The sequence below is a fragment of the Nigerium sp. genome (assembly GCF_039811905.1).
Taxonomy (GTDB): Bacteria; Actinomycetota; Actinomycetes; order Propionibacteriales; family Propionibacteriaceae; genus Propioniciclava.
Genome location: NZ_JBDHZL010000001.1, coordinates 1 through 57671, shown reverse-complemented (window position 1 = coordinate 57671; position 57671 = coordinate 1). Strand labels below are relative to the sequence as shown.

The following is a 57671-nucleotide window of genomic DNA, read 5'->3' as shown; positions in this document are numbered from 1 at the left end:
CAGGAACCCCAGCTTGCGCTCGGGCAGCCCGGTGATGTCGACGCCCTCGTACCGCACGCGTCCGGACGTCGGCCGGTCCAGCGCCGCGAGAATCCGCACCAGCGTCGATTTGCCCGACCCCGACTCCCCCACGATGCCCAGCCGGTCGCCGTGCCGCACCCGCAGGTCCACGCCGTCCAGCGCCCGGACGCGGGCTTGCCCGCGCCGGTAGACGCGGGTCAGCTCGGACGCCTCGTACACCGCGGCATCGCCCTCCCGGACGCCGCCGGGGTCCGGCGTGTTCGCCTCGCTCATCGCGACCCCTCCCGCTCGAAGAAGTCGGACACCGTGGGCAGCCGGTGCCCCGGCTCGACCAGGTCGAGGCGCGCCGTCGCGACGAGCCCCCGTGTGTAGGGGTGCTGCGGACGCTCGAACAGCTGCTCGACCGTGCCCTGCTCGACGACGCGGCCGTCGAGCATCACGACGATGTCGGAGCAGAGCTGGGACACCACGGCCAGGTCGTGGCTGATGAAGAGGCACGCCGCGCCCGCGTCGGTGAGCACCCGGTCGAGGACGCCCAGCACGGTCGCCTGGACGGTGACGTCCAGCGCGGTGGTCGGCTCGTCACAGATCACGAGCCCCGGCGTGTTGATGAGGGCCATCGCCGTGACCACCCGCTGCCGCTGGCCGCCCGAGAGTTGGTGCGGGTAGCTGTCGGCGACCCGCTCGGGGTCGGGGAACCCGACGTCGGCGAGCATCGCGAGGACCCGCTCTCGGGCTTCACCCGGCGCCGCGCCCTGATGGAGGCGCAGCACCTCGGCGACCTGCCGCCCCGCCCGCATGGTCGGGTCGAGCGCTGTCATCGGCTCCTGGAAGACCATGCCCACCTCGTCGCCGCGCAGGCGCGCCATCGACCGGTCGTCGAGGCCCGTCAACTCGCGCCCGTTCAGCCGGATCGACCCGGACACCCGCGCATACTCCGGCAGAAGGTCCATCACGGCGAGCGACGTGACGGTCTTCCCCGACCCCGATTCGCCGATGAGGCCGAGCCGTTGGCCCGGCTCGATCGAGAAGCCGACCTCCCGGACGGCCGGAGGGCGGCGTCCGAAAGCGACCGTCAGGTCGCGCACCTCGAGCACGCTCACGCCACCTCCCGCAGCCTCGGGTCGAGCCGGTCGCGCAGACCGTCGCCCAGCAGATTGAACCCGAGGACGCCGAGGGCCACGGCCACGCCGGGCCACAGGGCCTGCTCGGGCTGGCGGAAGAGGAAGTCCTGCGATTCCTTCAGCATCCGCCCCCACGTGGGCGTCGGGGGCTGAGTCGCCAGGCCCAGGTAGGACAGGGCCGCCTCGGCGAGGATCGCCATCGCGAACGCCACGGACGCCTGGACCCCCAGCACCGGCGCGACGTTGGGCAGCACGTGCTGCCGCAGCGTCCGCAGCCGCGGCGTGCCACACGCCCTCGCCGCGAGCACGAAGTCGCTGGCGAGCACCTGGAGGGCGCCCGCGCGCGTCACCCGGACGAACTGCGGGACGGCCGCGATGCCGATCGCCGCCATCGCGGTCGTCGTCGAGCCGCCGAAGGCGGCCGCGAGCAGAATCGCCAGCAAGAGGGCCGGGATCGCCTGCGCGATGTCGCTGCCCCGCATCAGCACCTCCCCGGCCCATCGCGGCAGCGCGGCGGCCAGCAGACCGAGCGGGACGCCGACCACCGCGGCGATGCCCACGGAGATCACCCCGACCGTGAGGCAACTGCGCGCCCCGACGAGCAGGCGCGAGAGCACGTCGCGGCCGAACCCGTCCGTGCCGAAGACGTGCTCGGGGCTCGGGGGCAGCAACCGCTGCCCCGCCGCGACGTGGGTCGGGTCGTACGGCGTCCAGACGAACGAGATGATCGCACACGCGACCACGAGGCCGACGAGCGTGAGCCCGGCGATGAGTTCGAGGCGTTTCATGCGCTCTCCTCGCTGACGGCGAGCCGCGGGTCGAGGACCAGGTACAGCACCTCGACGAGCGCGTTGATGATCAGCACGGCGAGCACGAGCAGCATGACGATGCCCTGCACGACCATCCCGTCCTGCTGCGCGACCGCGCTCAGCAGTTGCATTCCGAGCCCCGGAAGGACGAACACCTGCTCGACCACGATGGCGCCCACCAGCACGGACGCCAACTGCAGGCCCAGCACCGTCACCAGCGAGAGCGAGGCGTTGCGCAGACCGTGGCGGAGCATCGCGGCGCCCCGCCCCCACCCGATCGCCCGGGCCGTGCTGTAGTAGTCCTCGTTGAGGACCTCGATGAACGCCGAGCGGACGTAGCGCGTCAGCACGGACGCCTGCACGAGGGCCAGCGCGACGATCGGCAGCACGAGGCTGCGGGCCCACGCCACCGGGTCGGAGCTGAACGGGACGTAGCCGTTGGCGGGCAGCCAGTGCAGCTTCACCGAGAAGACGACGGCGAGCAGGATGCCGGCCAGGAATGCCGGCACGGCCATGCCGGCCTGCGACAACACCGAGACGAGGACGCCGGGCCAGCGGCGGCGGTAGAGCGCCGCGATCATGCCGAGCGGGAGGGCCACCAGCACGGTCAGCAGCATCGACCCGCCCACCAGCCAGCCGGTCACGACCAGCCGCGGCGCGATGAGTGCCGTCACCGGGACCCGGCTGAAGTAGGACGTCCCGAAGTCGCCGTGCAGCATCCCCCCGACCCACTCGACGTAGCGGTCCGGAAGAGGCCGGTCCAGGCCGAGCTGGGCGCGGAGGGCGTCCACCTCGGCCTGACTGGCATCGTTGCCCAGCATGATGCGCGCGACGTCGCCCGGCAGGAACTGGACGACCAGGAAGATGACGACCGAGGCGACCAGCAGGCTCAGGACGAACATCCCGACGCGCAACGCGATCTTGCGCGCCATGGGCTCAGCCGGCGGCGATCGTCGTCACGTCGAACGACAGGGACGCGGCGTTCTCCCCCACCCCCGTGATGTTCGGCTTGGTGATCACCAGGTTCGGCAGGTCGAACAGCCACACGCTCGCGGCGTCCTCGGCGAGGAACCGCGCCGCCTTCTTCATGTCGGCCGCGTACTCGTCCGGCGGTGCCTGATCGGCCGCCGTGTACAGCTGGGTGAACTCGGGGTTGTTGTAGCGCCAGTAGTAGTTCGGGTTGGCGTACGTGGACAGGTCGCGAGCCTCGACGTGGGCGACGATCGACATGTCGTAGTCGGCCTTCGTGTAGACCACGTCGGTCCACCGGTTCGGGAACTGCAGTTCCTCGATCTGCGCGGTGATGCCGACCTCCTTCAGCTGGCTCGCGATCACCTGGGCCGACTTCGTCGCGTACGGCAGAGCGGCCGGCTTGAGGCGCAAGGTCAGCCCGTTCGGGTAGCCGGCCTGCGCGAGCAGTTGCTTGGCGTGGTCGGGGTTGTAGGCGTTGATGCCCGTCAGATCCTCGTAGTAGGGGTCGGTCGGCACGACCATCGAGCCGATGACCTGCCCCTTGCCGTTCCACACCGTGTCGACGAGGGCCCGCTTGTCGATCGCCTGAGCGATCGCCTGCCGGACGCGCACGTCCTTCAGGGGCGCGCTCGCGTTGTTCAGCCCCAAGACGACCTCGCCGTTCGTCGTGCCTTCGATCGTCTTGAACCGCGACGGATCGGCGAACTGGCTGATCGTGTCGGGCGCCTGCAGGTTGCTGATGATGTCGAGCTGGCCCGCGAGCATCGCCGCGTTCATCGCGTTGGGGTCCGTGTAGTAGCGGAAGGTGACCTCGTCGAAGCGCCCCGGCGTGCCCCAGTAGGCCGCGTTGCGCTCCAGCACGACGCTGTCGCCCTTGTTCCACTGCTTCAGCTTGTAGGGGCCCGACCCCGCCGTCGTGGTGCCGAGCGCCGAGAATTGCGCGGGGTCGGCGATCATGCCGCCCGTCGAGCTCATGTCGTACAGCCAGGTGTTGGACGGCCTCGTCAGCGTGACTTTGACCGTGTGAGCGTTGGTCGCCTCGGCCGACCGGACGATGCTCATCTGCTTCACGAGCTTCGCCGCCACCGTGGTGTCGGACGCCGACGCCACGCTCGGGGTCTTGACGCGCTCGATGTTCTTGACGACGGCTTCGGCGTTCACCGGGGCGCCGCCCGCGAATCGCGCCGCCGGGTTCAGGTCGAACGTGTAGACGGTGCGGTCGTCGCTGACGCTCCACCGTTGGGCGAGCAGCGGTTGGAGATCGCCGTTGGAGTCGGTCTTCACGAGGGTCTCGTACACGTTGTAGAGCATCACCTGCGACCCGGCCGCGGCGGCGACCGCCATCGGATCCATCGACGGCGGCTCCGCCGTCGCCCCGATGGTCAAGGCATGGGACGCCGGCTGATTTTGCCCGGCTGTCTGCTGCTGCCCGCCCGTGCAGCCGCTGAGGGCCACGGTCAGGGCGAGCAACCCGACGAGCCAGGAAGCCCACGCACGGTGGGTTCCTCGAGAACCAGACTGCGGGCCCATGGAGGCCTCCTTCTTGTTCGGCACCACCCCTGGCGCGCCCACCGCTGTGGAGGGGGCGCCTCGTGCGGTGTGGAGTCTACCGGAGCCACCCAGTCAGCGCGGGAACGAGGTGGCACGCTCAGGTCTCGATTTGGTGTTCGGCGACTCGTCGCGTAATGTATTTCAAGCGCCGCGGGGTGGAGCAGCTCGGTAGCTCGCTGGGCTCATAACCCAGAGGTCATAGGTTCAAATCCTATCCCCGCTACGAATGATGGAGGAGCGTTCCCGGATTCGTCCGGGGGCGTTCCTCTTTCGCATTCGACGAGACGATCGGTCGGTTACCCGCGAGGGGGACAACATCCCCCCCTCCCTCGCGATAGACTGTCCTTGCCTGGGTGGGGGACCTTCTAAACAGTCAGGGACTAAATTGACACGGCTTTATGCGCGTGGGGGAACTAAGCATGGGGCGCGCTTCGCGTCCGCTGGCGTTCTCGCCGCGCTCGGCATCTTCGCTTCCTCCGCGATCGGGGTCGGCCCGCTCGCGACGCTGGAGGCTGTCGCCGCGCCCACGTCCAGCGCTACCGCGCAGCCCACCGGCTCTGCCCCCGCCGCCACGCCTGAACGGCCGCGCGAGCGGGGTCCTCGCGTCGATCCCACCGAAACGCCACGGTCCGAGCCGACGCGCACGCGTACCCGCACGCCTCGTCAGACCGACCCGTCGCCGTCCCAGCGTCAGGCGGACCCGACGCCGCGCATCGCACAGCCGTCGCAGCCCGCCGAGCCGGCCCCGACGACCTCCGAGCCGTCTTCGACCAGCAGCGCGCCGCCCTCGGCGCGGCGCTCGCGCATCCGGATCGCGCCGCCGCCCGTCATCGTGTCGCCGCCTGCTACCTCCGAGGTGCCCACGCCGACCCAGCCGCAACCCCAGCCGAGCCCGTCGGCAGGCGTCCCGGCGCCGAGCAGCGCCATCGTCGTGCCGCCCGTGCCGAGTCCGCCCGCGCAGACCAGCAACCCGCCTCAGACGTCGAGCGCGCTGCCCGTCGTCCCGACCACGACCACCACGACGTCGACCGCACTGCCGCCCGGCACCCAGCTCCCGCCTGGCACTGTGTTGCCCCCGGGCACCGTCCTGCCTCCGGGCACCACGGTGACGCCCGGCGTGCCGCTGCCCTCCAGCGTGACGCTGCCGCCCGGCGTGACCGTGCCCCCGGGCACCACGTTGCCGGCCGGCACCCGCCTCCCGGCGGGGTCCACGGTCGGAACGGCCACGTCGTCCCGCAGCGCGACGGCGAAGGCGTCCCCCGAGCCGACGTCTGCGTGGTATCCGCGCAACCGTCAGCTCCACCAGGCCGACTCGTCGGTGCCGGCGACCATCGCGTCGTCGCCCTACACGCCGATGGTCGGCGGCGGGGCGCTCATCGCGGGGCTCATCCTGACGCTGTTGCCGCCCGGGCTGCGCGGTCGCGTTCTCTAAGGGCGCACTCCTCGCGCCTCGCCGGGTGAGCCCCAGTGTGGTTCGATGTGAGGCGTGACTGTCGACCGCAACCTGGGTTACCCGCTCCACGAACACGTTCTCCGCAACGGGTTACGGGTGATCGTCAGTCCTGACAGATCGGCCCCCGTCGTGGCCGTCAACCTGTGGTACCACGTCGGCTCCAAAGACGAGCGGCCGGGGCAGACCGGCGTCGCCCACCTCTTCGAGCATCTGATGTTCCAGGGGTCGGCGAACGTGGCCAGCGGCGAGCACTTGGGCGTCCTGCAGGCGAACGGGGCCTCGGTCAACGCGACGACCTGGTTCGATCGCACGAACTACTTCGAGGCGGTCCCCACGGGCGCGCTCGATCTCGCGCTGTGGCTCGAGGCAGATCGCATGGCCACGACGACCCCGATCTCGCAGGAGAACCTCGACACCCAGCGCAGCGTCGTGAAAGAGGAAAAGCGGCAGCGCTACGACAACGTGCCCTACGGCGACGTCATCGAGCATCTGCTGCGGCTGACCTTCCCCGAGGACCACCCGTACGGGCACCCCACGATCGGCTCCATGGCCGACCTGGACGCCTTCACCACCGAGAGCGCGGCCGAGTTCTTCGACCGGTTCTACGTCCCCGGGAACTGCGTCCTGACCCTCGTCGGCGACATCGAGCCGCGCGACGGGTTCTCCCGCGCCAAGCACTTCTTCGGCGGCATCGAGGGCCGGGATCTCCCCGTGCGGGCCCCTGTCGCGCCCCTGCCGCCACTCGAGGGCATTCCCCGGGCCGTCGCGGTGGCGCCGGTCCCGGCGTCCGCGGTGTATCTGAGCTGGCGGCTCCCTCCGCACGGCACGCGGGAGTTCGACGCGTGTGAGATCGCCCTGGACATCTTGGGCGGCAGCGAGGCGGCGCGGCTCTACCGGCGCCTGGTGCACGACGACGAGATCGCCGAGAACGCGGGAGCCGCCGCGATGGGCCTGGTCGAGGGCACGTCGTTCGGCTTCGCGTTCGCGCGAGCCATCAAGGGCACCTCGCTGGCCCTCCTCGAGGACGCCCTGATCGAGCAGATCCGGCGGCTGGCCGACGAGGGGCCGACCGACGTCGAGCTGGCACGGGTGAAGATCCAGTTCGAGCGGCAATGGCTCGAACAGCTCGCGCGTTTCGACTCCCGCGCCGACCTGTTCGGCGCCTACGCGACGCTGCACGGCGACCCGGGCCTCGTGAACACGCGGATCGCCGAGATCGCGTCCGTCACCGGGGAGGAGGTGCGGGCGGCGGCGGCTACCTATCTGCGCCCGGAGAACCGCGGCGTCCTGCGGTACGAGCGGGGGCCGCTCGGCGGCTACGCTGCGGCGTCCGACGACGAGGGCGGCACGAGCCGGACACCCGACACCACCCGGCCGGCGGATTCGACCGAGACGGACGCCACCCAGACGGACGCAACCGAGAAAGGGGCCCAGGCATGAGCACGCTCGCGAAACGTCCCAAGGTGCGCAAGCCTCGCGCCTGGGCGTTCCCCCAGCCGGACGAGTTCGCCCTCGCCAACGGCCTGCAGGTCATGCTCTTCCACCGGCCCGGGCAGCACGTCGTCTCGGCCGGCCTGTCGCTCGACCTGCCGCTCGCCGCCGAGCCGGACGCCCTCGAGGGCGTCGCGACCCTGATGGCCCGCACCCTGGACGCCGGGACGTCCGCCCACCCCGGCACCGCGTTCCAGGACGCCGTCGAGGACTGCGGGGCCGCCTTCGAGGCCAGCGTGGGGTACTCCAGCACGCACGTGTACGTCGACGTGCCGCGCTCGCACCTGGGGGCGGCGATCGCCCTCATGGCCGACGCGGTCGCGTCGCCGACGCTCGCCGACGCCGACGTCGACCGCGAGCGCGCGCTGCATCTCGCCGAGATCTCCCAGCACTTGGCGAACTCGCCCCAACGGGCCGCGCACGTCTTCCGGAGGGCGATCCTGCAGCGCCGCTACCGCGCCTCGCGGCTGCGGGGCGGGGAGGCGGCCACGGTCGAGAAGGTGACCGGGGCGGACGTCCGCGCGTTCCACGCGAGCTACGTCGGCCCCGTCGGGGCGACCCTGGTCGTCGTCGGGGACCTGGACGACGCCGTCCCGGGCCTGGTCGAGGACGCCTTCGGCTCCTGGTCCAACCCGGGCCAACAGTTCGCCGAGCACGAATACCCGCAACCGCGACAGCGGCATCTCTACCTGGTCGATCGGCCGGGATCGGTGCAGGCGGACGTCCGGCTCGGGCACTTCACCATCGACCGGGCCGACCCGGGCTGGGCCGACTTCCAGATCGCCGTGCACGCGCTGGGCGGGGCGTTCCTCAGCCGGCTCAACCGGGTCCTGCGCGAGGAGAAGGGCTTCACGTACGGCGTCCGGCTGGTGAACGCGCCCCTACGAGACGGCGGGTTCACGTACGTGCAGGGGTCGTTCCGGACGGAGGTCGTCGCCGAAGCCGTGTCGCTGCTCCCCGGGCTGCTGGACGTCCGGAGCGCGCCGTTCACCGCCGACGAGGTCGAGCAGGCGCGGCAGTACCTCGTGGGCGTCCAGCCGCTGCAGTACGCCACCGCCGCCGGCGTCTGCAACGCGATGATGACCCTGCTGTCGGCCGGGCTGGGCCCCGCCTACGTGGACGCCCTCCGCGCCGGCTTCCAACGCGTGACGCCGGAGTCGGCGACCGACGTCGCCTCCGTGCTGCTGCCCCCCGAACGCATGACGCTCGTCGTGGTCGGGGACGCCGCGTCGCTCGCCGGGCCGCTCGCCGAAGCCGGGTGGGACGTCCGCGTGCTCGACGAGGGCGAATGGATCTGACCCGCCCCCCGTCGCGGGGCTGACCCGCGGTGACCGGCCGGATGCCTCCGGCCGGTCACCGCGTCCGGGTCAGCGGCCGGAGGCGCGGATCGCGTCCTGAACTGCCTGACGGGCCTCGTTCGTGCGCGCCTGGTAGGCCGCGAGGTCACCGCCCCGCAGGGCCTGGTCGGCGGCCGCGAAGGCCGTCCGCGCCCGGTCGAGGTACCGGTTGACGGCCGCCTGATCGGCCTGGCCCGACGGGCTGGGCGTGGCGCCCGGCTGGGTCGTGCCGGGCTGGGTGGTGCCCGGGGTCGTCGTGGACGACCCGTCCGGGTTCTCCCGCGTGTCGGCGCCCGCGTCGCCCTGGAACACCTGGTCGAGCGCCGCCTGCAGCGTGGCACCGATGCCGACGTGCTGCCCGAACCGGACCACGACGAACGTCAGCGCCGGGTACGAGCCCGCGCTCGCCGTGCGGACGGTGTAGAGCGGCTGCACGTACAGCAGGCCGCCGCCCACCGGCAGGGTCAGCAGGTTGCCGTACCGGACGTCGGCCGAACCCTGGTTGGTGTAGTCACGCAGCAGGTTGGCGACCTTCGGGTCGGTGGTCATGGCGTTGAACGTCTGCCCCGGACCGTCGATCTGGTGCGTGTCGGACATGCGCAGCACCCGCAGCTTGCCGAAGTCGGGGCTGGTCGCCTCGGCGTTCACCGACAGGTAGCTGGCGAGGTTCTGGCGGTTCTTGGGCACGAACACGCTCGTCTGGCTGAACTGCGGCGACTGGTCGCCCGGCCACTTGATCGACAGGAAGTACGGGGGCTCCTTGGTCTGGTTGTTCCGCGGGTCCACCGGGACGTCCCACAGGTCCGACTGCTGGTACCAGGCGTCGCTGTTCGTCATGTGGTACCGGCCGAGGATCTGCCGCTGCACCTTGAACAGGTCCTCCGGGTAGCGCAGGTGCGCCATGAGGTCGGGCGAGATGTCCGACCGCGGCAGGACCGTGCCCGGGAAGACCTTGGAGTACGTCGCGAGCACCGGGTCGTGCTCGTCCCACGCGTAGAGGCGCACCGAGCCGTCGTAGGCGTCCACGACGGCCTTCACCGAGTTGCGGATGTAGTTGATGTCCTGGTCCGCCTGCGCGCCCAGCACGCGGGTCTGCGTGTCGGACGTGGCCTCGGCGAGGGAGACCTTCTGGCTGTTCGGGTAGGTGTTGGACGTCGTGTAGGCGTCGACGATCCACACCAGGCGGCCGTCGACGATGGCCGGGTAAGTGTTCTTGTCGATCGTCAGCCAGGGGGCGACCTTCTCGACGCGCTCGGCAGGCGTCCGGTCGTACAGGATGCGCGAGTTCTCGTTCACGCGGTCGGACAGCATGATGTTGATGTCGGAGAAGCGCATGGCGAACAGGGCCCGCATCGCGAAGTTGCCGACGCCGACGCCGCCCGCGCCCGTGTACACGTTGTAGCGCTCTCCCCCGCCCTGGCCGCCGCCGGGGGTGTCGAGCTCGATCGGGGCGTCGCCAGGCATGCGGCCGACGATCGCGAACGAATCGGACTGCTCGCCGAAGTAGATGCGCGACTCCGTCTCCTCGATCTTGCCGACCGGCGGGATGTCGCGGGTGATCCACACCGGCTCGCCGTTCGGCTGCCGCCGGTTGCCGTAGGCGGACACGAAGCCGTGGCCGTGGGTGTAGACGGTGTGGATGTTGTTCCAGTTGCGGTCGGGGATGCCGGCCTGGTTGAGCTCGCGGGCCGCCACGACCACGTCGGTTTCGCGGCCGTCGATCGTGTAGCGGTCGACATCGAGCGACTCCGGGAACGAGTAGTAGCCGCGCACCTGCTGAAGCTGCTCGAACGTCGGCGCGATGACGTCGGGATCCATGAGGCGGATCGCGGGGAGCGCCTCGGCGTCAGCCCGCAACTGGCCCGAGACCACGTTGGTGGCCGCCGAGTAGTCCTGGATCTCGACGCCGTTGATGGCGTAGGCGTCCCTCGTGGCGCCGATGTGGGCGGTGATGTAGGGACGCTCGCGGTCGGGCTCGTTCGGCCGCACGGTGAACGTCTGGACGATCGCCGGGTAGATGAGCGCGAGGATCAGCCCCGACACCAGCATCAGGACGACGCCCACCAACGGCAGCATCGGGTTGTTCAGGACGGCGTTCGCGAAGAACAGGGCCGCGACCAGGAACGCGATCACGGCGATGATCAGCTTGGCCGTCATCGTGGCGTGGTCGTCGGTGAACTGCAGGCCGTCGAACAGGGTGCCCCGGTCGACCATGAGCCCGTAGCGGTCGAGCAGGCTCTCCAGCCCGTAGACGATCGTGGCCAGCCCGGCCACGATGGACAGGTGCCGCGCCACGGGGGCCGGGGCCGTGCTGCGCGCCCGGGGGCGTCCGGTGACGATGTTGCCCACCGCGAAGTGAATCGCCGCTGCCGCGATGAGGCCGAAGATCAGGGCGCTCATCAGCAGGGACGCGATCATCCGCCAGATCGGATACTCGAACATGAAGAACGAGGTGTCGAGGCCGAACCGGGTGTCGAGAACGCCGGACGGCGTCCGGTTGATCCAGGCGAGGACGGGCAGCACCTGCGTCGCCGTGGACAGGCCGGCCATGGCGCCGAACACGATCGACGGCAACAGCAGCGCCGTCTTGACGTTCGCCTCGAGCAGGTCGCGATAGCGGTCGAGGATCGCGCTGGCCCCGCGCCGCCGGTTCGGCGTCCGCATGCGGAAGGCCAGGGCCATGTTCAAGAACACGGACCCGCCCACGATGAGCGCCCCCACCAAGAACAGGGCCACCTGAGTGAGGAGCTGGGTCGTGAAGACGCCGGTGAACCCGACGGAGTCGAACCAGAGTTTCTCGGTGTAGAGATTCGCGGCCAGGGCGAACACCAAGCCGAGGACGATCAGGATGCCGATGGTCAGCACCACCGGGCTGCGCCGGCCGGTGACTCGGGGTGGATGGACGGAGGACACGGAGGGCTCCTACTGCTCGAGGGGGGACAGGGTGCGGGCGAGTGCTCGGACCAGCCCGGGGGCCAGCTCCGTTCCGCCGAGAAGCTCGTCCGGATGTTCCTTCAACCGGGCGAGCCCGTGGGCAGCTCCCGCGCGCGTCACGCCGACGACCACGCGGATGTCCTGCCGCTGGGGATGATGGGCGACGAAGTCGGCGGCCTCGCCGGGATCGTCGGGGATGTCCTGCTCCACGGCCGGCGGCACGAACAGGCGCTCGACCGCGAGCGCGCACCCCTCCACGGCCGGGGGCCACGCGATGCGGGCCAGGTCGTCGACGAGGTCGTCGCCGGAGCGGAACTCGTCCTGCTCCACGGCGGTGAGCGCGTCGTCGTTCAGCTCGGACGCCGGCGCCAGTTGGGCGGCGATGCTCGGCTCGGCGTCCAGCAGGGCCCGCGTGGAGACCAGGGCGAACAGCCGCGCAGGCTGATCCCAGCCGGCATGACCCACGTGCCGCTCGATGTCGAGCACGGCCGACACCAGGGGGTCACCCCCGGCCCGGTCCTCCCGTGGCTCGCGTTTGGTCGGTTCACTCATGAGCACCCCTTCACTTCGGCCTGATGCGCCGGGTCCTGCAGATCGCCCAGCGCGTCGATCGCCTGCCCGAGCCCCGACACCTTGACCAGGCGGATGTTGCGCGGCTTGGCCGACACGTCGGCGCAGTTGGATTCCGGAACGAGAAAAACAGACGCCCCATCGCGTTCCGCCGCGGAGATCTTCGCATCGATGGCTCCGACCGACGTGATCTTGCCCGTGCCGTCGATCATGCCCGACCCGGCCACGCGAAGGCCCGTGACGAGGTTCTTCGGCGAGAGCTTGTCGTAGACCGCGAGCGCGAACATCAGGCCACCCGACGGGCCGCCGATGCTCTGGTCGACGTTGAACTCCACCACGGCCGAATGGCGGTACCCCGACCCCATCGTGATGCCCACCACCGGACGCCCCGGGTTCGTGTTCGACCCGCTGGTCACCACGTCGACCTCGGTCGTCTTCTGGTGACGATCGATCGTGAACTTGACCTCGTCGCCGACGCGATGACCCTCGATGAGGGACGCCACGTCTTCGGGCGTCGTGACGTTCTTGCCGTCCACCTTGACGAGGAGGTCGCCCGCCTGAATCTTGCCGTTGGCCGGGCCCGCCGTCGCCACGGACTCGACGATCGGCACCCGTTGGATCGGCAGCCCCGCGGCCTGAATGGCGGCGGCCACCGCCTCGCTCTGCGACATGTCCATCTGTTCGGTCTCGCGCTGCTGCACCTCGCCGATCGACGAACCGGGCGGGTACACGATCTCGCGCGGCAGCACCTCCCGATCGGGCATCCAGTAGGCATACAGGGCCTCGGGGAGGCTCAGCTCGGCGTCCGCCCGCGTCACGGCGACGGTCGTCATCATCAGGTCGCCCGACGTGGGGTAGGTGCGGACGCCGCTGATCGCTACGAGCGGACGCCCGTTGCTCGCGCCCAGCAGGTTCGTCGTCGAACCGGGGGCCCAGACGACGTAATTGACCGGAACCATCGCGATCACGGCGGCGCAGACGACGAACAGGATCGCGGACACCACAGCGGTCCACGTCTGCTTCGTCATCGCCCACCTTTCGCCGCGCCGCCCCCACACGGCGGCCCCATGATGCCCCCGACAGTACCAAGCGTCGCGAGGGCCCCCTGCGCGGCACTTCGCCGATGAGAGAGAATGGATGCCGACCCACGGAAGGGAGCACACCGATATGGCGTCCGATCGCGACAGGTTCGACGACGCGCAGCGTCCTGGCGACGACGAGAACCCGCTCGCGGAGTTCATGAGGCAGTTCGGCATTCAACCCGGGCCCGACGGCAAGTTCGACCTGAACCAGCTCATGGGCAGTCTCCAACAGGCGATGAACCAGTTCACCGCCCACATGAACTCCTTCGGCGACGGCTCGTCCGGCGGCCTCAACTGGGACTTCACCAAAGACATCGCCCGCAAGGTCACGGCGGCCGCGGGGGCCGACCCCTCGCCGACCGCGGCCGACCGCCAGGCGATCAGCGACGCGGTGGGCCTCGCCGACCTGTGGCTCGACCGCTCCACCGCGTTCGAGCAGGTCGCGGCGCAACCCGCCGCGTGGAGCCGTGCGGAGTGGATCGAGAACACCTTCACCGTCTGGCGCGACCTCGTGAGCCCCGTCGCCTCCTCGCTCGCCGGCTCGATCGGCGGTCTGATGCGCGCCCAGAGCGAAGAGATGGCCGGCATGCAGCCCCTGATGGAGCCGATGATGCGGGCGGCGTCCGCGGGCATGCTGTCGGCGCAGACCGGCCAGGCGCTCGGCAACCTGGCCGCCGAGGTGGTCAGCGTGTCCGACATCTCGGTCCCGTTGACCGCGAAACCCGTGGTCGCGCTGCTCCCGGCCAACGTCGCCAAGTTCGCCGACGGGCTGGAGCAGAGCGAGTCCGACGTCCGGCTGTACCTCGCGCTGCGCGAGGCGGCGCGGCAGCGACTGTTCGCGTCCGTCGGCTGGCTCGGGCCGCAACTGCTCGCCCTCGTCGAGCATTACGCGCGCGGCATCACCATCGACGCCCACGCGATCGAGGAGGCGATGGAGAGCCAACTCTCCGGCGAGCTCACCCCCGATGCGATCGAGCAGATCGGCGAATCCGTCGCCGGCAAGCTGTTCCAGCCGGTCCGGACGCCGGAGCAGGAGGAGATCCTGCAGCGCCTCGAGACGCTCGTGGCGCTCGTCGAGGGCTGGGTGGACGACGTCGTCTCCGACACGACGTCGGCCTACATGCCCCAGGCCGCGGCACTCCTGGAGACGCTGCGGCGCCGCCGGGCGATCGGCGGCCCGATGGAGAACGCCCTGAAGCTGCTGCTCAACCTCGAGTTGCGGCCCCGGCGCGTCCGTGATGCCGCGAATCTGTGGGCCGCCGTGCGCGCCTCGAAGGGCTTCGAGGCCCGCGACGCCGTGTGGGCCCATCCGGATCTCGTGCCGACGGCGTCCGACTTGGACGATCCGCTCGGGTTCGCCGAGCGCGGCGGTCGCCCGCTCGCGGCGCCCGACACACCCGACGACATGGACGCCGAGCTGCGCAAGCTGCTCGACGAGGCGTCCGATGGCGCGGACGGCGAAGGCGACGGGCCGGCGGATGGCCCGGGCGAGGATCGTCCCCCTCAGGCGTGACGCCAGGTCGCATCGATCGCCCCGCGCCCCAGGCGCGGGGCGATCGTGTGTGCGGAACGACCCCCTGCTCAGCGGGCGCCGTGGGCGCGTGAGAACTCGAGGCCGTCCAGGAATCCGCGCGCGCGATCGAAGTCGGGGTAGGCGCGCACGAGTTCCCAGAAGCGTGCGGTGTGGTTGCGCTCCACGAGGTGCGTCACCTCGTGGAGCAGCACGTGGTCCACCACGTAGTCGGGGGCCTGACGCAGCCGATCGGTGATGCGGATCTCGCCGCTGCCGATCGTGCACGAGCCCCAGCGCGTGCTCTGGTTGTCGACCCAGCGGACGCCCAACGGCGGCGGTTCCGCGCCGACGACGGGCGTCAGGTAGCGGTGGAAGAGTGCACGGGCGCGGTCGGTGAGGGCGGCGTCCCCGCGCGGCGCGATCTGGCTCGCCTCCTTCGCGAGGAGCTTGCCGACCAGCGGCGGCACCAGACGATCGCGGTCGGCCCGGCTCATGTGGGCCGGCACGACGACCACGAGGCGACCGTCTTCGCGGAAGGCGGTCATCGTCCGGGTGCGTCGCGCGCTCGACCTGACCTCGTAGCTGGGGACCGCCATGGCGAGAACCCTAAACCACGACATGGTCGAGGGTTTGACCGCTCGAGTTCGGGACAGTATTTTCTCTACCCGAGGCCCCCGCCGGGGTCGACCCGCCTGCAGGGGAAGGCAAGCGGATGCGACACGGCGGGGGCCTCGGCCGTCAGACGAGGCAATTTGCGGGTCTTGTGCGTAGAGTCGTGCCCGCAAGCGCGTCGTGCGACACTGCGTCGCCACGAGGCATGGAGACTCCAAAAGGAGGAATGACGTGGCCGAAGAGACCTACAGCGGTTCTTTCTACTGCGTGAAGTGCAAGGACCACCGCGAGGCCACTGGCGACGTGTCCGTGAACGAGAAGGGCACCCGCATCGCCAAGGCCAAGTGCCCCAAGTGCGGCACGAACCTCACCCGCTTCCTTCCGAAGAAGTAGCGCGGCTTGCTGAACGGGCGCCCTGCGGGGCGCCCGTTCAGCGCGTCCGGGGGTCGACAGATCGCGACCCGATCCCCCGGGAGCGAGTGTTGTCCCGATGTTGGCGGACGCCGCCCGCCCCTTGGCTGGGCCGCGCCCGTACCAGCAACCTGGCCGCATGACCGCGATCGCCACACCCGTGGAGAGCCTCCGGCTCTCCCCCACGACCGTTGCCTGGCGTGAGCCCGGCCTGCTCCAGGTCGGCCTCGGCGAGGGCTCGTTCTGCCTCGCCGACGCTCCGCCCGAGGCGCCCGCGATCATCGCGGCCCTCACGCGGGGCCGCTCCCCCGGCGAGGTGCGCGATCTGTTTCCGCTCGTGGACGCCACGATCCTGCAGCGGCTGGTAGAGGTCGTCGAGTCCCGCGGCTGCCTCACCGCGGACCCATTGCCGGCCGAGGTCGGCCTGATCGGGTCCGGGCGCCTCGCCCAGGCGATCGTCCGGCTGCTGGCGCCCGAGGCGTCCGTGTGGGTGGCGGATACCTCGCCGCGCGGCGCCCGGAGTGCACTGCCGGCCCGGCGCGAGCGCTGGCGGGCGCACGCGGGGGGCGCGCCGCTTCGCTTCGCCGACCACTGGCACGCGGCCCTCGCGCTGCCGGCCGACGTGGTGATTGTGTGCCCCGACACGATCGAGGCCGACCGGCTGCAGACCGACCAGCTCACCAGGCAGGGGCGCGCCCACCTCGTGGTCACGGCGCAGGCCGAGCGGGCGATCGTCGGGCCGTTCGTGGTGCCAGGGTCGACGGCGTGCATCCAGTGTCGTGACCTCGCCCGTCCCGATCGCCGCGAATGGGGCCGCTTCGCGGCCAGGCTGGCCCACACGAGGTCGCCGGCCTCCCCGCTGCTGCGGCAATGGGCGGCCGCCGTGGCGGTCGCGCAGGTGCGCGCGTTCTTGGGCGGAGGCGTCCCCGACACGGCGGGCGGCACGCTCGAACTGACAGCGGGCGGGGTGCTGGAGTCGGGGCGGTGGGGCATCCACGAAGGGTGCCCGTGCGCGGGCGATTGGTGACGGTGGGATCGTCAGCGGTGGCCGTCCAGCACGCCGAGCACCCCGGCGCCGTACCGTTCAAGCTTGGTGCGGCCGACCCCCGAGATCGTGCCCAGGCTGGCGACATCGGCCGGCATCGCTTCGGCGATCGCCATGAGCGTGGCGTCGGTGAACACCACGAAGGCGGGCGCGCCCTGCTCGTCCGCGCGTTCCTTCCGCCAGGCGCGAAGAGCCTCCCAGACGGCCTCGTCGTAGGTCGCCTCGCACTCGAGGTGGCGGCGCAGCTTGCGTTCGGCGCCGGTGGTCAGCCCCCGCCCGCAGACGCGGCAGGTGCTCTCGAGGGCCGATTTCGCTCCGCGGCGCTTCCCCCGCGCCCGCGTCGGCGCCTCGGGGACCGCGACCACCCCGTCGAGGAAGCGGCTCTGCGCGCGCCGCTGCCCCCCACCGTTGCGGGTCGTCGCCCACGAGACGCGCAGGTGCTCGCGCGCCCGGGTGATGCCGACGTAGAAGAGCCGACGCTCCTCGGCCACGGCCTCGGGCGTCTTGGCGAGCACGAAGGGCAGGCTGCCCTCGTGGACGCCGACGAGCGCGACGGCGTCCCACTCCAATCCCTTGGCCGCGTGGAGGGTCGACAGCGTCACGCCTTCCCCGGTCGGGGCATGCTGCACGCTGCGGCGGGCGTCGAGCTCGGCGACGAGGTCGGCCAGGCGGGCGTCCGGGTGGCCGGCGCCGAACGCCTCGCCGAGCGAGGCGAGCGCCGACCACGACTCCCAGCGTTCCCGCGCGCTGCCCTGGCCCTCGGGCGGCTCGGTGGTCCAGCCGAGCCCGGCGAGCACCGCCTCGAGCTGATCCCGCACGGGCTCGCCGCTGTCGGTCGCGTGCGCGAGCGCCCGCAGGGCCTGGCGCACCTCAGCGCGCTCGAAGAACCCCTCGCTGCCGCGCGTGACGAAGGGAACCCCGGCGTCCGTCAGCGCCGCCTCCAGCGGCGGCGATTGGGCGTGGACGCGGTAGAGCACGGCCATCTCGCGGTACGGCACCCCGCGGTCGCCGAGCGCGCGCAGCCACGCCGCGACGCCGGACGCCTCGGTGGGCTCGCTCCCGGCGGCGACGAACTCGGGCGGCGGTCCGGGGTCGCGCATCGCGCGCAGGGACACCGAGGGGCCGCGCCCGGCCATGACCTTGTTCGCGAGGTCGACCACCTGCGGCGTCGAGCGGTAGTCGCGCACGAGCTCGACCTTCGTGGCGCGTGGGTGCCGCGCGGTGAAGCCGGTGAGGAAGCGTGCCTGGGCGCCCGCGAAGGAGTGGATGGTCTGGGCGGGGTCGCCGACCACGCAGAGGTCGTCGCTGTCTCCGCGCCACAGGTCGAGCAGGGCCTCCTGGAGGGGACTGACGTCTTGATACTCGTCGACCACGAAGTGGCGGTAGGTGCGGCGCACCTCGCCGGCGACATCGGGGAAGTCGGAGAGCAGGGCGGCATCGCAGAGCAGAACGTCGTCGAAGTCGATGACGCCGCGGGCCTGCTTGGCCTGCTCGTAGCGGGTGAGCAGCCGGGCGATCGAGTCGGGGCTCTGGCCCGAGACGACGCGGCCCTGGGCGTCGGCGACCGCCGGGTAGTCCTCCGGGGAGACGTTGCTCACCTTCGCCCAACTGATCTCGCCCGCAACGTCGCGCAGCAGCCCCGGGTCGGGCGCGATGCGCTGGCGGCGGGCGGCCTCGGCCACGATCGAGAGGCGGTTCTCGGCGATGGGCGGCACCGGGGCGTTGTAGGCGCGCGGCCAGAAGTAGGTGAGCTGACGCAGCGCGGCGGAGTGGAAGGTGCGAGCCTGCACGCGGCCGACGCCGAGGGAGCGCAGGCGTCCGCGCAGCTCGCCGGCCGCCCGGGTGGTGAAGGTGAGCGCCAGCACGGCTCGCGGGTCGAACGCGCCCGTGGCCACGGCATACGCGATGCGATGGGTCATGGCGCGGGTCTTGCCCGTGCCCGCCCCGGCGAGCACCACGACCGGCCCGTCGAGCGCCGTCGCGACCCGGGCCTGCTCGGGGTCGAGCGCGGCGAGGATGCTCTCGGGTTCAGCCACCATTCCCCCCACTGTAGATCCGCGGCTCGGCGTGCCCGGGGAGTCCATGCCGAAACTGTCAGAGGGCGCCCCTAAGGTGGGCAGCACGATGGGAAAGACGGTGAAGCAGGCGGCGTCCGGGCTGGTGCTGCAGGTGGGCCCCGACGTCGGCGCACTGGGCGACCGGCTGGTCGCGGCGCTGGCCGCCGCCACGTCCGGCCCGTTCGAGGCGCCGCTGGTGCTCACGCCCGGCGCGGGCGTCCGGCGGTGGGTGAGCCAACACATCGCGCGGCGCAGCGATCCGGGCGGCGCCGGCATCTGCACCGGGGTCGCGTTCGAGGCGTCCGGGCGGCTACCGAACCTGTTGACGGGCTCCGATCCCGCCGACGACCCGTGGGCGCCCGAGCGGCTCGTGTGGCCGATCCTGTCGCTCGCGGACGCCGGGTCCGGGCCGCTCGAGCCGTTGACGAAGCACCTCGCCGCCAACGAGCAGCGCTACGCCAACGCGCTGCGGGTGGCCCGCCTGCTCGACCGGTACGCCCGTTACCGTCCGGCGCTGCTGGAAGCGTGGCTCGGCGGCGAGGGGGCCGACCTCGGCTACGACGCCTGGCAGCCCGCCCTCTGGCGCGCGCTTCATGAGGCGATCGACGCGCCCGACCCGGTGGAGCGCGCCGACAGGCTGCGACGGGGGCTGCTCGACGAGTCGGTGCCGGTCCCCTGGCCTGCCGTGATGCTCGTCCTCCCCCGGCACATCGCCCCCGGCGAGGTCGATCTGCTCGGCGCGCTCGCCCGGCGGGTTCCGGTCCATGCCTTCGTCTACCGGCCCGACCCACCCGTCGGCACGTTTCCGCTGCGGCAGCGCCTGGGGGGTCGGGCCGACGACGTCGTCGCGGCGCTCGAGCCGGTGGCCGACCGCGTCGAGCGCGTCGGCGTCCCCGGCCGGGTAGCGCAGGTCGAGGTGCACGCCAGCCACGGGCTCGATCGGCAGACCGAGGTGCTGCGCGAGGTCCTCGCGCGGCTGTTCGCCGACGACCCCACGCTGCAGCCGCGCGACGTGGTCGTGGCGACGCCGTCGGTCCCCGAGCTGGCACCGTTCGTGACCGCGGCGTTCACCGCCGTCGAGTCCGGGGGCGGCTGGCGACACCCGGGGTACCGGTTCCGGGTGCAGGTCGCGGCCCAGTCGGCGGCCGAGGTCAACCAGTTGCTGCACCTCGTGCGATCGGTCACCGAGCTCGGCCAGGCCCGCGGCACGGCCGGCGACCTGCTCGACTTCTGCACGCATCCCTTCGTCGCGCGTCAGTTCGGGTTCAGTGACGACGCGGTCGAGCGGCTGGAGGGCCTGGTGCCCCAGGCCGCGATCCGCTGGGGCGTGAACGGGGCCCATCGCGCCCAGTTCGGTCTGGGCAACCTGCGGCAGAACACGTGGGTCACCGGCGTGCAGCGGCTCATGCTCGGCGAGGCCCTGGCCGACAGCCAGGGGTCGGCCGTGGGGGTCATCAGCCCCGTCGACGACGTGGAATCCACCGACATCGCCCTGCTGGGCGGCTTCGCCGAACTCGTCAGCCGCCTCACCCGGCTGAGCACCGAGTGCCGGGTGCCGGCCACGGCGTCCGGGTGGGTCGAGCGGTTCCGCGCGATGGCGGAGCAGTTGGCCGACGTGCCGTTCGCCGAGTCGTGGCAGCTCGGCCAGCTCTGGTCGGTGCTGGAACGGCTGGAGCGCCGCGGCGCCCGCAGCGACGTGCTGCTCGGCCCCGCGGACGCGCTGGCCCTGCTCGACGCCGAGTTCGCGTCGCGGACGGCGAGGCCGGCCTTCGGGAACGGCTCGCTCGTGGTCTGCGGGTTGCCCGACCTCGCCCAGGTCCCTCATCGGGTCGTGTGCCTGGTGGGTCTCGACGACCGGCGTTTTCCGCGCCGCGACATCGCCGACGGCGACGACCTGCTCGCAGCGGACCCGCGTCCGGGCGACCCGAACCCCGGCGCCGACGACCGGCAGGCGCTGCTCGACGCCCTGGGGTCGGCGCGCGAGCGGCTCGTGGTGCTCTTCCAGGGTCGGTCGTCACACACGAACGAGGAGTACCCCGCGCCGTCGGGGCTGGTGGATCTGATGGAGGCCGTCGGCGCGCCTCGTATCAACGAGGCGCTGCAACCCTTCTCGCCGCGCTATTTCACCGGTGCACCGACGAGCTTCGACGTGGAGTCGCTGCGCGCAGCGCGCGCCCTCGCCGGCCCGCGCGAGAAGGCGCCCGGGCGGTTCGAGGTTGCTCCCCTGCCCTTGGCCGAGCCCGTGACCCATCTCGAGCTGGACGCGCTGGCCAGCTTCGCCTCCCACCCGGCCAAGTACTTCTGCCGGCAGCGCGCCCAGCTCACCTTCGGCGACGACGAGCAACTCGCCGACGCGATCCCGCTCGAGATCGACGGGTTGTCCCGCTGGAAGATCGGGTCACGCCTGCTCGACGAGCTGCTCGCCGGCGGGGAGCCGGCCGAGATCGAGCACCGCGAGCGGCTGCGCGGCGAGCTTCCGCCCGGGCTTCTCGGGTCGAGGGCGCTGGCGGAGGCGATGGAGGCGGCGCAGCGCGTGTATCGCAACGCGGCCCCGCTGCTCTCGGGATCGTCCGGGTTCGAGGCGATCGATCTGGACGCGGGCGGCGTCCGGCTGACCGGGCGGCTCACGCCGCGCGGCGACACGCTGGTTCAGCCCCAGTTCAGCAGGGTCGCCCCCGGGCACCTCGCGACCGCCTGGGTGTCGGCGCTGGCACTCGCCGCGTCCACGGGTCGACCGGCGCGGGCCACGTTGATCGACACCCGGTCGCGGCACACGCTGGAGGTGGCTTCCCCCGACTCGGCGCTCGAGCAGCTCACCACGCTCGGTCAGCTCGCGGTGCTGGGGCTGGAGGAGGTGCTGCCCATGCCCGCCCGGGTGTGCGAGTTCTGGGCGCGTGCCCGGCGGGAGGGGCGCGACCCGTTCGAGGGATACGATCTCCGCGACGCATGGCGGAACGAGACGACGTACGACGACGTCTGGCGGCACTTCTTCCCGCGCGGCACCGACCCGTGGGGGGCGTCCGTCACGGGCGAGCCGTGGGCGCAGCGCGGCGAGAAGACGCGCCTCGGGTCACTGGCGATGCTCGTGTGGGCGCCGATCTTGGAGGCCCAGGCATGAACCCGTTCGACCTGACCGACCCGCTTCCGCGCGGCACGACGGTGCTCGAGGCCAGCGCCGGCACGGGCAAGACCTACGCGATCGCGGCGCTGACGGCCCGCTACCTGGCCGAAGGACGAGCGACCATCGGCGACCTCCTGTTGGTCACCTTCAGCCGCGCCGCCACCGCCGAGCTACGCGGGCGCGTCCGCGAACGCATCAAGGACGCGGCGGGGATGCTCCGGGCGGCTGCCGACGGCGTCCCTGCTCGCACCGACGACCCGGTCGACCGGGCGCTGCTGGGGGACGGGTCGGACGCGGCCGAGCGGGCCGCGCGGCTGGAGGACGCCTTCCGCAACTTCGACGCCGCCACGATCATGACGACCCACGAGTTCTGCCACGGCATGATCCACGGGCTGGGGATTCTTGCCGAGCAGGAGCCACAGAGCACGCTGGTGGAGGATCTGTCCGGCCTGGTCGACGAGGTCTCGGCCGACCTGTACCTGCAGCGCTACGCCGAGGCGCCCCGGCCGCCGTTCCCCTACGGCGAGGCGCGCAACACCGTGTCTGCTCGAGCCCTGGCGCGCGACGCCGTCGAGTTCGACGGCGAGATCGGGCCCGGCGGTCTGGGCGGCGTCGCCGGCGAGCGGGTGGCTTTCGCGCTCGCCGTGCGTGACGAGATGGCGGTCCGCAAGAAGCGCCACCGCGTGTTCTCGTTCGATGACCAACTCCGCCGGCTCCGCGCGGCGCTGTACGACCCCGAGACCGGCACGCGAGCGCGCGCGAAGCTCGCCGCGCGCTTCCCGGTCGTGCTCATCGACGAGTTCCAAGACACCGACCCCGTGCAGTGGCAGATCGTGCAGGCGGCGTTCGACCGCCCTGCGGATGAGGGCGATTCCGGCCACGCGCTGGTGCTCATCGGCGATCCGAAGCAGGCGATCTACGCCTTCCGAGGGGCCGACGTGCACGCGTACGCGGCGGCGGTCGACGCGGCGTCCGCGCGCACCACGCTGGGGGTGAACTTCCGCTCCGACCCGGGCGTCGTCGCGGGCGTGGGGGCGCTCTTCCGTGGGGTGGCCCTGGGCAGCCGCATCGGCGTCCCCCCGGTGGCCGCGGACCGCACGGAGCCCCGGCTCACCGCCCGGCCGGGCACCCCGTGGGCCGCCGGCGTCCAGGTGCGCGCGATCACCAACGACGCCCCGCTGTGGCCGTCGACGGCGAACGCACGCATCGCCTCCGACCTGGTGGGCGTGGTGACGACCCTGCTGGCCGAGGGGTCGCCGCTGGGGCACGGCGAGGCGGCGTTGCGTCCGGGAGACATCGCGGTGCTGGTCCGGTCGAACTATCGCGGGCGGGATCTGGCGGAGGCCCTCGCCGCAGCGGGCGTCGCGGCCACCTTCAGCGGCACGCGCAGTGTCTTCGACACCGACGAAGCCGGCGACTGGGCGACGCTCTTGGCCGCGCTCGACCAGCCGAGGCGTCCGTACCTGCAGCGGGCGGTGCTCACCGACTTCATGGGTGGCACGCTGACCGACCTCGCGCGGGCCACCGACGACGACTGGGCGCGCTGGTCCGTCCGCCTGCGGTCGTGGGCGGCCGCCCTGCATCGAGGAGGCGTTCCGGCCCTGATGGCGGCGATCGAACGGGAGACGGCGATGACGCAGCGGCTGCTCCGGCGCGCGCACGGCGAGCGGGCGGTCACCGACCACCGCCACCTCGCGGAATTGCTGCACGGGCGCGGACACGGGCGCCCGGCGCACGCGCGTGAACTCGCCGACTGGCTGAGGTCGGCGATCGACGAGGCCGCCGACGCCGAACGGACGCGGCGGCTCGAAACCGACGACGCGGCGGTGCAGGTCATGACGATCCATCGCGCGAAGGGCCTGCAATTCCCGGTGGTGCTGCTGCCGGAGGCGTCCTCGGAGCGCGATCGCGACGACGACGACGGCGGACGCCTGCTGCTGCCGGCCCGCGAGGGTCGCCGGCTGGATGTCGGCGGGTCAGGCACCCCGGGCCGCGAACAGCGCTGGAAGCAGGTGCGCGAGGACGCGGCCGACGAGTCGCTCCGGGCCCTGTACGTGGGCCTGACGAGGGCGGAGTCGCACGTGGTGGCCTGGTGGGCGCACGCCAAGGGGGTCGCGGCGTCCCCGTTGCACCGGCTGCTGCACGCGCGCCACGACCCCGGCGCGCCCGCCCGCCCCGACCTGCACTACCCGCCCCGGAAGCTGGCCGCGCACGGCTCCCCCACCGAGCTGACGTGGCTCGCCGAGGCGGGCATCTCCGTGGTCGAGGTCACCGATCCGCAGCCGCGGCGCGTGGTGGCCGCCGCGGAGGCGTCCCCCCTGTCGGTGCGCCCCTTCGACCGCGAGATCGACGGCCAGTGGCGGCGCACCTCGTACTCGGGGCTGACCGCCGACGCGCACGCCCTGCCGCCGGAGGCCGGCCTCATCGCCGACGAAGAGCCCACGGAGGTCGCCGTCGAGCCCGATCCGGCGCTCGCGCGCCCCTCCCCGATGGCCACCCTGCCCAGCGGGCCCGCGTTCGGCACGCTGGTGCACGCGATCTACGAGCGGCTGGACGCCCGCGGCCCCGCGTGGCGCGACGCGTTGAACGACGTCGTCGCCGACGAGGTGCCGCGCTGGCCCGTCGCGGGGGTGGAGGCCCCCGCCCTCGCCGAGGCGCTCGCCCCCAGCCTCGAGACACCGCTCGGGCCGCTCGCCGAGGGGACGACGCTGCGCTCGTTCGGCCCGGGGACGCGGCTCACCGAACTGGATTTCGAGTTCCCGCTCGACAACCCCGCGGCCAGCCTCGCCGACCTCGCGCGCCTCATCGCCCGGGCGCTCCCGCCCGGCGACCCGCTGGAGCCGTACCCGCCGCGGCTGGCGGGGCCCGCGTTGACGACCCAACGGCTGCACGGCTTCCTGACCGGCTCGATCGACGCCGTGCTGCGGCTGCCCTCGGGGGCGCACCTCGTGGTCGACTACAAGACCAACCGCCTCGGCGCAGTCGACTCCCCGCCCGAGGAACTGACCCTCGGCCACTACACCCCGCCCGCGCTGGCGGAGGCGATGATGGCGAGCCATTACCCCTTGCAGGCGCTGCTCTACTCGGTGGCCCTGCACCGGTTCCTGGGTCTCCGGCTGCCCGGGTACGACCCCGAACGGCACCTCGGCGGCGTGGCGTACCTGTTCGTGCGGGGCATGGCGGGGCCGGGGACCCCGCTGGTGGGCGACGACCCGCTCGGCGTCTTCTCCTGGCGGCCGTCGGCCGGGCTGGTCCGCGACGTGTCTGAGCTTCTGGCCGGAGGTGCCCCGTGACCGAATCCGTCCACGACGTCGCCGTGAGCGCCGACGGGCTGTTGCGCGCGTTCAGCGAGTACGGCGTCCTGACGTGGGGCGACGTGCATCCGGCGCAGCACGTGTCGTTTCTGTACGGAGAGACCGACGACCGCGTCCGGCTGGCGCTGGCTCTCACGATGCGCGCGCTGCGCGCCGGGTCGCTGTGCGTCGATCTCGCCGAGGTGGCCAGCGAGGGCGTGGCCGACGCCGACGGGGTCTCCGAGGTGCCGCCCGAGGCGTGGCCCGAGGCGTCCGGGTGGTTGGACGCCGTCGGCGCGAGCCCCTGCGTGGCCGTGGGGGCTGACGCACCGGCTCGCCCGTTCCGCCTGGTGAACGGCCTGTTGTACGCCGAGCGCTACCACGCCGACCAGGACTCGGTGCGCCGTCACCTCGTCGACCGCCTCGACCGGATCGACATCGTGGCCGGCGGTCCGGGCACCGGCAAGACCTACCGCATCGGGCGCCTGGTGGCCGACCAATTCGCCCAGGCGGCGTCCGGGGGGCGGCTGCCCCTGATCGCGCTCGCGGCGCCGACCGGCAAGGCCGCCGCGCGCGTGACCGAGTCGCTGCGCGGGCATCCCGACATCGCCGCGATCCTGAGCGGCGAGACGCCCGGCGTCTCCGACGCGGCGCGTGCCGCCGTCGGCCGCCTCGCGGCGTCGACGATCCATCGGCTGCTGGGCCACGTCCCGGGGCGACGCACCCGGTTCCGCCACCACGCCCACCACCCGCTGCCGCACGACCTCGTGATCGTCGACGAGATGTCGATGGTGTCGATGAGCCTCATGGCCCGCCTGGTCGAGGCGCTCAAGCCGACCGCACGGCTGGTCCTGGTGGGTGACCCCGACCAGCTGTCGTCCGTCGATGCGGGGTCGGTGCTCGCCGACCTGACGCGAGGCGCACGGACGGCGTCGCGCGTCCAGCTGCTCACCACCCAGCACCGCTACTCGGGCGACCTGTCCGCCCTCGCGGCGGCGATCCGGGAGGGGCGGGCCGACGACGCGGTGGCCCTGCTCGAGTCATCGGCGGACGTCCGGCTGCTCGGCGAGGAGGAGGCGCTCCCCCTGCTGCGCGAGCGCTGCGTCCGGCAGGGTGAGGCGCTGCTCGGCGCGGCGTCCGCGGGGGACGCCCCGGCCGCCCTGGCCGCCCTCGGCACCCATCGGCTGCTGGCCGGCCACCGGCACGGGGACTACGGCGTCACGCATTGGACGAGCGTCGTGCAGGGCTGGCTGCTGGACGACGTGCCCGGGTTCGCGCTCGACTCCGAGTTCTACCTCGGCCGGCCCGTCATGGTGACGGCGAACCTCCCCGACCTCGGCCTGTTCAACGGCGACACGGGGGTCATCGTGGCCGGGCCGGACGGCGTCCGGGTGGCCGCGTTCGACGCGGTCGGGCACCCGACGCTGTCGCCGTACGTGCTGACGGAGCTGGCGTCCGTGCACGCGATGACCGTGCACAAGTCGCAGGGCAGCCAGTTCGACACCGTCAGCCTCGTGCTGCCGCCGGCCGACTCGCCGCTGCTGACGCGCGAGCTGCTGTACACGGCCGTGACGCGAGCGAAGCGGGAGGTGCTCGTGGTGGGCACGCCCGAAGCCGTGCGCCGGGCCGTGGAGCACGAGGCGCGCCGCACGAGCGGCCTCGCCGCGGCGCTGTCGTAGTCACGCCCCGCCCTCAGCGGCCGAGGCGCGCACGCGCGACCGGGGACGCCTCAGCCAGGGCCCAGGGGGCCGGGCCTACATCTCCCCGGGCGCTCCCTGGACGGTGAGCCGTCCGTCGCGCCAGGCGCCGATGAGCCGGGAGGCGATCGAGAGCTTGAGGGGCAGCACCAGACGCCCGTCGGCCACCTGCTCGGCGACCTCGTCGACGGTGTAGAAGTTGGCCCACTCGATCTCGTCGCCGTCGACGTGCACGTCGTCCGTCAGCGCCTCGGCGACGAAGCCCAGCATCAGCGACCGCGGGAACGGCCACGGCTGGCTGCCGACGTACCTCACGACGCCCAGCTCGATGCTCGCCTCCTCGCGCACCTCGCGGCGCACCGCCTGCTCCAGCGACTCCCCCGCGCTCACGAACCCGGCCAGGATCGAGACGCGTCGTTCGTCCCACCCCGCGTGGTGGCCGAGCAGCAGGCGTCCGGCGGGGTCGAGGATCGCGACGATGACCGCCGGATCGGTCCGCGGGAACCGGTCGCGCTCGCAGTGCGGGCAGTACCGGACGTCGCCGCCGTGCCGCACGATCGTCGGCCCCCCGCACACCCCGCAGTAGGGCGCGACGAGGTGCCAGTTCACGAGGGCGAGGGCGGTGGCGGCGAGATCGTTGCCCGTATCGTCCAGATGCGCGCCGAGCGCCCGCAGGGACGCCGTCGCCCCCGGCTCCTCGGACAGCTGCGCGAAGTGCGGGACGCCGTCGACCAGGCCCAGCAGCAGGTGCCGCTGCTCGTCGTAGGGCTCCCGCGGGTCGCGCCACGCGAGCCCGGTGCCGGCGGCGTCGCAGGCGAGGTTGCCGTCGAGGTCGACATCGAGCACGACCCCGCCGGCCCACACCTCGCGCACCCACGCGGGGTCTCGCTGTTCCTCCACCCGATCCAGCCGGCTGGTCGGCGCCCACAGATCCATGACCGTCAGGCTAACGCGGGCCGGCGAGGCGCTCCACGAGGCGCTCCAGTTGCGGACGCCCGAGCAGCCCCCGCGGACGAATCACCTCGTCACGCTGCACGTCGTAGAACACCGCGTCGACGTCGGCCACATCCAGCCCCGCGATCTCGGCCCACGCGACCCGATAGACGGCAAGCTGCAGCGGGTTCGCCCGGCGCGCCGCGCCGGTCTTCCAATCCACCACCTGGACGCCCCCGGCGTCGGTGTACACGGCGTCGATCCGCCCGCGGATCACCTGCCCGCCGAGCACCAGCGCGAACGGAACCTCGACCTCGTCCGGCGTCCGGTCGGCGTACTGCCCGGCCTGGAAGCGGTCGATCAGCGTCGCGAGGGGCACGTCGGGCACCTCGTCGGTCTCGGCGGGCAGCAACGTCGGCTCGGACGCCAGCCGCCGCTCGAGCCAGGCGTGGAAGCCCTCCCCGACCCGCGTCTCGCGGCGCGGCGGCACGGGCATGGGCCGGGCCAGCGCCTCGGCGTAGGCGTCGGCGTCGGCGTCCAGCGCCAGCAGGGCGGTCGTCGACAGGTACGGCGGCAGCCCGGACGCCCGCCCCCGCCGCCGCACCGCCTTCGCCTCCGGGACGAGCTGGTCGATCGCCGCGTCCCACTCCGCGGCGACGGCGGCGTCGTCGAGGCCCACGAGGCGGTCGTCGGGGTACCCGCCCGACCGCCCCCGGGCCCGGGCCCGCTCGACCTGCGCCGCGGCCGCGGCGCGCAGCTCGGCGGCCGCGGCGTCCAGCCGGGCGGGCCAGGCGAGGGTGGCCGCACCCCCGAGGAGCGGGTTCGTGGCGGATGGCTCGTCGGTGTGCACCCGCTCGCCCACCTCGTCGAGCACCCGCAGGTACGGCGACGGCAGGCGCGGGTTCTTCAACCCTGGGTACCACGTGTGCGTCGTGGCGACCAGATGCCGGCGTGCCCGCGTGACCGCCACGTAGGCGAGGCGATCGTCCCCGCGCCGCAGCTCGCGCTTGAGCGCCTCGTCGTAGGTCTTCGTCGCCGCGTGCGTGACGTCGGCGAGCTGGGGCACCGACGCCGCGTCCCCCCGCAGGTCGGCGGGGATCACCCCGGGATTCTTCAGCCAGTTGTCGGTGACCCGGTTGCTCGGGAACACCGTGTCGGCCAGGGCGGGCAGGAACACCAGCTCCCACTCCAGGCCCTTGGCGCGGTGGATGGTGAGCAGCTTCACCGAGTTCGCCTCGCTGACGACGGCCTGCTCGAGCCCGACGCCGTGCTCCTCCTCCGCCTGGAGGTACGCGAGCAGGCCCGCCAGCGACCCGTCGCCGTCGACATCGGTGTAGGAGGACACGGCCGCGACGAAGGCGTCCAGTTGGCGGGTGCCCTCGGGGCCGCGCAGCGCCAGTTCGACCTCCAGCCCGAGCGTCGAGATCACGCGCCTGACCAAATCGGTCACCGGCTCGCCCACGTGCCGGCGCAGCGCCCGCAGCTCGGCGGCGCAGGCGGCGATGCGCTCGGCTCCGGCCCTCGTGTAGCCCTCGCCGGGATCCTCCAGCGCTTCTGCGAGGCTCACGACGGACGCCGCCTCGGTCTGCGCGAGCGTCGCCGCGACCTTGGCCTCGAAGTCGTCGCCGCGCTCCACGCCCGCCAGCTCGGACGCCCGCCGCCCGAGCGTCGCCAGGTCGGCGGGCCCCAGCACCCACCGCGGGCCCGTGAGCACCCGGACGACGTCGGGGTTCGCCGTCACGTCGCCCAGCACCCGCAACACGGCGACGACGTCGGCCACCTCGGGCACGGTGAGCAGCCCGTCGAGGCCCACGATCTCCACGGGCACGCCCCGCAGCACCAGCTCGGAGTACACCCCGCGGATGTTCGCGTTGCGCCGGCTGAGCACCGCAATGTCGGACCAGCGCTTCACCTCCCCGGACGCCTGCGCGGCGACGATGCGGTCCACCGTCCAGCCGATCTCGTCGGGCCACGTGTCGAACGCGGCGGTCACGATGTCGCCGGGCGGCGTCCCCTCGGGTGCGACGAGGTCGCTGTCGAGCCCGTCCCACGCGAGGTCGGGGTCGTCGCGCAGGGGCAGCGAGAGGCGGTTCGCCGCGTCCAGAATCGTCTGGCCGCTGCGCCGGTTGACCGTGAGGGCGTACGCCGGAGCCGGACGCCCGTCCGCCCGCGGAAAGGCCTCCGCGAACGTGATGATGTTGGACGGCGCCGCCCCACGCCAGCCGTAGATGGCCTGGCAGGGGTCGCCGACGGCGGTCACCGGATGCCCGCGGCCGCTCTCGGGCTGCTCCCCCGAGAACAGCGCCCGCAGCAGCTCCGCCTGGGCGCTCGACGTGTCTTGGTATTCGTCCAGCAGCACCACGGCGAACTGCTCGCGCACGGCCCGCGGTACCTCGGGCACCTCGCGGGCCAGCCGGGCCGCGACCGCCATCTGGTCGGCGAACTCCACCGAGCCGAGCTCGCGTTTGAGGCGCTGGTAGCCCTCGACGAGCCCGGTGAGTTCGCGGCGCTCGCGCGCCTTGGCGGCGGCGGCCTTGAGCGTGGCGTAGACGTCTTTGGTCCGTGTGCGCGGGGACGCCTCCACCTCGGCCAGGAACTCGTCGGTCTGCGCGCGCACCGCCTCGGGGTCGGCCAGGTGGGACGCCAGATCCCCGTCCAGCCGCAGCACCTGCTCGGTCACCGAGTCGGGGCGCAGCCGCGCGATCGACTCGAACGGACCCGGCGCCGCCGCGACCACGCGGGACGCCAGCCGGAAGCGGGCCGCCCCCGTGATCATCCGCGCGTCGCCCTCGACCCCCAGCCGCAGGCCGTGGTCGGCGACGAGACGGGCGGCGAAGGCGTCGTAGGTCATCACGAGCTGCTCGCCGGCGTCGTCGGCCCCCTCCAGGTCGAGCGCCCCCGAGCGCAACAGCGCCCCCCGGACGCGGGCCGACAGCTCGGCCGCGGCCTTCCGCGTGAACGTGAGGCCGAGCACCTGCTCGGGGCGCACCGCCCCGGTGCCCACCAGCCAGACCACGCGCGCCGCCATCACGGTCGTCTTCCCTGAGCCCGCGCCGGCGATGATGACCCCGGGTTCCAGCGGCGCGGTGATCGCGGCCAACTGCTGCTCGGAGAAGTCGATGCCGAGCGCCTCCGACACATCCCCGCCGACCCGCAGCCGCCGCGTCATGCGATCACCTGCGCCGACTTCGCCGGGCAACTGGACGCGAACGCGCAGAACCGGCACGCGTCGCCCGGCGTCGCGTCGAACCGCCCCTCGGTCAGGATGCGCCGCGCGGACGCCAGCCGGTGGTGCACCCAGGTCGGGTACGCCAGCTCGTCGGGGTCGTCGCTCAGATGCGGCTGCTCGCGCAGCGACGGCTGCCCGAGCACCTTCGGGTAGCCGGTGTCGTCGCCGTGCCGCAGGTACACCAGGGCGCCCCCCGCCGACCCGGCTGCCCCCGGCGCGACCTCGCCGAACGCCCCCGCCTCGATCGCGACCTGGTACAGGCCCACCTGGTCCTGCGAGGCGGCCTCGGCCTTCGTCGGCAGCGACCGCGACGACTTGAAGTCGACGACCCGCAGCCCCCCGGACGCCTCCCGCTCCAGCCGGTCCACCGACCCCCGGACGACCACGGGCTCGCCGTCGACCTCCACCGTCGCCGAGAACGGCACTTCCACCCCCAGCACCTCCGCGTAGTCGTGCGCCCCCTGCCAGACCATGAATCGCTCCACGGCCGCCTCGGCCTCGACCCGCTCCGACGCCGAGAACCAGGGCGCCGGGAACGGGATGTCGCTCCAGACCCGGTCGAGGTACTCCAGAGCCTGCTCGCGGTCGAGCCCGTCGGCGAGCGCGTGCTCGGCCAGCGCGTGGATCACCGACCCCAGCAGCGCCCCCGAGCCGCGCGGCGGGTCGGCCTTCGCCTCGCGCGAGAGGAAGTACTGCCGCGGGCACGCCAACACGGACGCCAGTTGGCTCGGCGAGAGCACCAGCCGGTCCCCCAGCCGCACCGCCACGTCCCCCGTCAGCGGACGCATGCCCCACCACCGCGCCGGGTCGGCCTCGGGCGCCAGCGGACGCCCATCGTCGTCGGCCTCGTCGGCCAGCCGCGCCAGCCGGACGGCCGCCGCCTCGCGCAGCTCAGGCGTCGCCTCGGGGTTCTGCGCGGTCGCGCGCAGCGACGCGACGAGCGCGCGCAACGTGTGCAACCGCACGGGCGCCACGGTGACGTGCCGCGCCGGGACCCCCAGCTCACCCAGGAACCTCGACGGCTGGTCGGCCTCGCCCTCGGTGCCCGCGACCGCGGTGACCAGCAGCCGCTCGGACGCCCGCGTCGCCGCGAGCAGGAACAGTCGCCGCTCGTTGGCGACGAGCTCGCGCGTCTCGACCCCCGCGCCCAGCCCGGCGTTCGTGAGTCGCTGCGGGTCGAACAGCGAGCCTCGCCGCGTGACGTCGGGCCACACCCCCTCTTGCGCCCCGGCGAGGACGACCATCCGCCACTGCTGCCCCTTCGCGCGGTGCGCGGTCAGGATGCGCACGCCCCGCCCGCTCACGGACGCCTCCCGCTGCACGTCGGCCGGGATCTGCTGGGCCGCCACCTCCGCCAGGAATGCGCGGATGCCCGCCTGCCCGGGCGGCGCCTGCGACTCGGCGGCCAGCGAGAAGAGGGCGACGACGGCGTCCAAGTCGCGGTGGGCCCGCGGCGCGGCGTCGCCGCCGCGCAGCGCCGCCGCCTTGAGCGCGTCGGGCCAGCCGACCCCGCTCCATAAGCGCCACAGCACCTCGTCGGGGCGCAGCCCCTTCTCGGCGGCGGCCAGCCCGGACGCCAGCGCGTCGCGCCGGCCGCCCACCATCTCGTACAGCTCCGCGACCCCCGCGTCGCCCGGCGGCGCTTCGGGCAGCTCGGACGCCCCGCTCAGCACCCGCGCGATCAGGTCCCCCGAGGGCACGCCCCGCACCTCGCCCGCATCGGACGCCGCCCGCAGCGCCCGCCCGAGCCGCCGCATGCCGACGGCGTCGAGGCCGCCCCACCCGGACGTCAGCAGCCGGTGCGCCTCGTCGGCGTCGCACACCCCGCCCCGGCCCACGATCTGCAGGCCCAGCAGCAGCGGCCGGACGGCCAGCTCGGACGCCAGCCCCACCTCGTCGCCCGCCACCTCGACCGGGATGCCGGCGTCGGTGAGCGCACGCGACAGCCCCGCCAACTGGCCGCGCCCCGAGCGCACCAGCACCGCCATGTCGGCCCAGGGCACCCCGCCGTCGAGGTGCGCGGACCGCAACTCGCCGGCGATGTAGTGGGCCTGGGCGGCCTCGTCGGGGAACGTGCACACGCTCACCCCACCCCCGGACGCCGCCGGCGCGGCCCCGCGCATCGCGACCATCGCCCCCGCGTCGACCGCCGCGGTGCCCAGGCGGGCCGCCACCCGACCGGACGCCGCCGCGAGCGCCGGCCCCTGCCGGAACCCCGCGTCCAACACCACCGTCTCCGCCCCGAACAGCTCCGCGAACGCGGCCGCGGCCCGCGGGTGCGCCCCGCGGAAGCGGAAGATCGCCGTGTCGGGGTCGGCGAACCCGATCGCCTGCCCCCCGTCGGGCACCAGCGCCCGCACGAGCGCGAGCTGGGCCGGGTCGAGCTCGGCCAACTCGTCGACGTAGACCGCCCCGTACCGGCGCCGCACGACCTCGAGTACGCCGGGGCGTTCGAGCAGGAGGCGGGCCCGATGCACGAGTTCCGCGTAATCCAACGTGCCCTCCGCGTCGAGGACGTCGAGGTACTCCTCCATGAACTCCCCCAGCGCCACCCAGCCCGGCTCGCCGGCCCGCGCCCCGGCCTCCGCCACGTCGAGCGGGTCGAGCCCGAGCTGCCGGGCCCGCGCCAGCGCGGCCCGCACCTGCGCCGCGAACGCCCGCGTGCCCGCCGCCGCCCGCAGCTCCTCGGGCCAGAGCCGCGCCCCGCGCCCGGCCAGCAGCTCCCGGATGCGAAACTCCTGCTCGGGCGCCGTCAGCAGCCGCGGCAGCGGCTCGCCGGCATCGCCCCAGTGCTCGAGCAGCGCGAGGCAGAACGAGTGCAGCGTCATCACCGCGGGCTGCCGCGACGTGCGCCCGGACGACCGGATCACCCGGTCGCGCACCTCGCTGGACGCCTGCCGCGACAGGCACAACACGAGCGCCTCGGGCTCGCCGGCGCGCAGGCGGGACGCCACCTTCTCGACGACCAACGCCGTCTTGCCCGTGCCCGCCGCCCCCAGCACGAGCAGGGCGCCGGCCTCGTGGGCCAGCACCGCGCGCTGCGCCTCGCTCCATTCCGTCACGGTCGCCATCCCATCACAGGGCTCCGACAGTTTCGGCGGGGCGGCCGGGCGGGTCCGCCCACGGCGAACGCGCGCCCGTCGGGGCCGGGCTCCCGGTCCCCGACGTCTAGGCTGGGCGACGTCCATCGAGGCGGAGCCATCCGCGAAGCAGCGGCGGCGTGCCCGCGCCGCCCCGCGTCCCACAGGAGTGTCCATGGAAGTCAAGGTCGGAATCCAGAACGTCGCCCGCGAGGTCGTCGTCGAGACGAACGACACCGCCGCCGACGTCGAGAAGAACCTGCGGGACGCGCTGGCGAACGCCGCCGTCTTCGCGCTCTCCGACGAGAAGGGCCGCTCGGTGCTCATCCCGGCCGCGCACATCGCGTACGTCGATCTGGGCTCCGAGCACGCGCGTCCGGTGGGCTTCGGCGCGGTCTAGTCGGGTCCGCGCGGGGCCGCCCGTGGCTGCCCCGGGCGACGCGGCGTCCCCGAGATTGGGCGTGACCTAGTCGGACGGGCTAAACTCGGTCGAGCGCACACCATCGTGCGCCCTCGGTCGTGCCCCATGAAGGCGCGCGCGATCGGGCGTCCGCGCCGGGGAGCCGGCGAAAAGTAGTGAGGCACGATCCTGTCAGAGAACAACCTGCCCCCGGCAGAACCCAGCAAGACCTTCGCCGATCTCGGGGTGCGCCCCGAGATCGTCCAGGCGCTCGATCAGGTGGGCATCACGTCCCCGTTCCCGATCCAGGCCCTGTCGATCCCGATCGCGCTGGAGGGCACCGACATGATCGGGCAGGCCCGCACCGGCACGGGGAAGACGCTCGCGTTCGGCATCACGCTGCTCCAGCGCATCGACGTCCCGAGTGATCCCGGCTACGCCGAGCTCACCGCCCCGGGCAAGCCGCAGGCGCTCGTCATGACGCCCACGCGCGAGCTCGCCCTCCAGATCACCGAAGACCTGCGGACGGCCTCGACCGTCCGGCAGGCCCGCATCCTGACCGTCTACGGCGGCGTCGGCTACGAGCCGCAGTTGGACGCCCTCGCCGAGGGCGTCGACGTGGTCGTCGGCACCCCCGGACGCCTGCTGGACCTGGTGAACCGCCGCGACCTCGACCTCAGCCACGTCCGGGTGCTCGTGCTCGACGAGGCCGACGAGATGCTCGACATGGGCTTCCTGCCCGACGTCGAGCGGCTGATCGGGAAGACGCCGTCGTCCCGGCAGACGCTGCTGTTCTCGGCGACGATGCCGGCCGCGATCGTCGGCCTGGCGCGCATGCACCTGAACCAGCCGGTGAACATCCGCGCCGAGTCGCAGGACGCGAAGATGACCGTCCCCGACACGACGCAGTTCATCTACCAGGCGCACGACCTCGACAAGCCGGAGATCGTCGCCCGCATCCTGCAGGCCGAGGGCGCCGGCAAGATGATGGTCTTCACGCGCACCAAGCGCGCGGCCCAGCGGCTCGCCGACGACCTCGAGGAGCGCGGCTTCAGCGCCACCTCCATCCACGGCGACCTGTCGCAGGCGCTGCGCGAGAAGGCGCTCAAGCGATTCCGCGACGACAAGGTGCAATGCCTCGTCGCGACCGACGTCGCCGCCCGCGGCATCGACGTCGCCGACATCACCCACGTCGTGAACTATGAGTGCCCTGACGACGAGAAGACGTACGTGCACCGCATCGGCCGCACGGGCCGCGCGGGCGCGAAGGGCATCGCGGTCACGCTGGTCGACTGGTCCGACGTGACCCGCTGGAAGGTCATCAACAAGGCCCTGCAGCAGGATTTCGACACCCCCGTCGAGACCTACTCCACCTCCCCGCACCTGTTCACCGACCTCGGCATCCCCGAGGGCACGCGGGGCCGGCTGAAGGATCCGGCCCCCGTCGAGCGCAAGGAGCGCAAGGAGCGCGAACGCAAGCGCGAGCCGCGTCCCGCGTCGAACCGGCAGCGCCGTCGCCTGCGCAACGGTCAACCGCAGGACGCCGACGGCGTCCGGTCGGCCGAGAAGCCCAAGAAATCCGAGGAGTCCGATCAGGGCGGCCCGGAGGACACGCACGACGGGTCGGGCGAGGCGTCCGGCACGCGCGAGCACGGCGACGGCTCGGGCGAGGGCCACAAGCGTCGCCGTCGCCGCCGTGGCGGCCGCGGGCGCTCGCACCGCTCGGAGACGCACGAGGGTTCCGCGCCCGCCGAGTCTCCGGCGACCGAGGGCTGACAAGCCCGGACGCCGGCCGTGCGGCCGTCGTCACGGGCGTCCGCGCCCACGGACATCGGCGACCCGCCGCGCCCTCCGCGTTTGACTGGCGCGCCCGCTCCGGACAGGATCGGACGTATGCATCAGGTCCAAGGAGTGATCGCGCGCGCCCAGGGCGCGCCCGTGGAGGTCGTGACCGTCAACGTGCCCGATCCGGGCCCGGGTGAGGCGCTCGTGCGCGTGCAGGCGTGCGGGGTCTGCCACACAGACTTCCACTACCGCGAGGGCGGCATCGGCGACGACTACCCGTACCTGCTCGGCCACGAGGCGGCGGGCGTCGTGGAGTCCGTCGGCCAGGGCGTCACGGAGGTTTCGCCCGGCGACTACGTCGTTCTGAACTGGCGCGCCGTCTGCGGCGAGTGCCGGGCCTGCCGCCGCGGCGAGCCCTGGTACTGCTTCGCCACGCACAACGCGACCCAGCGCATGACCCTGGTCGACGGCACGGAGCTCTCCCCCGCGCTCGGCATCGGCGCGTTCCAGGAGCTGACGCTGGTGGCCGCCGGGCAGTGCACGCCGGTGAATCCGGACGCCCGCCCGGCCGTCGCCGGGCTCCTCGGCTGCGGCGTGATGGCCGGGCTCGGCGCCGCGCTCAACACCGCCGCGATCCAGCGCGGCGAGTCCGTCGCGGTCATCGGCTGCGGCGGGGTGGGCGCGGCCGCCATCGCGGGCGCGCGGCTGGCGGGCGCGACGACGATCGTCGCGGTCGACGTCGACGAGCGCAAGCTCGCGTGGGCGTCCGAGCTGGGCGCGACGCACACGGTCGACAGCCGGGTGCAGGACGCTGTGGAGGCGGTCAAGTCGCTCACGGACGGCTTCGGCGCCGACGTCGTGATCGACGCGGTGGGCCGCCCCGAGACCTACAAGCAGGCGTTCTACGCCCGCGATCTGGCGGGCCGGGTCGTGCTCGTGGGCGTCCCCACGCCCGAGATGACCCTCGAGCTGCCGCTGCTGGACGTGTTCAGCCACGGTGGCTCGCTCAAGTCCTCCTGGTACGGCGACTGCCTGCCGACCAGGGATTTCCCGATGCTGATCGACCTGTACCTGCAGGGCCGGCTGCCGCTGGACGCCTTCGTCACCGAGGAGATCGGCCCCGGTGACATCGAGGACGCCTTCGCGAAGATGGGCCGCGGCGAGGTGCTGCGGTCGGTCGTGGTGTTCGGGGAGGAGTCGTGAACGCCCGCGTCGACCACGCCGTCACGTCGGGCACGTTCAGCCTCGACGGGGAGACGTTCGACGTCGACAACAACGTCTGGGTGATCGGCGACGACGACGCCTGCTACGTCGTCGACGCCCCGCACGACGTCGACGCGATTCTGGACGCCGTCGGCGGACGCCGCGTCCTCGCGGTGCTCTGCACCCACGGGCACGACGACCACGTGAGGTACGCGCCCGAGCTGGGCCGGCGGGTGGACGCGCCGGTGCTCCTCCATCCCGACGACCTGCCGGTCTGGCGGCTCACGCACGACGCCGACCCCGACGGTCCCCTCGCGGACGGCCAGACGTTCGAGGTGGGCGGCACGACGCTGACCGTGCTGCACACGCCCGGCCACAGCCCCGGCTCGGTGTGTCTGGTCGCGCCCGACCTGGGGGCCGTGTTCACGGGCGACACGCTGTTCGAGGGCGGTCCCGGCGCCACCGGACGCAGCTTCAGCAGCCACGACGTCATCGTCGCCTCGATCAGCAAGCGGCTCTTCGCCCTGCCCGACGACACGGTCGTCCACACCGGCCACGGGCCCGACACGACGATCGGCGCGGAGAAGGGGAACGTCTAAGAGCCGAACGCACGAGAGCGGACGCCGGCGGCGTCCGCTCTCGTGTCTGGCGATCGTCGGGCGCGCGCTACAGGCCGAAGAGGATCGCGGTCGCGGTCGCCCCCACCTGGAGCGCGAAGACCAGCCAGAGCACCACCGACATGCCGGCGCGGCCGTGCCGGTAGCCGCTGCGGGCGGCGCCGATGCCGACGAAGAGCCCGACGAAGGCGACCAGGGGCACGAGCAGGCCGAACGAGGGGCGCAGGCACCCGGCGGCAGCGCAGCCGATGAGTCCGTCGCGGGAGGAGTCGAGGACGAATCCGAGCGCCAGGGCAGCCACCAGCGTCATGGCGCACAGGGCGGCGGCAGACCACTCCCACCACAGCCCCAGGCCCCGGCTGCGGCCGGTCTGCCCGATGTCAGCCGCAGCAGGCGGCTGCGGGCGCAGCACAGCGCTCACGTTCCTCATCTCCCCCGAGTTTCGGCCCGAACCCCACGACTCTCTCCCATGCGCAGGGGTGTATGAAAGACCCCCGAGGGGTGACCGACTCTCGGGTGACGTGCCTCGTCACTTCGTGTTTCCAGGGTGCTCCGACCTGCTCGGCGCCGGCACACCCCAGGGTGGCCGGCGCCCAAAACCACCCTTAGGAGTACTGCATGCCCATCGCCGCCCGGACGTCACCGAGCGTCGCGTCCGCCACCTCGTTGGCCCGCGCGTTGCCGCGCGCGAGGACGCCGGCGAGGTACGCCGGGTCGTCCGCGAGGTCGGTCCGCCGCTCGCGCACCGGCGCGAGGGTCTCGTTGAGGGCCTCGGTGAGCATCTTCTTCAGCGTCCCGCCGCCGCCGTTGCCGATCTCGTCGGCGATCGCGCGCGGATCGCGTCCGGTGCACAGGCCGGTGAGGCGCAGCAGGTTGGCGACCTCGGGGCGCGTGTCGGGGTCGTAGGTGATGAACCGCTCCGAGTCGGTGACGGCGCGCTTGATGAGCTTCGCCGTCTGGTCGGCCGTCATCCCGAGCTCGATCGTGTTCCCCTTGCTCTTGCTCATCTTCGTGCCGTCGGTGCCGAGGATCAGCGACCCGCCGATCGTCAGCAGGGCCTCCGCTTGGGGGAAGACCGGCTCGTCGGGCGTCACGCGGCCGTAGCGCTCGTCGAACCGCCGGGCCACGACGCGGGTCTGTTCGAGGTGGGGCAGCTGGTCCTTGCCGACGGGCACGAGGTTCGCCTTGCAGAACAGGATGTCCGCGGCCTGGTGCACCGGGTAGGTGAGCAGCAGGCCGGACATGGGGCGTCCGCCGGTCGCCTCGTGTTCGGACTTGACCGTCGGGTTGCGGTACAGCTCGGAGTCGGTCACGAGCGACAGGAACGGCAGCATGAGCTGGTTGAGCGCCGGCACGGCGCTGTGGGTGAAGATCGTGGTCTTGACCGGGTCGATGCCGATCGCGAGGTAGTCGGTGAGCAGCGAGTACACCCGGTCGCGGATCGCGCCGGTGCCGTCGCGGTCCGCGATCACCTGGTAGTCGGCGATCACGATGAACGTCTCGACGCCCGCGTTCTGCAGCCGCAGCCGGTTCGTCAGCGACCCGAAGTAGTGGCCGATGTGGAGGTTGCCCGTCGGGCGGTCGCCCGTCAGCATCCGGAACCCGCTCGGGTCCTTCCCGATCTGCTCCTCGATCGCCGCGCTGCGCTCCTCGGTTCTGCGCAGGGACGCCTCCGACGTGGACGCCGCGAGGCTTTCGCCCGCGTCGGCCTCGTCTCGGTGCTCGATCGTGGGATCGGAGGCCTGCTCGGTCATGATTCTCCGTTTCTCGGACGCCGCGGGCGGACATACGAAACGGCCGCCTACGAGACGGCCGTGCGATGGGTAGGAAGGGTCAGCAGCCGCCTGGACGGCGCCACCAACCCCGAATCTGCATGGCCCCACCCTAGTCCATCGCGGACCCGACGACCTGCGCGGCGCCCACGCTGGGACGTCGAACACCGCGCCCTCCCGGGGGCACCTCGCTTGCCGCCGCGCAGCAGGCGGGGGTGGATCTGATCGCAGCGTCCGGCACCACCGGGACGACGAGCACCACGCGAGCGGTGGCCTACGTGTCGGCGCTGGCCAAGCACTGGGCACTCCCCTACCGGCCAACCCTCGGGCGTGCCCAAACGGCTGAGGGTGGGGAGCCCGCGTGGCGGCGGATCAGCCTGCGCGGGATCATGGTCGGCTGTATCCCCGCCTTCATCTCGCTCGCGCTGGTGCTGGCGTGCAGCAAGATCCCCGGTTTGGACGTGCTGACTCCCATCTTCGAGTTGCTCCTCGCATCGCTGCCGATCGTCGTCTCGGCCGTCGCGGCGCGCAGAATCTCCGGACTCGATGAGGTCGGCTTGGTCGCCGGAGCGGTCGCGGGGATTCTCGCGGCACCGGGCGGCCTGTTCGGCGGCCTGGTCGCCGGCATCCTGGCGGGCCTGATCGCGTCTGCCGTGATCTCCTGGACCCTCGGCCATCGTTTTCCGGCCACCACCGCCAACATCGCCACGGGGGCACTGGCAGGGCTCATCCCCGGGTTGCTCGTGTACTTCGCGCGCCCCCTTCACGTCCCAACTCGGCAACGCGGTCAAGGGTTCCATCGAGTGGGCGCTCGCCGTCAGCCCGGTGCTCGCGGGCGCGCTGGCCGGGCTCGCCATGTGGCCCGCGATCCTGGGCGGCGTCTACCACTCGGTGATCTTGCCGCTCGTCCTGCTGGAGATGGGCCAGAAAGGGCACAGCTTCTTCGGAGCCGTCGACATGGTGAGCATGGTCATGGTGTCCCTGGGCATCACGTTGGCGAACGTCGTCCGGCCGCGCACGACCGGCGAACGGGCACTGGCCGGCTCCGGAGCTGCCGTGAACTTCTTCTTTGGGACCTTCGTCGAAGCCGCCTACCCGTTCATGTTCGGGGCCCGGCTGGTCTTCGCGATCGCGCTCCTCTCGGCCACCGCCGGGGGCGCAGTCGTGGGCGCGACGGGCGCCGAGGCGTCCGCGTATCTCCCCGCCTTCGTCGCCCCGTTCATCGCGACCACACCCGTCGGCATGACCGTCGCGATGGTCGTCTCGTTCCTTCTCGCGTTCGTGCTGACGCTCGTCACCAACCTGGCCCGCCTCCGAGGCAAGGGCGGCCAGACCGGCAAGAAGGGTCGCCCTACGGGCGTCCGCGGCGCGGAGCAGCCAGGCGCCTGAGCGCCTACCCCTCCGCCACGCGGCGGACGATGTCGGCATAGACCGCCGGATCGGTCACGCACGCGCCCAGCGGATTGTTGGTCTTGCCGAGGCCGTGATAGTCGGACGACCCTGTGGCCAGCACCCCCAACCGGTCGGCGATCGCGTGCAACGCGGCCCGCGTCGCGGCGTCGTGATCGGGATGGTCGGCCTCCAAACCCGCCAGCCCGTGCTCCCGAACCAGCTCGGCCAGCACCTCCTCGGGCAGGTCGGCGCGGCGTCCGCGCGACCACGGGTGCGCCAGCACCGGGACGCCGCCCGCGCCCCTGACCAGGGCGATCGCGTCCTCCAGCGGGGTCTGGTAGCGCTCGACGTACGCGGGGCCGCCGTCGGCCAGCCAGCTGTCGAACGCCTCGTCGCGGTTCGCCACGTAGCCCTTGCGCACCAGCGCGTCGGCCACGTGCGGACGCCCGACGCTCGGCGTATCCCGCGCCTCGGCGAGGACATCCTCCACCGTCAGCGGCATGCCCAGCTCGCCCAGCCGGGCCACCATGCGCGGCACGCGGTCATCGCGGGCGTCCCGCAGCCGGGCCAGCTCGGCCAGGAGGGCCGGATCGTCGGTGCGGCAGCCGTAGCCGAGTAGATGGACGGCGTTGCCGCCGCGCTCGGTCGACATCTCGAGCCCGCCCAGCACCTCGACGCCCGCCGCGGGGCCGGCGGCGTGCGCCTCCGCCAGCCCATCGAACGTGTCGTGATCGGTCAGCGCGACGGCGTCCAGCCCCGCGGCCGCCGCCTTCGCGACCAGGGCGGCCGGGGCGTCCGTTCCGTCGGAGACGGACGAATGGGTGTGCAGGTCGATCCGCATGCCGGGCACGCTGTCAGCGCCGCTGGTAGACCTGCACGAGCGCCGGGTACACGTACCACGCCCACGCGACCGTCAACACGCCGACGACGGCGAACCGCACCGGCGACAGCGGCTGCCCGAGCACGGCGCGCAGCAGCGAGTCACCGACCACGACGATGAGCGCCACCCCCAGCAGGACCGGAGGCAGGGGCGCACCGCGCGCGAACCCCGTCGGCCGTTCACCTTGCTGGTCCGTCATGCCGTCTCCTCTCGCCCCCTCGGACGCCGTCCGCATGGGGACCTGAATATCAGGTCAGCAGGCTCCGCACCACCCGCAGCGCCACCGACATCCGCGCCAGGTCGACCGGGCCGTCGCAGGCCTCCGCCAGCAGCCGGACCTCCTCATCGGTGCCCTTCACCCCGGCCCGCCACGCGTCGATCGCCTCGCGCTCCCCGGACGCCTCCGGCGCGGCCTGAAGCACGTCCCGCGTCAGCTGCGCCTGCAGCGCCTGCAGGTCGTCGCGCAACGCGGCGCGGGCCATCGTCTCCCAGCGCGACCGGCGCTCCAGGGCGTCCACCCGCTCCATGACGATGTCGAGCCCGAGCTCCTGGGCGAGCGTGAAGTCGAGCCCCGCCACGAACGCGGGGTCGCGGCCCAGGTCGAGCGCCGTGTCGACGATCGGCAGGGCCAGGTGCGCCAGCCGGGCCGTCGAGACCGGGCCGGCGACGTCCTCCGACACCCCGGCCGCGATCATCGCGCGGGCTTCCTCCTCACACACCGCGCGCTGGGCCGAGCTGAGCAGGCCGGGCAGCAGCCCGACCACCACGCCGATCGGCGTGGTGAACCGATTCGCCTCGCGCGTGATGTCGATGTGGCCGCGGCGGTTGTGCAGCAGCCAGCGGGCGGCCCGCTCGACCATCCGCTGCAGCGACACCCGGACGCCGGTCTCGGTCGCGGCGTCCACGTCGAGTTTCGGCAGGCTCAGCTCCATCCCCGCGACGCGGAAGATCGTGCGGGCGGCGAGCTGCGCCCGGACGATCCGGTCGATGTCGGACTGCGTCTCCGTCGCCAGCCGGTTGTACGCGCTCGGCCCCTGGCTGTTGACAAACCGGTTCACCGTGACCGTCGAGACGATCTCGCGACGCAGCGGGTGATTCCGCATGGCGTCAGCGAACCGTTCCCGAAGCGGCTTGGGGAAATACGTCGACAGCCGGTCCGCGAGGTAGGGGTCGTCGGGCAGCGTGGAGTCGATGACGAGCTCGGAGAGCCGGATCTTCGTGTACGCCAGCAGCGTCGCGTACTCGGGCCGGGTGAGGCGCCGCCCCTCGTCGATCCGCCGGGCCATCTCCTCGCTGCTCGGCAGGCCCTCCAACTCGCGATCCAGATGCCCGGACGCCTCCAGCTCCCGCATCCACGACTCGTTCGCCTCGGCCCGGTCGACCGCCAGCAGCGCGCCGGCGGCCAGGGCTCTGTTCGAGTCGACGTTGTGCTCCAGCACGTGGCGCGCCACGTCCTCGGTCATCGACTCCAACAGCTCGACGCGCGCGTCGGCGTCCAACTCGCCGGCCTTCACGGCCGGCTGCAGCAGGATCTTGATGTTCACCTCGTGGTCGGACGTGTCCACCCCGGCCGAGTTGTCGATGAAGTCGGTGTTGATGCGTCCGCCGGCCATCGCGTACTCGATGCGCCCGTGCTGCGTCCAGCCCAGGTTGCCGCCCTCGCCGGCGATCTTCGCGCGCACCTGCCCGCCGTCCACGCGGACGGCGTCGTTCGCCTTGTCGCCCACGTCCTCGTTGCGCTCGAAGGACGCCTTCACGTACGTCCCGATGCCGCCGTTCCAGACGAGGTCGACCGGCGCCCGCAGGATCGCGGAGATCAGCTCGGGAGGCGTCAGCTCGGTGACGCCGTCGTCGATCCCGAGCACCTCGCGCACCTGGTCGGAGACCGGAATCGCCTTGCGCGTCCGCTCGTAGACGCCGCCGCCGGCCGAGATCACGCTCGGGTCGTAGTCGGCCCACGACGACCGCGGCAGCGCGGCCAGGCGCGCGCGCTCGGCGAAGGACGCCGCCGGGTCGGGGTCCGGGTCGAGGAAGACGTGCAGGTGGTTGAACGCGGCCACCAGCTTGGTGTGCTCGCTGCGGAGCATCCCGTTGCCGAAGACGTCGCCCGCCATGTCGCCGACGCCGACGCAGGTGAAGTCCTCGGCCTGGCAGTCGACGCCCATCTCGTAGAAGTGCCGCTTGACCGATTCCCAGGCCCCCCGAGCCGTGATGCCCATCTTCTTGTGGTCGTAGCCGACCGAGCCGCCCGACGCGAAGGCGTCCCCCAGCCAGAACCCGCGCGCGAGCGAGATCGCGTTCGCGTTGTCCGACAGCGCGGCCGTGCCCTTGTCGGCGGCCACGACGAGGTAGGCGTCGTCGGCGTCGTACCGGACGACGCCCTCGGGCGGCACGACCGCCCCGTCCACCATGTTGTCGGTGACGCTCAGCAGCGACGTGATGAAGATCTCGTAGCAGGCCACGCCCTCGGCGAGCCAGCCCGCGCGATCGGTGCGGGCGTCCGGCAGGTTCATCGGCACGAACCCGCCCTTCGCGCCCACCGGCACGATCACCGTGTTCTTCACCATCTGGGCCTTGACGAGGCCGAGCACCTCGGTCCGGAAGTCCTCCTTGCGGTCGGACCACCGCAGCCCGCCGCGCGCGACCGGGCCGAACCGCAGGTGCACGCCCTGCACCCGGGGGCTGACGACGAAGATCTCGAACGCGGGTCGCGGCTCGGGCAGCAGCGCGAGCTCGCGGGGCAGGATCTTCAGGGCCAGCGCGGGCGCGTCCTCGACGAACGCGTTCGTCCGAACGACCGCCCGCAGCACCGCGACGTACATGCGCAGGATGCGATCCTGGTCAAGGGAGGCCACGTCGTCGAGCATCTTCTCGATCGCCCGGGCCTTCTCCTCGAAAGACGCCGCCCGCTCGCCCACCTCGCCCCCGCGCGCGGGGTCGAACTTGGTCTCGAAGGCGTCCACGAGCGCCGCCGCGATGGCCGGGTACTCGGTGAGCGCGTCCGCGACGTAGAACTGCGAGAACGGGATGCCCGCCTGCTGCAGGTACCGCCCGATGCCGCGCAGCCAGCTCACCTGCTGCCAGGTGAGCTTCGCCGTCATCACGAGCCGGTTCATCTTGCCCGGGTGCGCGAGCCCCCGGTAGGACGCCGCGAACGCCGCCCGGAACCGCGCCCGGTCGTCGGCGTCCCACTCCGCCGGAAGATCGTCCGGCAGGCGCAGACCGAAGTCGTAGACGTGGACGCGGTCGCCGCGCAGGTCCCACTCGAACGGACGCTCGTCGGTCACCTCCACCCCGAGGACGCCGAGGTGCGGCAGCACCTCGGTCAGCGACATCGGCCGGCGCGTGAACACCTTGAAGCGCAGCGCGTGCGGCCGCTCCGCGTCGGGGGCGATGCTGAACTGGAGGTCGCCGTCGTCGGCGGGGTCGAGGGCGTTCGCGAGCCGCAGGTCCTCCACGGCCACGGCCGGGTCGAACACCGACTCGTAGGCCTCGCCGAACTCGACGCCGCGCTCCTGGGCCGGGAGTTCGTCGGCCACAGCGTTGAACTCGTCGTCCCAACTGCGGGTCGCGGCGGCGATGCGCCGCTCGAGGCCGGCCACGTCGACGTCGGCCGCCCGCGCGCCGTCGGGGAGCTTCACGACGAAGAAGAGCCTGGCCAGCACCGATTCGCTGACCTGCACCTGGTGCTCCAGCGTCTCGGCGTCGAGGGCGTCCATCAGGATCTGCGCGATCCGCGTCCGGACGGCTGTGTTGTACCGGTCGCGGGGCAGGTAGATCGTGCAGGAGACGAACCGGCCGTACCGGTCGGCTCGCACGAACAGCCGCACCTGCCGGCGCTCCTGCAGGTTGACGACGGTCTCCACGATGGGGGCGAGCTCGGCCACCTTCGCCTGGAACAGCTCGTCGCGCGGGTAGGTGTTCACGACCTGCCGCACCACATGGCCGCCGTGGCTGTCGGGATCGAACCCGATGGACGCCTCCAGCTCGTGCGCCTTCTCGGCCAGCCCCGGAATGTGGTCGACCGACTCGGAGTACGCCGTCGCGGCCAGCAGGCCGAGGAACCGGTGCTCGCCCACGATGTGCCCCGCCTCGTCGAACACCCGGACGCCCAGGTAGTCGAGATAGGAGGGCCGGTGCACCGGCGAGCGGCGCGGGAACTTCGTGACGACGAGCAGCTCGCGGCCGTCGTGGCCGGGCGCGATGGCGTTGAAATCGACGGCCAGATCCTCGCGGCAGATCCCCAGCGCCGACCCCTCGACGGGCGTGAAGCGCTCCCCCTCCACCGCGAACCGCTGGTAGCCGAGGAACGCGAAGTGGTCGTCGGCGAGCCACTCCAGCAGCCGGATGACCGTGCGCACCCGCCCCGGCGACACCGGCTGCGGCGTCTGGTCGAGCACGCGGCCGCACTCCACGGCGTGGGCGCGCATGCGGTCCCAGTCCTCGACCGCCAGCCGCACCTGCCGGAGGCCGGGCCGCAGCTCGTCGGCGAGCGTCGCGCCGAGTTCGTCCGCCGAGCGGCCGAGCGGCGGGTAGATCTCCAGGCAGATCCACGACTCGGGTGAGCCGGGGGCGTCCGCCTCGCGGGGCGCGATCGACGTCAGGACGCCGTCGGCGTCCCGCTCGGCCAGGAACTGCGGGTGATGCAGGTGCCGGATCGACCAGTCCCGCCGCGTCAGGTCCATCAGGACGGTGTCGACAAGGAACGAGCGATCGGTCGTGACGATCTGGACGACGGTGGACCCCTGCGCGCTCCAGCCGTCCTCAACCGCGGTCGGGGTGACGACCGAGATCAGGTCCGTGTCGCCCTCGCGCCGGGCCCCCAGCTCGAGGTGGGCGCGCATGAGGGCGGCCAGGTCGGCCTCCGCGCGCTCGGCGAGTTCATCGGGACTGTTGCGCGCGAAGTAGCAGCGCGTGAACGCCCCCGGATCGATCGGAACCGGCAACGCCTCCCCCAGCGCGGCCGCGGCCCCCTGAAGCTTCCGATCCTTCTCCGCATCCTCGGCCGAGAAACCGGACACCATCATCACTCCCTTGTGCGATCGCTTACCGGTCATGCTAGCCAAGCGGCCCGAGACGCGCGATCCGAATGCCGCGCCACGCACGAGAGGATCTGTGACGCACGGGCCACGGTGCCCCAGAATGAGGGCCATGAAGCTCACCGCACGCCACCATTTCAAGGCGTCCCCCGACCGGGTCCTGGCCATGCTCACCGACCCGGCTTTCCTGGCCCACGCCTGCGAGCGGCTGGGCGCACACTCGCACGAGGTGACGGTCGACGGCGAGGCGTCCGGCTCCCCGACGACGAGCACGCGGGCGGTCGTCGAGGCGCCGTCCGAGGTCAGCCGGTTCATCGGGAAGACGCTGACGGTCGTCCAGACGGTCGCCTGGGGGCCGCGGACGGCGTCCGGGGGGCGTGACGGACGCCTCGACATCGCCGTCCCCGGGCTGCCGGTCACGCTGACCGGCGCCGCCGCGCTCAGCGGCACGGACGCCGAGACGTCCATCGACTACGACGGCGAGCTGACCGTGAACGTCCCGTTCGTGGGTCGCCAGATCGAGGAGCAGGCGGCCCCCGAGATCACGGGCGTCCTGAACTCCCAGCAGGCCATCGGCGAGGAGTGGCTGGCCACCCACTGAGCGGGTGGCCAGCCGGCCGGGCGGCCGATCGTCGGGCGCCCGGCCCCTCAGACGAGGCTGGCGACGCCGAACACCGCGCAGACCATCCCGAAGCCGACGACCGACTCGATGGCCTGCTGGACGGTCCAGACCTTCAGGGTCGTCGTCACGTCCATGCCCATCAGGCGTCCCACCAGCCAGAAGCCCGAGTCGTTCACGTGGCCGGCGAACACCGACCCGGCGGCCGTGGCGAGCACGATGCAGGCGAGCTGCACCGGGTTGTAGCCCGCCCCCGCGACGGCCGGGGCCATCAGGCCCGCGGCGGTCACGAGCGCGACCGTCGCCGACCCCTGCGCCACGCGCAGGATCGCCGACACGAGGTAGGCCGCCACGATCAGCGGCAGGCCGGTGTCGCTGAGCGAGTGCGCCAGGGCGTCCCCGATGCCGGACGCCCGCAGCACCCCGCCGAACATGCCGCCCGCGCCGGTGATGATCACGACCGAGCAGATCGGGCCCAGCGCGGAGTCGAGGATCTTCTCCATCTCGACGCCGTCCTCCCCGCGCCGGTAGCCCAGCACGTAGCTGGCGAAGAGCACGGCGATCAGCAGGGCGACGGGGGCGGTGCCGAGCATCGAACCGACCTTGAACCACAGCGCTCCGGAGTCGACCACGCCGGCCGCGCGCAGGAAGTCCAGCCCCGTGTTCAGGAAGATCAGGCCGAGCGGCACGAGGAGGCACGCGATGACGGTGCCGACGCGCGGCGGGTTCTTGACCTGCTCCGGGTCCTCCTCTCCGAAGATGCTGGAGGTCAGCTGGTAGGGGTGGCGGCGGGCGACGACGCGCCCCCAGCGGGCGCCGGTGAGGTACCACAGGGGGAACACGATCACGAGGGCCAGCAGCAGCACGACGCCCAGGTTCGCGTTGTAGAGCTCGGTGGCCGACACCGGGCCGGGGTGCGGCGGGGCGAACACGTGCATCACCGAGAAGGCCGCGGCGGCCGGGATTCCGTAGGCGAGCACCGGCCCGCGCAACCGCTGGGCGACCGCGAAGATCACCGGCAGCATCACGACCAGGCCGGCGTCGAAGAAGATCGGAAAACCCATGATGAGAGACGCGAGCCCCAACGCGAACGGGGCGCGCTTCTCGCCGAAGATGCTGACCATCCGCTCGGCCAGCACGGCCGCGCCGCCGGAGAACTCCACCAGCTTGCCGAGCATCGCGCCCAGGCCGACCAGCAGGGCCACCGAGCCGAGCGTGTTGCCGAAGCTCGTGATGATCGTCGGAACGATCTTCGCCAGCGGGATCCCCGTCGCCAGCGCGGTCAGCAGGCTCGTGATCGTGAGCGCGAGGAAGGCGTGCGTCTTGAACCGGATCACCAACACCAGCAGCAGCAGGATCGCCCCCGCCGCGATCCCGAGGAGCGGTGCCGCCCCCATCGTCTGTTCCCAACCTTCGATCACGTGCACTCCTTCGTCGTGCCGGTCATCCGTTGACCGGGCGAGCACACTCTGCCAACGCGATCAGTTCGCTGACAAACCGAGATGAGGACCACCCCGACTGTGCCCGCGGCTCCGGCCCGTCCCTGGGACGCACGAGGGCCGCGCCCCCGTAGGGGCGCGGCCCGGGACCGGCGCCGGCGGCGTCCGAGCTGAGGGACGCCTCGGGCGCGCCTCAGCGCATGTGCGGGTAGCCGGTGGACGTCGGCGGGACGAGCGTCTCCTTGAGCGCGCGCGGCGACGCCCAGCGGATCAGGTTCCACATCGACCCCGCCTTGTCGTTCGTGCCGGACGCCCGCGCCCCGCCGAACGGCTGCTGACCCACGACCGCCCCGGTGGGCTTGTCGTTGACGTAGAAGTTGCCGGCCGTGAAGCGCAGCCGCTCGGACGCCTCCAGCACCGCCGTCCGGTCGGTCGCGAAGACCGAGCCGGTGAGGCCGTACGGGGACGCCGTGTCGACGTGATCGAGCACCTGGCTCCACTTCGCGTCGTCGTACACGTGGACGCCCAGCACGGGCCCGAAGTACTCGGTGACGAAGATGTCCTGCGTCGGGTTGTCGGACGCGATCACCGTGGGCCGGATGTACCAGCCCTCGGAGTCGTCATAGGTGCCGCCCGCGACGACCTCGGCGTCCGCGCTGGCCTTCGCCGCCTCGATCGCCTGGGAGATCTTCACGAACGCCCGCTGGTCGATCACCGCCGAGGTGAAGTTCGCCAGGTCGCGGACGTCGCCCACCTTGAGCGCCTCGGTCTGCTCGATGAGCGCCGGGCCGACCGTCTTCCACAGGCTCTTCGGAATGTACGCCCGGGACGCCGCCGAGCACTTCTGCCCGGAGTACTCGAACGCGCCCCTGACCAGGGCGGTCACGAGGGCGTCGGGGTCGGCGCTGGGGTGGGCGACGATGAAGTCCTTGCCGCCGGTCTCGCCGACGATGCGCGGGTAGCCGCGGTAGTTCGCGATGTGGGAGCCCACCTGCGACCACAGTCCCTGGAAGACCCGCGTCGACCCCGTGAAGTGGATGCCCGCGAGATGCGGGCTGGCCAGCGCCACGTCGGACACCTCGGCCCCGTGCCCGGGCACCATGTTGATGACCCCGCTCGGGAGGCCCGCCTTCTCCAGCACCTCGACGAAGTAGTGGGCGGCCAGCGACTGCGTGAGGGCCGGCTTCCAGATGACGGGGTTGCCCATGAGGGCCGGCGCGGTGGGCAGGTTGCCCGCGATCGCGGTGAAGTTGAACGGCGTGATGGCGTAGACGAAGCCCTCCAGCGGCCGGTACTCCATCCGGTTCCAGACGCCCGGGCTGGACGCCGGCTGCTCGGCGTAGATCTGCTGCGCGTAGGCGACGTTGAACCGCAGGAAGTCGATGAGCTCGCACGCCGAATCGATCTCGGCCTGCTGGACGGTCTTGCCCTGGCCGAGCATCGTCGCCGCGTTCATCGTCGCCCGGTACGGGCCCGCGATGAGGTCGGCGGCGCGCAGCAGGACGGCGGCCCGCTCGTCGAACGGCAGCCGCGCCCACTCCGCGCCGGCCTCGAGGGCCGCTTCGATGGACTTCTCCGTGTCCTCATGGGACGCCTGCTGCACGACGCCCAGCACGTGCCGGTGGTCGGACGGCATCGTCACCTCGAGCCGGTCCTTGCCGGTGCCCGGTCGCTTCTCGTGGCCGAAGGTGCCGCACAGCTCGACGGGGGCCTGGTTGCCCAACTCGGCGAGCCGGACTTCCAGCTCCGCGCGTTCGGGGGTGCCGGGGGCGTAGGTGAGGTTCGGTTCGTTCTTGGGCAGGGGAACAGTCGTCATGGCATCCACGACCCGAGACTAGACCATGCCGGTTGCCCGACGAAGGACCGTTCGGCGGCATCCGGCACGGCGGGGAGGGCGCTCCCGCCCCCTGCGCGTTCGCCGTCGGCGTCCGGGCTGCCGCGCGCGAACGAGCGCTCTCTGGTTGTCGAGAGATCCTGTGGGAACGCTGTCATGCCCGATCCGGCGCGCACTCGTGCGCGCGCGACGAGGCGGATCCGTCGCCCTGGCCGATCGTCGCCGCACCCCGGACGCCCCCGGTCACCCCGGACGCCCCCAAGCGCCGGTTGCCCCCGGTCACCCCGGACGCCCCCGGTCACCCCGGGCGCCCCCGGACGTGGGGCCCCGACGTGGGCCTCACCCCCGAAACTCCCCACCCCGATCGCGCCTTGGGTTTGCTCACGAGGTGTGAGCAAACCACAGCATCCGATGGGGCTCGGAACTCTGGGGGTCCGCTCCCCGATCCGGCGCCCCCGGACACACAGGCCCCCAGACACACGCCCACAAACGCCCACGGACACAAACGCGAGTGCCGCCGTCCCCGGGGACGGCGGCACTCGCCTGGTCTGCGCTGGTCCGGTCAGAGCCGCTCAGCGGCCGTTTCGACCGGACGCCTCAGCGCCTGTGGATCCTCAGCGGCTCGCCGCCCGGACGGCCGCCGCGCTCACGTTGCTGTAGTAGCGCTGCTTGTAGGTGGCCACCTTCGCGCGGATCGTGCTCATCTTGGCGTACACGTAGCGTCCGGGGCAGGACGTGCTCTTCTCGTTGCGGTGCCCCGAGATGTTGTTGAGCGCGCCGGACGAACCCCACGTCCGCCCGTACACCGACACGCTGTGCATCGCGAACTTCCAGGCGATGACGCGCTCGGCGGTGTCCAGCATCGCGGACGAGGGCTTCTTCACGTCGTAGTTGCCGATGAACGAGAGCCCGAACACGCGGGCGTTCGTGATGCCCATGCCGTGGCCGCCGACGACGGCGTTCGTGAGGCCGCCGCCGCGCCCCTCCCAGGCGACGCCGTACTTGTCGACGAGCACGTTGTACGCGATGTCGTTCCAGCCGCGTCCGTTCACGTGGTACGCCTGGATGCCGCGCAGGATCGCGGGCACCTGGCTGCGCGTGTAGCTGTTGCTCGTCGCGGTGTGGTGGATCATCACGCCCGTGACGACGCCGTAGCGGTAGGGCTCGCGCACGAGCCCCTGATTGGCCCGCCACGCCGCCCGCGAGCGGATCGTCGGCCGGTAGATCGAGACGGCCTTCCCCGACACCGCGTCGCCGGAGACGCCGGTCGCCGACGTCGCGTTCGCGCTCGTGACGGACGCCGCCCGCATCGAGACGCTGTCCGCGGTCGCCTTCGCCGCGGCCGACGCGACGGCGGCGTCCGTGCCGGTGACCTGCGAGCCGTAGGAGCGCAGGCTGGCCGCGACCGGCGCGTCCGAGAGGACGACGGCCTCGACCGTCGCCTTGCCGAGCACCATGGTCGGCTCGGTGCCGGCGGTCTTCGCGGCCTCGGTGCCCTGCTCCTGGCCCACCGCCTTCCACGCGGACGCCTTCTGGCCGGCCTGCGTGGTGCGCACGAACACCGACACCCGCTTCGCGGTGGTCGGCCAGGTGACGCCGAGCATGCTGACGTCGGCGGAGACGGCGAGGCGCGACGTGCTCACGAAGCGGCCCTTCGCCGAGGCCGGCAGCCCGGACGGGCGAGCGGCCGACTTCAGGGCGGCACCGGCGGTGCGGACCGCCGTGGCGGCCCCGGCGCTCACCGACGTCTGGCTCCCCGCCGCGGGGGCGAGGGACGTCGCGGGAGCCGCCGCTGCGGACGTGGACGGCAGAACCAGCGCGGCGCTGACGAGCGGCAGCGTCACGGCCGTCCGGAGGGACCGGGAAACGAACTTCTCAGGCATGGAGGAATATCCCTTCATAGTGGTTGTGAAGGCTGGGGGATCCTTCGGTGGCCATCGCGAGGACCGGTCATCGGTAGTAACCGGCGACGTCGGCGATGAGATGGGTGGTGCCGGATGAGGCATTGCGCAGGCTGACCCGTCCGCCGGTGCCCACCTTCGCGGGCACCAGGTTGGGGACGTCCTGACCGGCGACGAAGTTCAGGCTGGAAGACGACGGAATCGCCGCTCCCGAGGGGTACACCTGAAGGTTGCCGGAGACTTGTGGACGGGTGACCGTCACGTTGTAGACGACGGAGGAAACCCCCGACGACGGGACGCCGCCGCGTCCGGTGGCCTGGAGGGCCACCACCCCGTAGGGGGCCACCGGGCCGGGCGCCCCGAGCGCGGCGCGCGTGTCGAGCGTCCGGGTGGGGCTGAGCGGCACGAACGAGCCGGGCATCGTCGGCGTCCCCGCGAGGTAGTACCCCGCGATGTCGGCGATCAGGTGCACGGTGCCCGACGAGCTGTTGCGCAGGGTCACGCGGCCGTCGGCGCCGAGCTTGACCACCGCCAGATTCGCGACGGTCTGGCCGCGCACGAAGTTCACGTTCGAGGACGCCGGCGCGCGCGTACCGGAGGGGTACACCTGGACGTTGCCCGCCACGGTCGGCTGCGTCACCGTGACGTTGAGCGCGACGGCCGCGACGCCCGTCGCGGGGACGCCGCCGCGTCCGGCGATCGGCACCGTCGCCGTCCCGTAGGGCGCGATCGGGCCGGTGGCCCCGGTATTCGTCCGGGTGTCGAGCAGCCGCGAGGACGCCACCGGCGCGAACGCGCCGGGCACCTGGACGTTGCCGGCCACGTAGTAGCCGCCGACGTCCGCGATGAGGTGCGACGTGCCGGAGGACGCGTTGCGCAGGTTCACCTTGCCGTCGCGCCCCACGGGCACCACGACGGCGTTCGGCACGTCCTGGCCGGGCGCGAAGTTCAGCGACGACGTGCTCGGCATCGCCGCCCCGGACGCCCACGCCTGCACGTTGCCCGCCGCCTGCGGACGCGTGACCGTCACGTTCAGCACGACCGCCGAGACGCCCGTCGCCGGGACGCCGCCGCGCCCGGCGACCTGCAGGGACACCGTGCCGTTGGCCGCGACGGGACCGGGCGCGCCAAGCGCGGAGCGGGTGTCGAGGATGCGGGCGGGCGTCAGGCTCCGGTACGAGCCGCCGAACTCGGTGCTCACGCGGACCGACCCGGCCCGCGCGCTCGTGCCGCCGACGCGTCCGGCCGTCGAGGTCGTCAGGGAGATCTGGCCGGTCTTGCTCACCGCGACGAGGTCCGGGCCGCCGGATCCGTCGACGTTGGCTCCGCCGACGATCGTCCAGGCGTCGCCCCACGCGCCGCCGAGCGACGTCGTCGACTTCACCGTGCCGTAGCCGTCGCCGGCCAGCAGGTCGAGCGTGCCGTTCGTGCGGCGGGCGACCAGGTCGGGCGTCCCGTCGGTGGTGTTCCAGACGCCCGCGAGGGCGATCAGGTCGTAGTCGACGCCGGCCGTCGTGAGCGTCTGGGGCGTCTGCAGCCCGCCGGCGCCGTTGCCCGGGAAGGCGAGGATGCGCCGGTTCGCCCGGTCGAGCGCCAGGAGCGCGCCCCGGCGGTCGCCGCCGAAGTTGGGCGCCGCGATGAACTGCTCGTAGCCGCCCCACCCGGACGCCAGCGTCGTGCCCGTCTGGCTGTACCCGCCGCCGACCAGGCCGCGGTACAGCTTCAGGACGCCGGCGTAGTCGCGGACGACGATGTCGCCCACCCCGTCGCCTGAGAGGTCGCCGGCGAGCACGGCGTCCCGCGGGGCGGTCGGCAGGGTCAGAGCTCGCCGGGGCGTGAACGGCTGCGCCAAGAGCTGCGTGATCATAACGTTCTGGCCGTCCACGACCGCGAGGTCGGGCTTACCGTCGCCGGTGGCGTCCTGGTTGAACGAGCGGTCGCCGTCCCAGTCGGTCGCCATGTACCCCTTCACCTTCGAGCGGATCTCGGCGAAGCGGCTGTAGACGTTCTTTCCGGGGCAGTCGGTGGCGTTCTCGTCGCGATGCCCGGAGATGGCGTTGAGGAAGGTCGAGCCGCCGTCCTGCCCGCCGGACCCCCAGGTCGTGCCGTAGGGGTCGACCCCGTGCGCCTGGAACTTCCACGCGATGATGCGTTCGGCCTTGTCGAGCATCGCCGCCGGGGCCGCCGCGGTCTGGTAGTCGCCCATGAACGACAGCCCGAACACCCGCGCGTTCGTCACCTTCCAGCCGTGGCCGCCCTGCACCGCCCGCGCCAGGCCGCCGCCGCGGCCCTCCCACGCGGTGCCGTACTTGTCGACGAGCACGTTGTAGGCGATGTCGTTCCAGCCGCGCCCGTTCACGTGGTACGCCTGGATCGACCGCAGGATCGCCGGCACCGCCGCCTGCGTGTAGCTGTTGGACCCCGAGGTGTGATGGATCATCACCCCGGTCACCGTCGAATAGGTGTAGCCGTAGCGCACGAGGCTCTCGTTCGCGCCCCACTCGGCGCGCGAGCGAATCCCGAGGGACGCCGGCGTCCCGCCGAGCGCGTCACCGCCGGTCCGCTCGGCGACGGCCTTGTCGTCGGCGGCGGTCTCCGCGGACGACATCACGCGCAGCGTCGCCCCGACGTCCTGCCCGGCGACGGTGGCCGCCTCCACGGAGGCGGCGTCCGTGACGACGATGGGGTCCGTGCCGCCGGTCGGCGACTCCGCGCCGCCGGCCGGGGCCTCGGTGTCCAGCTTCTGCCAGGCGGACGCGCGGCCGGAGGCGTCCTTGGTGCGCAGGAACACCTGGACGTCCGCGCCGGCCTTCGTCGGCCACGTCACGCCCGCGACGGCGACGCCGTCGGGCGCGGCCATCGTGGCGCTCCAGACCTGCTTGCCCGTCGTGGCGACTGGCAGCCCGAGGCTCCCGGACGCCTTCGCCAGGGCCTTCTTGGTGGCGTCGACCTTCGCGGACGCCGCCCGCTTGGGGGTCGGGCCGGCGGACCCGGGTGCGGCCGGCGCCGCGGTGACGGGGGCCGGAGCGGCGGCCGGCACGGACGCCGGCGGCGTCGCGCTCGAGGGCGCGGCGAGGGCCGTCCCGGAGAGGGCGAGGGGCCCCATCAACGTGAGGGGGACCGCGATACCGACGAACCGAACGAGAGACCACCGCAGGGCCAAGCGCATGCTGAGAGCTTTCTCATCGGGGGTTCAGAGAACCCGGAGGTCAGGCCTCCCCCCCAGGCTTCTGCCCGGGACCCCGATGGTGCGTGGTCAGCGCACGAGAGAAAGATAAGCGATTTTTAGCGACACGTCTCCCTAAAGTCTCAGCTAACTTGAGACTTCTTGGGTTTTGTCGAGGTTTCCGCCTCCTCGCGCCTCTTCTTCGCGGCCGCCACGGACGCCTTCAGCGCGGCCACCAGGTCGACCACCTCGGCCTGCTCGGGCTCCTCGCCCCCGCTCTCGGCGGGCATCGGCGTGCCCTCCAGCTTCGCGGCGACGACCTGCTCCAGCGCCTCGCGGTAGGAGTCGGTGAACGCGGTCGGGTCGAAGTCGGAGGTGAGCTGGTCGATGAACATCGTCGCCATCTCCACCTCGGCCTTGGAGGCCGTCGCCGTCTCCGGCGGTGCGGCGAACGAACCGTCGCGCAACTCGTCCGGCCACAGCATGGTGTGCAGCATGAGCAGGTCGTCTTTCGCGCGGACGAGCGCCAGCGTCTCGCGCGTCCGGACGGCCACCTTCACGATGCCCGCGCGCCCCGAGGACGCCAGCGCCTCCCGCAGCAGCACGTACGGCTTCACCCCGGGCCCCTCGGCCTCCAGGAAGTAGGACTTGTTGAAGTAGCTCGGGTCGATCTGCTCGATATCGACGAACTGGACGATCTCGATCGCCTTCGCGCTCGGGAGGGGGAGGTCCTCGAAGTCGGCGGCGTCCAGGGTCACCATCCGGCCGTCGCCGGCGTCGTAGCCCTTGACGATGTGCTCGTAGGGCACCTCCTTGCCGCACGCCTCGCAGACGCGCTTGTAGCGGATGCGTCCGGCGTCCTCGTCGTGCACCTGGCGGAAGGTGATGTCCTTCTCCTCGGTGGCCCCGTACATCTTGATGGGGATCGTGACGAGGCCGAACGAGACGGCGCCCTTCCAGATCGATCGCGGCATGGCGCCCAGTCTGACACCCGGGGCGTCCGGGCGCGAGGGGTCGTCGCCCCTAGTCGCCCAGGGCGTCCCACTCGGCGGGGCCGTGCCAGAGCAAGTCGGCCTCGGCAAGGAGGGCCTCGTGGGCCGGGTGATCCCAGGCGTCGGCCAGGCCCAGCCCGGCGAGGGCGTCGCGGGCGCGGGCGAGCGCCGCGGAGGCGTCCGGGTCGGCCGGATCGTCGGTGAAGAGCGCGGTGACGGCGGCGTAGCGCAGGTCGGGGACGCCGGCCGCCCCGAGCGGCTCGTCCGGACCGGGCAGGGGCCGGGCCGAGGGGGCCT

40 protein-coding genes and 1 tRNA gene (1 of these 41 running past the window's edge) are annotated in these 57671 nt (G+C 72.6%); 15 read left to right on the top strand and 26 right to left on the bottom strand.

The features are described 5' to 3' along the window. The 5 genes in view from WMJ97_RS00205 to WMJ97_RS00185 are tightly spaced (at most 4 nt apart) and all read right to left on the bottom strand, a layout consistent with a single transcriptional unit that may run on beyond the window. On the bottom strand, positions 1-294 hold the start of the coding sequence (locus tag WMJ97_RS00205) for an ABC transporter ATP-binding protein (RefSeq protein WP_347346936.1). Its footprint begins 546 nt before the window's first position; the window shows 294 of its 840 coding nt (coding positions 1-294); the start codon lies at positions 292-294; its stop codon lies off the left edge, out of view. Then, positions 291-1124, bottom strand: a complete 834-nt coding sequence (locus tag WMJ97_RS00200; protein ID WP_347346935.1) for an ABC transporter ATP-binding protein — start codon at positions 1122-1124, stop codon at positions 291-293. Before WMJ97_RS00200 ends, WMJ97_RS00205 begins: the two co-directional genes overlap by 4 nt. Next, positions 1121-1933 (bottom strand): ABC transporter permease, encoded by an 813-nt coding sequence (locus tag WMJ97_RS00195; RefSeq protein WP_347346934.1) that lies wholly within the window; start codon positions 1931-1933, stop codon positions 1121-1123. The genes WMJ97_RS00200 and WMJ97_RS00195 overlap by 4 nt, the downstream gene beginning before the upstream one ends. Beyond that, entirely contained in the window at positions 1930-2886 is a 957-nt protein-coding gene (locus tag WMJ97_RS00190) for an ABC transporter permease (RefSeq protein ID WP_347346933.1), read from the bottom strand. The genes WMJ97_RS00195 and WMJ97_RS00190 overlap by 4 nt, the downstream gene beginning before the upstream one ends. A 4-nt stretch (positions 2887-2890) precedes the next feature. Continuing rightward, positions 2891-4456, bottom strand: a complete 1566-nt coding sequence (locus tag WMJ97_RS00185) for an ABC transporter substrate-binding protein (protein WP_347346932.1) — start codon at positions 4454-4456, stop codon at positions 2891-2893. Positions 4457-4626: 170 nt separating this feature from the next. Between WMJ97_RS00185 and WMJ97_RS00180 the strand changes: the two genes are divergently transcribed. After that, positions 4627-4700, top strand: a tRNA-Met gene (locus tag WMJ97_RS00180). Between the two features lie 467 nt (positions 4701-5167). Here the strand turns inward: WMJ97_RS00180 and WMJ97_RS00175 are convergent. Continuing rightward, a complete protein-coding gene (locus tag WMJ97_RS00175; RefSeq protein WP_347346931.1) occupies positions 5168-5446 on the bottom strand; it encodes a hypothetical protein in 279 nt (92 codons plus the stop codon). A gap of 6 nt (positions 5447-5452) precedes the next feature. Then, positions 5453-5767 (bottom strand): hypothetical protein, encoded by a 315-nt coding sequence (locus WMJ97_RS00170; protein ID WP_347346930.1) that lies wholly within the window; start codon positions 5765-5767, stop codon positions 5453-5455. Between the two features lie 196 nt (positions 5768-5963). On the opposite strand from WMJ97_RS00170, the gene WMJ97_RS00165 reads away from it, so the two are divergent. Together WMJ97_RS00165 and WMJ97_RS00160 are read left to right on the top strand one after the other, a co-directional pair. Further along, positions 5964-7370: a pitrilysin family protein gene (locus WMJ97_RS00165; protein WP_347346929.1), complete on the top strand. Its 1407-nt coding sequence runs from the start codon at positions 5964-5966 to the stop codon at positions 7368-7370. Continuing rightward, positions 7367-8719 (top strand): pitrilysin family protein, encoded by a 1353-nt coding sequence (locus WMJ97_RS00160; RefSeq protein ID WP_347346928.1) that lies wholly within the window; start codon positions 7367-7369, stop codon positions 8717-8719. Before WMJ97_RS00165 ends, WMJ97_RS00160 begins: the two co-directional genes overlap by 4 nt. Positions 8720-8788: 69 nt before the next feature. Here WMJ97_RS00160 and WMJ97_RS00155 read toward each other — a convergent pair whose 3' ends face one another. Genes WMJ97_RS00155 through WMJ97_RS00145 form a run of 3 tightly spaced genes read right to left on the bottom strand, consistent with a single transcriptional unit; the run spans position 8789 to position 13290 of the window. Further along, the gene (locus WMJ97_RS00155) at positions 8789-11671 is read right to left on the bottom strand and encodes a UPF0182 family protein (protein ID WP_347346927.1); all 2883 of its coding nucleotides are present in this window, start codon (positions 11669-11671) and stop codon (positions 8789-8791) included. A 9-nt stretch (positions 11672-11680) separates the two neighbouring features. Beyond that, positions 11681-12244, bottom strand: coding sequence for a PPA1309 family protein (locus WMJ97_RS00150; protein ID WP_347346926.1), 564 nt, complete (start codon positions 12242-12244; stop codon positions 11681-11683). Then, the gene (locus WMJ97_RS00145) at positions 12241-13290 is read right to left on the bottom strand and encodes a PDZ domain-containing protein (RefSeq protein WP_347346925.1); all 1050 of its coding nucleotides are present in this window, start codon (positions 13288-13290) and stop codon (positions 12241-12243) included. The genes WMJ97_RS00150 and WMJ97_RS00145 overlap by 4 nt, the downstream gene beginning before the upstream one ends. 109 nt (positions 13291-13399) lie before the next feature. Here WMJ97_RS00145 and WMJ97_RS00140 point away from each other — a divergent pair, with 109 nt between their 5' ends. Beyond that, positions 13400-14857, top strand: coding sequence for a zinc-dependent metalloprotease (locus tag WMJ97_RS00140; RefSeq protein ID WP_347346924.1), 1458 nt, complete (start codon positions 13400-13402; stop codon positions 14855-14857). 68 nt (positions 14858-14925) lie between these two features. Here WMJ97_RS00140 and WMJ97_RS00135 read toward each other — a convergent pair whose 3' ends face one another. Continuing rightward, on the bottom strand, positions 14926-15453 hold the full coding sequence (locus WMJ97_RS00135) for a M48 family metallopeptidase (protein WP_347346923.1): 528 nt from the start codon (positions 15451-15453) through the stop codon (positions 14926-14928). Positions 15454-15700: 247 nt separating this feature from the next. On the opposite strand from WMJ97_RS00135, the gene WMJ97_RS00130 reads away from it, so the two are divergent. Both WMJ97_RS00130 and WMJ97_RS00125 read left to right on the top strand, forming a co-directional pair. After that, a complete protein-coding gene (locus WMJ97_RS00130; protein ID WP_347346922.1) occupies positions 15701-15862 on the top strand; it encodes a DUF5679 domain-containing protein in 162 nt (53 codons plus the stop codon). 157 nt (positions 15863-16019) lie between these two features. Continuing rightward, positions 16020-16907, top strand: coding sequence for a hypothetical protein (locus tag WMJ97_RS00125; RefSeq protein ID WP_347346921.1), 888 nt, complete (start codon positions 16020-16022; stop codon positions 16905-16907). Positions 16908-16918: 11 nt separating this feature from the next. Here WMJ97_RS00125 and WMJ97_RS00120 read toward each other — a convergent pair whose 3' ends face one another. Continuing rightward, entirely contained in the window at positions 16919-18964 is a 2046-nt protein-coding gene (locus WMJ97_RS00120; protein WP_347346920.1) for an ATP-dependent DNA helicase UvrD2, read from the bottom strand. An 85-nt stretch (positions 18965-19049) separates the two neighbouring features. On the opposite strand from WMJ97_RS00120, the gene WMJ97_RS00115 reads away from it, so the two are divergent. Genes WMJ97_RS00115 through recD form a run of 3 tightly spaced genes read left to right on the top strand, consistent with a single transcriptional unit; the run spans position 19050 to position 27075 of the window. Next, positions 19050-22100: an exodeoxyribonuclease V subunit gamma gene (locus WMJ97_RS00115; protein ID WP_347346919.1), complete on the top strand. Its 3051-nt coding sequence runs from the start codon at positions 19050-19052 to the stop codon at positions 22098-22100. Beyond that, entirely contained in the window at positions 22097-25396 is a 3300-nt protein-coding gene (locus WMJ97_RS00110; protein WP_347346918.1) for a UvrD-helicase domain-containing protein, read from the top strand. Before WMJ97_RS00115 ends, WMJ97_RS00110 begins: the two co-directional genes overlap by 4 nt. Then, a complete protein-coding gene (gene recD, locus WMJ97_RS00105) occupies positions 25393-27075 on the top strand; it encodes an exodeoxyribonuclease V subunit alpha (protein WP_347346917.1) in 1683 nt (560 codons plus the stop codon). The genes WMJ97_RS00110 and recD overlap by 4 nt, the downstream gene beginning before the upstream one ends. Before the next feature lie 75 nt (positions 27076-27150). Here the strand turns inward: recD and nudC are convergent, their stop codons facing one another. Genes nudC through WMJ97_RS00090 form a run of 3 tightly spaced genes read right to left on the bottom strand, consistent with a single transcriptional unit; the run spans position 27151 to position 34317 of the window. Then, positions 27151-28029, bottom strand: a complete 879-nt coding sequence (gene nudC, locus WMJ97_RS00100) for an NAD(+) diphosphatase (protein WP_347346916.1) — start codon at positions 28027-28029, stop codon at positions 27151-27153. Positions 28030-28039: 10 nt separating this feature from the next. After that, positions 28040-31195, bottom strand: coding sequence for an ATP-dependent DNA helicase (locus WMJ97_RS00095; RefSeq protein WP_347346915.1), 3156 nt, complete (start codon positions 31193-31195; stop codon positions 28040-28042). Next, positions 31192-34317, bottom strand: a complete 3126-nt coding sequence (locus WMJ97_RS00090; RefSeq protein WP_347346914.1) for an ATP-dependent DNA helicase — start codon at positions 34315-34317, stop codon at positions 31192-31194. The genes WMJ97_RS00095 and WMJ97_RS00090 overlap by 4 nt, the downstream gene beginning before the upstream one ends. 193 nt (positions 34318-34510) lie before the next feature. On the opposite strand from WMJ97_RS00090, the gene WMJ97_RS00085 reads away from it, so the two are divergent. The 4 genes from WMJ97_RS00085 (at position 34511) to WMJ97_RS00070 (ending at position 38322) form a co-directional block, all read left to right on the top strand. Beyond that, positions 34511-34735, top strand: coding sequence for a DUF3107 domain-containing protein (locus tag WMJ97_RS00085; RefSeq protein WP_347346913.1), 225 nt, complete (start codon positions 34511-34513; stop codon positions 34733-34735). Between the two features lie 186 nt (positions 34736-34921). Beyond that, entirely contained in the window at positions 34922-36511 is a 1590-nt protein-coding gene (locus WMJ97_RS00080) for a DEAD/DEAH box helicase (RefSeq protein WP_347347037.1), read from the top strand. 117 nt (positions 36512-36628) lie between these two features. Next, positions 36629-37723 (top strand): S-(hydroxymethyl)mycothiol dehydrogenase, encoded by a 1095-nt coding sequence (locus tag WMJ97_RS00075; RefSeq protein ID WP_347346912.1) that lies wholly within the window; start codon positions 36629-36631, stop codon positions 37721-37723. Further along, entirely contained in the window at positions 37720-38322 is a 603-nt protein-coding gene (locus tag WMJ97_RS00070) for an MBL fold metallo-hydrolase (RefSeq protein WP_347346911.1), read from the top strand. The genes WMJ97_RS00075 and WMJ97_RS00070 overlap by 4 nt, the downstream gene beginning before the upstream one ends. Positions 38323-38389: 67 nt before the next feature. On the opposite strand, the gene WMJ97_RS00065 is transcribed toward WMJ97_RS00070, so the two are convergent. Both WMJ97_RS00065 and trpS read right to left on the bottom strand, forming a co-directional pair. Next, positions 38390-38761 (bottom strand): hypothetical protein, encoded by a 372-nt coding sequence (locus WMJ97_RS00065; RefSeq protein WP_347346910.1) that lies wholly within the window; start codon positions 38759-38761, stop codon positions 38390-38392. A gap of 184 nt (positions 38762-38945) precedes the next feature. Continuing rightward, entirely contained in the window at positions 38946-40094 is a 1149-nt protein-coding gene (gene trpS / locus WMJ97_RS00060; protein ID WP_347346909.1) for a tryptophan--tRNA ligase, read from the bottom strand. Positions 40095-40937: 843 nt separating this feature from the next. Here trpS and WMJ97_RS00055 point away from each other — a divergent pair. Continuing rightward, positions 40938-41501 carry a hypothetical protein gene (locus WMJ97_RS00055; protein ID WP_347346908.1) on the top strand — a complete coding sequence of 188 codons (564 nt, stop codon included), beginning with the start codon at positions 40938-40940 and terminating at the stop codon, positions 41499-41501. A 4-nt stretch (positions 41502-41505) separates the two neighbouring features. On the opposite strand, the gene WMJ97_RS00050 is transcribed toward WMJ97_RS00055, so the two are convergent. Genes WMJ97_RS00050 through WMJ97_RS00040 form a run of 3 tightly spaced genes read right to left on the bottom strand, consistent with a single transcriptional unit; the run spans position 41506 to position 47441 of the window. Next, positions 41506-42345: a PHP domain-containing protein gene (locus tag WMJ97_RS00050; RefSeq protein WP_347346907.1), complete on the bottom strand. Its 840-nt coding sequence runs from the start codon at positions 42343-42345 to the stop codon at positions 41506-41508. A 13-nt stretch (positions 42346-42358) separates the two neighbouring features. After that, positions 42359-42583 carry a hypothetical protein gene (locus tag WMJ97_RS00045; protein WP_347346906.1) on the bottom strand — a complete coding sequence of 75 codons (225 nt, stop codon included), beginning with the start codon at positions 42581-42583 and terminating at the stop codon, positions 42359-42361. 49 nt (positions 42584-42632) lie between these two features. Further along, positions 42633-47441 (bottom strand): NAD-glutamate dehydrogenase, encoded by a 4809-nt coding sequence (locus WMJ97_RS00040; RefSeq protein ID WP_347346905.1) that lies wholly within the window; start codon positions 47439-47441, stop codon positions 42633-42635. 94 nt (positions 47442-47535) lie between these two features. Here WMJ97_RS00040 and WMJ97_RS00035 point away from each other — a divergent pair, with 94 nt between their 5' ends. Continuing rightward, the gene (locus WMJ97_RS00035) at positions 47536-48024 is read left to right on the top strand and encodes a DUF2505 domain-containing protein (protein WP_347346904.1); all 489 of its coding nucleotides are present in this window, start codon (positions 47536-47538) and stop codon (positions 48022-48024) included. A gap of 47 nt (positions 48025-48071) precedes the next feature. Here the strand turns inward: WMJ97_RS00035 and WMJ97_RS00030 are convergent, their stop codons facing one another. The 6 genes from WMJ97_RS00030 to WMJ97_RS00005 all read right to left on the bottom strand — a co-directional run. Then, the gene (locus WMJ97_RS00030; protein WP_347346903.1) at positions 48072-49463 is read right to left on the bottom strand and encodes a GntP family permease; all 1392 of its coding nucleotides are present in this window, start codon (positions 49461-49463) and stop codon (positions 48072-48074) included. Positions 49464-49674: 211 nt separating this feature from the next. Next, positions 49675-51297: an L-glutamate gamma-semialdehyde dehydrogenase gene (gene pruA, locus WMJ97_RS00025; RefSeq protein WP_347346902.1), complete on the bottom strand. Its 1623-nt coding sequence runs from the start codon at positions 51295-51297 to the stop codon at positions 49675-49677. A gap of 632 nt (positions 51298-51929) precedes the next feature. Beyond that, positions 51930-53198 carry an N-acetylmuramoyl-L-alanine amidase gene (locus WMJ97_RS00020; protein WP_347346901.1) on the bottom strand — a complete coding sequence of 423 codons (1269 nt, stop codon included), beginning with the start codon at positions 53196-53198 and terminating at the stop codon, positions 51930-51932. A 67-nt stretch (positions 53199-53265) separates the two neighbouring features. Further along, positions 53266-56322 (bottom strand): N-acetylmuramoyl-L-alanine amidase, encoded by a 3057-nt coding sequence (locus tag WMJ97_RS00015; RefSeq protein ID WP_347346900.1) that lies wholly within the window; start codon positions 56320-56322, stop codon positions 53266-53268. A gap of 203 nt (positions 56323-56525) precedes the next feature. Continuing rightward, positions 56526-57356: a Ku protein gene (locus WMJ97_RS00010; RefSeq protein ID WP_347346899.1), complete on the bottom strand. Its 831-nt coding sequence runs from the start codon at positions 57354-57356 to the stop codon at positions 56526-56528. Between the two features lie 49 nt (positions 57357-57405). Further along, positions 57406-57671: hypothetical protein (locus tag WMJ97_RS00005; protein ID WP_347346898.1), on the bottom strand; the 266-nt coding region annotated here is incomplete at its 5' end.

Coding starts and splice junctions, on each gene's coding strand:
- nudC (WP_347346916.1), bottom strand. CDS start 28,029: ATGGATCTGTGGGCGCCGACCAGCCGGCTGGATCGGGTGGAGGAACAG.
- WMJ97_RS00185 (WP_347346932.1), bottom strand. CDS start 4,456: ATGGGCCCGCAGTCTGGTTCTCGAGGAACCCACCGTGCGTGGGCTTCC.
- pruA (WP_347346902.1), bottom strand. CDS start 51,297: ATGACGACTGTTCCCCTGCCCAAGAACGAACCGAACCTCACCTACGCC.
- WMJ97_RS00190 (WP_347346933.1), bottom strand. CDS start 2,886: ATGGCGCGCAAGATCGCGTTGCGCGTCGGGATGTTCGTCCTGAGCCTG.
- WMJ97_RS00075 (WP_347346912.1), top strand. CDS start 36,629: ATGCATCAGGTCCAAGGAGTGATCGCGCGCGCCCAGGGCGCGCCCGTG.
- WMJ97_RS00160 (WP_347346928.1), top strand. CDS start 7,367: ATGAGCACGCTCGCGAAACGTCCCAAGGTGCGCAAGCCTCGCGCCTGG.
- WMJ97_RS00140 (WP_347346924.1), top strand. CDS start 13,400: ATGCCGACCCACGGAAGGGAGCACACCGATATGGCGTCCGATCGCGAC.
- WMJ97_RS00085 (WP_347346913.1), top strand. CDS start 34,511: ATGGAAGTCAAGGTCGGAATCCAGAACGTCGCCCGCGAGGTCGTCGTC.
- WMJ97_RS00120 (WP_347346920.1), bottom strand. CDS start 18,964: ATGGTGGCTGAACCCGAGAGCATCCTCGCCGCGCTCGACCCCGAGCAG.
- WMJ97_RS00125 (WP_347346921.1), top strand. CDS start 16,020: ATGACCGCGATCGCCACACCCGTGGAGAGCCTCCGGCTCTCCCCCACG.
- WMJ97_RS00050 (WP_347346907.1), bottom strand. CDS start 42,345: ATGCGGATCGACCTGCACACCCATTCGTCCGTCTCCGACGGAACGGAC.
- WMJ97_RS00015 (WP_347346900.1), bottom strand. CDS start 56,322: ATGGGGCCCCTCGCCCTCTCCGGGACGGCCCTCGCCGCGCCCTCGAGC.
- WMJ97_RS00020 (WP_347346901.1), bottom strand. CDS start 53,198: ATGCCTGAGAAGTTCGTTTCCCGGTCCCTCCGGACGGCCGTGACGCTG.
- WMJ97_RS00035 (WP_347346904.1), top strand. CDS start 47,536: ATGAAGCTCACCGCACGCCACCATTTCAAGGCGTCCCCCGACCGGGTC.
- WMJ97_RS00010 (WP_347346899.1), bottom strand. CDS start 57,356: ATGCCGCGATCGATCTGGAAGGGCGCCGTCTCGTTCGGCCTCGTCACG.
- WMJ97_RS00115 (WP_347346919.1), top strand. CDS start 19,050: ATGGGAAAGACGGTGAAGCAGGCGGCGTCCGGGCTGGTGCTGCAGGTG.
- WMJ97_RS00195 (WP_347346934.1), bottom strand. CDS start 1,933: ATGAAACGCCTCGAACTCATCGCCGGGCTCACGCTCGTCGGCCTCGTG.
- trpS (WP_347346909.1), bottom strand. CDS start 40,094: ATGACCGAGCAGGCCTCCGATCCCACGATCGAGCACCGAGACGAGGCC.
- WMJ97_RS00045 (WP_347346906.1), bottom strand. CDS start 42,583: ATGACGGACCAGCAAGGTGAACGGCCGACGGGGTTCGCGCGCGGTGCG.
- WMJ97_RS00095 (WP_347346915.1), bottom strand. CDS start 31,195: ATGACGCGGCGGCTGCGGGTCGGCGGGGATGTGTCGGAGGCGCTCGGC.
- WMJ97_RS00145 (WP_347346925.1), bottom strand. CDS start 13,290: ATGACGAAGCAGACGTGGACCGCTGTGGTGTCCGCGATCCTGTTCGTC.
- WMJ97_RS00040 (WP_347346905.1), bottom strand. CDS start 47,441: ATGACCGGTAAGCGATCGCACAAGGGAGTGATGATGGTGTCCGGTTTC.
- WMJ97_RS00110 (WP_347346918.1), top strand. CDS start 22,097: ATGAACCCGTTCGACCTGACCGACCCGCTTCCGCGCGGCACGACGGTG.
- WMJ97_RS00135 (WP_347346923.1), bottom strand. CDS start 15,453: ATGGCGGTCCCCAGCTACGAGGTCAGGTCGAGCGCGCGACGCACCCGG.
- WMJ97_RS00150 (WP_347346926.1), bottom strand. CDS start 12,244: ATGAGTGAACCGACCAAACGCGAGCCACGGGAGGACCGGGCCGGGGGT.